This is a genomic window from Paracoccus sp. (in: a-proteobacteria), from assembly GCF_039808215.1.
GTDB lineage: Bacteria > Pseudomonadota > Alphaproteobacteria > Rhodobacterales > Rhodobacteraceae > Paracoccus.
In genome coordinates this window covers 1-46741 of sequence record NZ_JBDHSP010000022.1, presented here as the reverse complement: position 1 = coordinate 46741, position 46741 = coordinate 1, and the positions used below count along the sequence as shown (strand labels likewise).

Here is a 46741-nt window from a genome sequence, read left to right as displayed (position 1 = left end):
TACTGGTTCTCCATCAGCTCGCCGACCGAGCGCACCCGGCGGTTGCCGAGATGGTCGATGTCGTCGATCTCGCCCTTGCCGTCGCGCAGTTCCACCAGCCCGCGAATGCAGGCGATGATGTCCTCGTGACGCAGGGTGCGCTGGGTATCCGGCGCATCCAGATCAAGGCGCATGTTCATCTTGACCCGGCCCACGGCCGAGAGGTCATAGCGCTCGCCGTCGAAGAACAGGCTGTCGAACAGCACGCTGGCCGCCTCGACGGTCGGCGGCTCGCCCGGGCGCATGACGCGGTAGATGTCCATGAGCGCGCCGTCGCGGCCCATGTTCTTGTCGGCGGCCATGGTGTTGCGGATATAGGGGCCGACGTTCACATGGTCGATGTCGAGAACCGGGATGTCCTCGATGCCGTTGTCCAAGAGCACCTTCAGCAGTCCACCCGAGATCTCGCCGTCGCGGTCGTATTCGACGGTGATCTCGTCGCCGGCCTCGGCATAGATCAGGCCGGTCTGCTCGTTGATGATGTCCTTGGCGACAAAGCGGCCGACGATCTTCTCGAAGGGCAGCAGCAGGTTGATCTCGCCCTTCTCGGCCAGCTGCTTCACCAGGCGCGGAGTCACCTTCTCGCCGGCCTTGGTGATCACCTCGCCGGTCTCGGCATTCACCAGGTCATAGGTCGGACGGGTGCCGCGCACGCGATCGGGGAAAAAGCGGGTAACCCAGCCACCGGCCAGCCCCTTGCCGGCGCGCTGCAGGCGGTAGTCCACCGTGTCGTAGAAGGCATCCATGATGCCCTCCTGATCCATGCCCAGCGCGTAAAGCAGCGTCGTCACCGGCAGCTTGCGGCGGCGGTCGATGCGCGCGAACACCAGATCCTTGGCGTCGAATTCGAAATCCAGCCACGAGCCGCGATAGGGAATGATCCGGCAGGCGAACAGCAGCTTGCCCGAGGAATGCGTCTTGCCGCGGTCGTGGTCGAAGAACACGCCGGGGCTGCGGTGCATCTGGCTGACCACCACCCGCTCGGTGCCGTTCACGATGAAGGTGCCGTTCTGGGTCATCAGGGGCATGTCGCCCATGAAGACATCCTGTTCCTTGATGTCCTTGACCGACTTGGCGCCGGTGGTCTCATCGACATCGAACACGATCAGGCGCAGCGTCACCTTCAGCGGCGCGGCATAGGTCATGTCGCGGCTCTGGCACTCGTCCACGTCGTATTTCGGCCGCTCCAGCTCGTATTTCACGAATTCAAGCGTCGCGGTCTCGTTGAAGTCCCGGATCGGGAACACCGACTGGAACACGCCCTGAATGCCTTCGCCATCCTGATGGCCCTCGGCCTCGCCCGACCGCAGGAACAGGTCATAGGAGGACTTCTGAACCTCGATGAGGTTCGGCATTTCCAGAACTTCGCGGATATTGCCATAGTAGCGCCGGATGCGCTTCTGGCCGACATAAGCTTGCGCCATAGAGGGTCTAACCTTTCGTCTTTCGCTTGCAGCGGCCGTCGGGGCCCGACCGGCGCAAGGCGGCGAATGAGGGGCGAGGTCCAATTCGTGCCGCGCGTCCCACCGCGCCGCTCCCGAACCCCGAACATGCCCTGAGGGAAGGTCTGGCAGACAGATCGCCCTTCAAGACAGGTTCGGCAGGGACCGGGAAAGCCCGGACCCTGCCCATTTCATCCGAAATGAATCGGCCTGATGAGGCCAATTACTTCAGCTCGACCTTGGCACCGGCCGCTTCGAGCTTCTTCTTCATTTCCTCGGCGTCGCCCTTGGACGCGCCTTCCTTCACCTTGCCGCCGGCCTCGACCAGGTCCTTGGCCTCTTTCAGGCCCAGGCCGGTGATGGCGCGCACTTCCTTGATCACGTTGATCTTGTTGGCGCCGGCGTCGGTCAGCACGACGTCGAACTCGGTCTTTTCCTCGGCGGCTTCGGCCGGGCCAGCGGCCGGACCGGCAACCATGACGGCGCCACCGGCGGCCGGCTCGATGCCGTATTCATCCTTCAGGATGTTCTTCAGTTCCTGGGCTTGCAGCAGGGTCAGGCCCACGATTTCTTCGGCGAGTTTCTTCAGATCAGCCATTTTTCCGTTCTTTCCATTAAGTGTTCCAACGTCGGGGTTACAACCCCACGAGGGACTGGGATTGCCTTAAGCGGCCTCGCGCTCTTCCAGAGTCTTGAGGATGCCCGCGATGTTGGAAGCAGGTGCGCCGATCGCACCGGCGATGTTGCTGGCGGGGGCGCCGATGCAGGCCACGATCGAAGCGATGAGCTCCTCGCGCGACGGCATCTGGGCCACAGCCTTCACACCGGCCGGGTCAAGCGCCGTGTCACCCATGGCACCGCCCAGGATCACGAACTTGTCGTTGCCCTTGGCGTATTTGTCCGCGACCCTGGCGGCAGCCACGGGGTCCTCGGAATAGGTGAGCACGGTCATGCCCGTCAGATAGTCGGCGATGCTGGCGCAAGGCTTTCCATCCAGGGCGATCTTGGCGAGCCTGTTCTTGGCAACGCGGACGGACCCGCCGGCTTCGCGCATCTGCGCGCGCAGGTCCTGCATTTCGGCAACCGTCATTCCCTCGTAGCGGGCAACCACCACGACGCCAGAGGCTTCAAAGATCTGGCCGAGTTCCTCGACCAGCTGCTCTTTTTGCGCTCTATCCACGGTTTCACTCCAAGTATGGGGGTTTCCCCCCGGCTCTCACTTTCCTGACGCCAGGACAGCGCCAGGAACGGGTCCGTGACGGTCCCAAGATCCCCGAAGAAGCCTTCGGAAAACGGTCTTGATCCCATCTCGGGAAGGAAATTAAGCGAGGCCTGCCCCGCACCCTCCGTCTCGGACAGGACGGGGCATCGCTGCCCCGCCATCCGCCGGTCCCCTTTCGCAAAGGTGCCGGCGAAATTCTTGCCGCTTATTGCGCGGCGGTCGAAGCCAGGTCCAGCGACACGCCCGGACCCATGGTCGAGCTGATCGAGACCTTCTTCAGATAGGTGCCCTTGGCGCCCGAGGGCTTGGCGCGGTTCACGGCATCGACAAAGGCGCGGATGTTCTCGGCCAGTTTGGCGGCGTCGAACGAGGCCTTGCCGACCCCGGCATGGACCACGCCCGCCTTCTCGGCCTTGAACTGCACCTCACCGCCCTTGGCAGCCTCGATGGCCGCTTTCACGTCCATGGTCACCGTGCCGACCTTGGGGTTCGGCATCAGGTTGCGCGGGCCCAGGATCTTGCCCAGACGACCGACCAGCGGCATCATGTCCGGGGTGGCGATGCAGCGATCGAACTCGATCTTGCCGGACTGGATGGTTTCCATCAGGTCCTCGGCACCGACGATCTCGGCGCCGGCGGCCTTGGCTTCGTCAGCCTTGGGACCACGGGCAAAGACGGCGACGCGCACATGCTTGCCGGTGCCGTTGGGCAGGGTGACGACACCGCGCACCATCTGGTCGGCGTGACGCGGATCGACGCCCAGGTTCATCGCGATCTCGACGGTCTCGTCGAATTTCGCCTTGGTGTTGGCCTTGACCAGAGCGACGGCATCCTCGACCGAAAGGTTCGACTTGCCTTCGAAAGCGGCGCGGGCGGCGGCCTTGTTCTTGGAAATCTTCGCCATGGCTTAGCCTTTCACCTCGATGCCGATCGAACGGGCCGTGCCGAGGATGATCTGCATCGCGGCTTCGATGTCGATCGCGGACAGGTCCTTCATCTTGGCTTCGGCGATCTCGCGCACCTGCTTGACGGTCACGGTGCCGGCGACGCTGCGGCCGGGCTTGTCCGAACCGCGGGCGCGGTTGCGCTTGCCCTGCGGCTTCAGGCCGGCGGCCTTCTTCAGCAGGAACGAGGCCGGGGCGGTCTTGGTCACGAAGGTGAACGACTTGTCGGCGTAATAGGTGATCACCACCGGAACCGGCGAGCCGGGCTCCATCTCCTGCGTGCGGGCGTTGAACGCCTTGCAGAATTCCATGATGTTGATGCCGCGCTGACCCAGGGCCGGGCCGACGGGCGGGGACGGGTTCGCCTGACCCGCCTTGATTTGCAGCTTGAGGCTGCCGACTACCTTCTTGGCCATTTGGCCTTCTCCTTGTCATCACGCCCCAGCAGGGACAGACTTAGCGGTGCGGCTCACGCCTCCCGCACAGATCACGCGGTCTTGGAAACCTGCGTGAATTCCAGTTCCACCGGCGTTGGCCGGCCAAAGATCGACACCGTCACCTTGATGCGGCTCGAGATCTCGTCCACCTCCTCGACCATGCCCGAGAAGCCCTCGAACGGACCATCGGTCACGTTCACCTTCTCGCCCACGTCAAAGCGGATCAGGTTGCGCGGCGCCACCTCGGCCCCGCCCTCGCCCGAGCGGTTCAGGATCGCGTTCACCTCGTCGTCGCGCATCGGCATCGGCTTGCCCTGCGCGCCCAGGAATCCGGTGACGCGGTTGATCGAGTTCACCAGGTGATAGGTCCGGTCCGACAGTTCCATGCGCACCAGCACATAGCCGGGCATGAAGCGGCGCTCGGAGGTGACCTTCTTGCCGCGGCGGATCTCGATCACGTCCTCGGTCGGGACCAGAACCTCGTCGATCTGATCCTCAAGCCCCTTCTCGGCGGCGGCCTGACGAATCGCCTCGGCCACCTTCTTTTCAAAGTTCGACAGGACGCTGACCGAATACCAACGCTTTGCCATGTCTCGATCGATCCCTGTTTCCTTCGAGTCGGCCAAGCCAACCCATTGAATTCCTTGACTGCCATTGCCGGATCGCGCGATCCTCACGCAGGCTCCGGCCAAATTGAAATCGGCGCGCACGACCGAATCGATGCACGCCGCGTCATTGGCAGGTCGGGCGGACATACCGCCGCCAGCCCGCCAATGCAAGCCTTAGCTGCCCACCGCATTGATCACGGCCGCGATTCCGGTCTTGATCAGCAGATCCGCAAGGAAAAAGAATATCGCCGCCAGCGTCGCCATGATGAAGACCATGATGGTGGTGGTCACCACCTCGCGACGGTTGGGCCAGACGATCTTGCCGATCTCTGAACGCACCTGGCTGATGAACTGGACGGGGTTGGCCATGGATTTCCCTCTGGTCTTGCAGCCGGTCAGATAGCCGCTGCGGCGCGGGAATTCAAGCGCCCTTGCGCGGGTGAGGGTCAGGGCCGCAGCAACTCGACCCCGGGCAGGTCCGCCAGCCGCGCCATGTCCTCGGCGTAGTGCCGGGCCGAGCGGCGATAGGCCGCCTCGGGCAGCGGCCGCAGCGCCGCATGGCCCCCGGCGCGGGGAAAGCGCTCGCGGGCCGCGCGCGCCAGCAGCCGCCGGTCGGCGCCCGCGTCCCGCGCCAGCGCCGAAAGAAACCAGTCAAGACCCGGCTGCGTCAGGCTTTCGTTCGAGCGCGGCGGATCTGGCACCAGCGCCACCAACGGCGGCGGCAGCAGCCGCGCCAGCAGCCGCGGCCGCAGCGCGGCATAGTCCTCATAGCGCCAGACCAGCACCCCGGCGACACCGGGCACCGCCGCCAGCCGCCGCACCAGCCCGGTCCAGCTCAGCCGCGCCGGATCGCGGCCCTGCAGATAGGCCTCGATGCCGGTCTCGTTGCCCAGCAACAGCTGCAGCGCAAAGGCCGAAACGTTGAACGGCGCCGGATCGCGCACCGCCAGGCACAGCAGCGCCGGCCCGCCCCCGGCCAGGTCCAGCAATCGGCGCAGCCGCAGGCCGGCGCCGGGATAGACCATGCCCTGACGCCCGAACAGCCGGCTGCGATGCGTGCCGCCCAGGATGTTCTCGTCCGACAGCAGCATCTCGGGAAAGACATGGCGGGCGGCCGAGACGCAGGCGGCGATGCCCGCCACCGCCGCCGGATTGCGCCACCGCAGCTGGCGGGTCATCGGCAGCCCCTCGCCGCGCAGCTGTGCGGGATCGGCGTAGAACACGCCGCCCGCGCGCAGCTGGCCCTGCACCATGCGCAGCGAGTTCTGCAGATGCGTCGAGGCGGTCTTGTGCGCCCCCAGGTGAAGGGTCAGGACCATGCCGGGATTTTCTGAATGGGAACGGTCGCGGGGCGCCGGGACGGCGCCGGATGCGGGCGACTGGCAGGGGTTGGGGGACTCGAACCCACGACCCTCGGTTTTGGAGACCGATGCTCTACCAACTGAGCTAAACCCCTAAGCCGCGCGTCTGATTACGGCAGCTGCGCGCCGGGATCAAGGGGCAAGATCACTCGGCCTCGATGAAACCGCCCGATTGCCGCGCCCAGAGCCCGGCATAGATGCCGCCCTGCGCCAGCAGCGCCTCATGCGTCCCCTGCTCGACGATGCGGCCGCGCTCCATCACCACCAGCCGGTCCATGCGCGCGATGGTGGACAGCCGGTGCGCGATGGCGATCACCGTCTTGCCGCGCATCAGCAGGTCAAGCTGGCTCTGGATCGCCGCCTCGGCCTCGCTGTCCAAGGCGCTCGTGGCCTCGTCCAGCACCAGGATCGGCGCGTCCTTCAGCAGCACGCGGGCAATCGCGATGCGCTGGCGCTGCCCGCCCGACAGCTTGACGCCGCGCTCGCCCACATGCGCCTCCAGCCCCTGCCGCCCCTGCGAATCGCTGAGACCGGCAATGAATCCCGCCTCGGCCAGATCGGCGGCCTGCCGGATCTGCGCCTCCGAGGCATCGGGGCGGCCATAGGCGATATTGTCGCGGATCGAGCGGTGCAGCAGCGAGGTGTCCTGCGTCACCACGCCGATGGCGGCGCGCAGCGATTCCTGGGTGACCCGCGCAATGTCCTGCCCGTCGATCAGGATGCGCCCCGATTCGAGGTCGTGAAAGCGCAGCATCAGGTTCACCAGCGTCGACTTGCCCGCCCCCGAGCGTCCGACCAGGCCGATGCGCTCACCCGGGCGAATCTCCAGGTCCAGCGCATCCAGCACCGCACCGCGCCCGGGCCGCGCCAGCTCGCCATAACGAAAGGTGACGCGCTGGAACGCGACGCCGCCCACGGTCACCGCCAGCGGCCGCGCGCCGGCCGCATCCGTCACCATGCGCGGCAGCGCCAGCGAGCCGATGCCGTCGCGCACCGTGCCGATATTCTCGAACAGGCCGGCGAATTCCCACATGATCCAGTGCGACATGTTGCCCAGCCGCAGGGCCAGCGGAATGGCGATGGCGACGGCGCCCACCTCGACCCGGCCCTGCAGCCACAGCCACAGCCCCAGCGCGGTGACCCCGAAGGTCAGCCCCGAATTCAGCGTCGAGAGCAGGATGTTCTGCAGCGACGCCAGCCGCATCTGCCCGTGCACGGTGGCCAGGAACCCGTCCATGCTTTCGCGCACATAGGCCTCCTCGCGCGAGGAATGCGAGAACAGCTTGACGGTCGAGATATTGGTATAGCTGTCCACCACCCGCCCGGTCATCACCGCGCGGGCATCGGCCTGCGCCTGGCTGATGCGGCCGATGCGCGGCACCAGCCAGCACAAGAGCAGGGCGTAAAGCCCGCCCCAGGCCAGGAAGGGCAGCGCCAGCCAGCCGTCGGTCGAACCCGCCAGCACCAGCGCACCGATGAAATAGACCCCGACATAGACCAGCACATCCATGAATTTCATCGCCACTTCGCGCACAGCCAGCGCGGTCTGCATCAGCTTGGTGGCGATGCGTCCGGCAAATTCGTCCTGGAAATAGCTCATCGACTGGCGCAGCAGATAACGATGCGCCTGCCAGCGGATGCGCTGCGGGAAATTCCCCATCAGCGTCTGGTGCATCAAGAGCGAGAACAGCACCTGCAACAGCGGCAGGCCGATGACCAGGATCGCCCCCATGGCCAGCAGCCGCTGCCCCTCGAGGCTCCAGAAATTCGCCCGGTCCGCCGCCGCCAGCCGATCGACCAGCGCGCCCAGATAGCCAAACAGCACCACCTCGGCCACCGCGATCAGCGCCGAGCAGGCGGCCATGGCCAGCATGTAGACCTCGGCCCCGCGCGAGAAATGCAGGATGAAGCGCCACAGCCCCCGCGGCGGCATGCGCGGCAGGTCGGCGGGATAGGGGTCAAGCCGGCGCTCGAACCAGCTGAACATGGCGGGCCTCATTGATGGGCGGGGGCCAGCATAGCACGCCTGCCCCGTCCCGCCAGAGCCGGCGCGGGCCGCTCAGCCCTGCCCGTCGCGCCCGCCCTCGGACAGCGCCCGGTCCTCCTGGGCGATGAAATGGTCCATCATCAGGCGCCAGATGCGGTCGGCAAGCTGCGGGTCCAGCCCCTGGGCGCGCGCCATGCGGCGGGCATTGGCCGCCACCTCCTCGACGCGGCTGTCGATGCGCGCCGGCAGATGTTCGCGCGCCTTGATGCGCGCCGCCTCGTCGATCAGCGCCGAGCGCTGCGCCAGCAGGGCGACAAGCTGCGCATCCAGCGCGTCGATGCGCGCGCGCAGCTCGGGCATGGCCGAGCCGGGCGGCAATTCGGAATCAGGTCTGCTCATGTCCGAGCCATGCCTTGCCGCGCGCCGCAAGGCAAGCCCATGATCGGCGGGGTCAGTTGCGCGAAAGTCGCAGACAATATGCCGCACTCTACCCTTGCACGAATGCGCTGGTCCTTGCCGCATTGGCGTGATGAAACCGGCCCCGGGCGGTTTCGCCCCGACGTTCCGGAAAAGCCGGGACGGCGCCCGCGCCCGCTTCTGCCATCATTCGCGGCCTCGGCCCCGGGGGTGGCAGGCGCGGCCGGCGCCGTCCGGGCCGACCGCAAGACCTTTCTCCAAAGACCTTTCGCATGACGCGAATCCCCCGGGCCAGCCCCGGGGGCTCTTGTCCGGCGCGCCTAGCCCTGCGGCTGCGGCGCCGGTTCCGCGGGCACGGCGGCGCTGCCGGCGCGCGGGATGGCGGTGACCGAGGGGATCGACGAGCCCGGGGTGGAATCGTCGCCGCCCAGGGCCTCGCCGCGAATGACGCGGCCGATGTCCTCGCCGGTCAGGGTCTCGTATTCCAGCAGGCCCTTGGCCAGGCGCTCGAACTCCTGCTCCTTCTCGGTCAGGATGCGGAAAGCCTCGCGATAGCCCTGCTCGATCAGCTCGTGCACTTCCTGCTCGATCAGTTCCTTGGTCGCGGCCGAGACCGAGAAGCCGCCGGTATTGCCGGAATAGCCCTCATGCGCCTCGGCATAGTCGATATTGCCGACCTTGTCGGACATGCCCCAGCGCATCACCATGGCGCGCGCCAGCTGGCTGGCCTGCTGGATGTCGCCGGCCGGGCCGTTCGAGACCCCTTCCTCGCCGTATTTGATGATCTCGGCGGCCTTGCCGGCCATGGTCATCGCCAGCTTCTGCTTGGCCTCGTCCTTGTGATAGTTCAGCCGGTCCATCTCGGGCAAGGATACCACCATGCCCAGCGCGCCGCCGCGCGGGATGATCGTCGCCTTGTAGACCGGATCGCATTTCGGCAGGCTAAGCCCGACGATGGCATGGCCGGCCTCGTGATAGGCGGTCTTTTCCTTCTGCTCGGGGGTCAGCACCATCGAGCGGCGCTCGACGCCCAGCATGACCTTGTCCTTGGCATTCTCGAAATCCTCCATGGCGACGAAACGCCGGCCGATGCGCGCGGCCATCAGCGCCGCCTCGTTCACGAGGTTCATCAGGTCGGCGCCGGAAAATCCGGGCGTGCCGCGGGCGATGATGCGCAGATCCACATCGGGGCCGACCGGCACCTTGCGCGCATGCACAGAAAGGATCTTTTCCCGGCCCTTGATGTCGGGGTTCGGCACATAGATCTGGCGGTCAAAGCGGCCGGGCCGCAGCAGCGCCGGGTCCAGCACGTCCTTGCGGTTGGTGGCGGCGATGATGATCACGCCCTCATTGGCGTCAAAGCCGTCCATTTCGACCAGAAGCTGGTTCAGGGTCTGCTCGCGCTCGTCATTGCCGCCGCCGATGCCGACGCCGCGCGCCCGGCCGACGGCGTCGATCTCGTCGATGAAGACGATGCAGGGGGCCGATTTCTTGGCCTGCTCGAACATGTCGCGCACGCGGCTGGCGCCGACGCCCACGAACATTTCCACGAAATCCGAACCCGAGATGGTAAAGAAGGGCACACCCGCCTCGCCGGCGATGGCGCGGGCGAGCAGGGTTTTCCCGGTGCCGGGCGGGCCCACGAGCAGCGCGCCTTTCGGGATCTTGCCGCCGAGGCGGGAAAATTTCTGCGGGTTGCGCAGGAATTCGACGATTTCCTCCAGCTCTTCCTTGGCCTCGTCGATGCCGGCCACGTCGTCGAAGGTCACCCGGCCGTGCTTTTCGGTCAGGAGTTTCGCGCGCGACTTGCCAAAGCCCATGGCGCCGCCCTTGCCGCCCCCCTGCATGCGGTTCATGAAAAAGATCCAGATGCCGATAAGCAGGATGAAGGGCAGCCAGACGCCCACCAGCGACATGAAGCCCGATTGCTGTTGGCGTTCGACCCGGACCTCGATGCCCTTGTCGATCAGCCGGTCGGCGATCTCTTCGCCCTGCGGGCGCACGGTGACATATTGCTTGCCGTCCTTGCCGGTGACGGCGATGTTCTCGCCGTCGATGGTGACGGCGGTCACCTCGCTCTTGTCCACCCTCTGGATGAAATCGGAATAGCTGATCTGGCGGCTGTTCATCTGCGCGGATCCGTCGCTGAACAGGTTGAACAGCGCCAGGATCATCAGGAACAGAACCACCCAGAAGGCGATATTGCGCGCGTTGCCCAAGGGCAGGTCCTCCGCGGGAAAAAGGCTTTCGTGTGAAAATAGGGATTCCGGCGCAAGGTTCAATGCGAATAGAGCAATGCGCGGAATTCCCCGACCCCGCGCAGCGGCACGGCGCGCAGCGCGCCCGGCACCAGCAGGGGTGCGGCGATCAGCCTGCCGCCCTGCCAGACCCCGGGGCTGGCGGCGGCCTCGTCCCGGTCAAGCCCGGCCTCGCGCCAGGGCAGGTCGGTCAGCGGCGCATGGCCAAGCGCGCGCAGCTCCTGCCCCGGCGCCAGACCGTCGATGCGCCAGCGCCGGTCCCAGACCGCGCCGGGACCGCTGGCCGGCGGGCTGCGCAGCGCGGCGGCGGGTTCGCGGATCAGCCGCAGCCAGGACCCGCGCGCATTGAGGATCACCCCCTCCAGCGTCAGCCGCGCCGCACCGGCCAGCGCCGCACGCGCGCGCAAGGCCGGGCTGCGCCGCGGGCCATGCGGGGCGCCGCTGACATGGCGGATACCGGCGGTCAGCAGGCGGTGGCCGATCTCCTGCGGTGCAGCGCGAAAGGCCGCCAGCGGCAGCGCCAGCGATCCGGCGCGGCATTCGGCGCCTTCCGCCGTCCGGGCGGCGAATTCCTGCAGCGCCGCGCGCGCCATGCCAAGATTTTCCGCCGTCTGCGCCAGTTGCGGCAAGGGCAGTTCCAGCAGGGCCAGCGCCTGACGGATGCGCACGCGTTCGTAACCCGGGTCCAGGTTCGAGGGATCCTCGGCCCAGGCGATGCCGCGCGCGCCCAGCCAAAGGCGCAGCTCGGCGCGCCCGACCGCCAGCATCGGCCTGAGCCAGTCGATGCCCAAAGCCGCGCGCCGGGGCGCCATGCCGGCCAGCCCGTCGACGCCGGCGCCACGGCCCAGGCGCATCAGCAGCGTCTCGGCCTGATCGTCCAGCGTATGGCCCAGAAGCACCGCCCGCAGCCCCTGCCGCCGCGCCCAGTCGGACAGCAGGTGCAGCCGCGCCTCGCGCGCGGCCGCCATCAGATTGCCGCGCCGCGCACCGGTCCAGGGCAGAACCTCATGCGCGATGCCCAGCGCCCGCGCCGCGGCGCCGGCCTGCGCGGCCTCGGCACCCGATTCCGGGCGCAGGCGGTGATCGACCGTCGCCGCCAGCAGCCGTGCCCGGCCCCAGCCATGCGCCAGATGCATCAGTGCCGTGGAATCGCCGCCGCCGGACAGCGCGATGCCCAGCGCGGGCAGATCGCCCGCCAGATCCGCCAGCGCCGCATGCACCCTGGCCGCGACCGGGTCGGCCTCAGCCGCCATCCTGCAGGTCCGCACCCGCCTCGGGATCGGTGCCCTCGCCGATCAGCGCCTCGCAGCCACTGGCGGCGCTACGCTTCTCGGCCTCGCCCGCCTGCGGGCTGGCGGGAAAGCGGGTCAGGATCTCCTGCAGGTAAAAGCAGCCCTCCTGCGGGCCGCCCTTGGCCGACATGGCCCGCGACAGGCCCAGCAGTGCATCCGCGGCCTGCGGCCCGTCGGGATTGGCGGCAAAGCTTTCCAGCCAGGCGATGCCGGCCCCGGCCAGATCGCCGGCCGCATCCAGCGCCGCACCGCGCAGGAACAGCGCCTCGGCGGTCAGCGGACCACCGGCATGGGTCTTGGCGATGGCCGCAAAGAGCTCTGCAGCACGGTGAAAGTCACCCTGACCGAGCACCTCCCGGGCCCGGTCGAAATCGGCCTTTTCCGCCGCGGTGACGGCAGCCCCGGCCGGAGGGGCGGTGATCTGGCGCGCAGCACCCTGGCGGTCCGGGCCGGGCAGCGGGCTGGCGCCGCCCTGTTCGCCCAGCGGCGGCGGCGTGGTCAGGCTGCCCAGATCGCAGCCCTCCTCCATCTCGCACAGGCGGAACTCGATGTCGCCGATGCGCGTGGTGCCATCCCGCACGATGCGGTCGATGCGGTTCTGCAGCTGTTCGGTCTGGCCGGTCAGCTGCGCCAGCCGCGCCTCCATGGCGTTCATGCGGTCGATGGCGCTGTCGCCGCCGGCGGCGGCATAGCCCGCCGGGCCGGCCGCGACCAGCTGCGCGCGCAGATATTGCAGATCGGCCGCAAGCTGGTTCAGCTCGGCGCGGATATCGGCCAGCGATGCCGCGTCCTGCGCCGCCGCCGGCAGCGCCGCCAGCGCGAATGCGGCCGCCAGAAGCAGCCGGCGCATCACATGCCCGCCCCAGGCGCGACCACCGTGACGGCGCGGCGGTTCCTGGAATAGCATTCCTCGGTCGAGCAGACCGCCAGCGGCCGTTCCTTGCCATAGCTGACGGTGCGCAGCCGGCCCGCCGCCACCCCCTGCGAGATCAGGTATTCCTGCACCGAATTCGCCCGGCGTGCGCCCAGCGCGATATTGTATTCGCGCGTGCCCTGTTCGTCGGCATGGCCCTCGATCACCGCGGAAAAGCCGCGGTTCTGGTTCAGCCAGCCGGCCTGGTTGGCCAGCGTCGCCCGCGCCTCGGGGGCCAGCGTGGACTGGTCGACCGCAAACAGCACCGTGTCCCCGACCGCGGTCTTGAAATATTCGGCCGTTCCCGGCAGCGCCGCGGCGCCGACCCCGCCCATGCCGGCGCCATTGGCATAGGGGTCCTGCACCTGCATGTCCTGCGCCGAGCGGGCACAGGCCGCCAGCGCAAGCAGGGCAGCGCAGGCGGCGATCTTTCCAAGGGTTTTCATCTTGCTGTCCATCTTACGCGTTCAGGGCAGCAACGGGCCCCAGTCGGGGTCCGAGGCCGCGCCACCAATCTTGACCGGACGCATGTTGCGCCCGGTGATGTCGACCGAATGCAGGAACGGCTGGCCGTTGCCGCCCGGCGTCACCCGGGTGAACATCACAACCCGCCCATTGGGGGCCCAGGACGGGCCTTCGTCAAGAAACGATTCCGTCAGCATTTTCTCTTCCGAACCGTCGGTGCGCATGACGCCGATGTGGAACTTGCCGCCCTGCTGGCGGGTAAAGGCGATCATGTCGCCGCGCGGCGACCAGACCGGGGTGCCGTAACGCCCCTCGCCAAAGCTGATGCGCCGCGGCTCGCCGCCATTCGCGCCCATGATGTAAAGCTGCGGCGTGCCCGAGCGGTCGCTCTCGAACACGATCTGGCTGCCGTCGGGGCTGAAGCTGGGCGAGGTTTCGATCGAGGGGGCACTGGTCAGCGCCCGCTGCGCGCCGCTGGCCGCGTCCATCTGGTAGATGTCGGTATTGCCGCCCTGCTCCAGCGAATAGACGATCCAGCGCCCGTCGGGCGAAAACCGCGGCGAAAAGCTCATCGTGCCCTGGCCGCCCGCGCTCAGCGGCCGCGAGGCGAGGCTGTTCACATCCATCAGCATCGCCTGCGGAAAGCCGCTGGCATAGCTGGTGAAAAGCAGCCGCGAGCCGTCGGGCGAAAAGCGCGGCTTCAGCACCAGCGCGGAATCGTCGGTCATCCAGCGGGTGTTGGCGCCGTCGTAATCCATGATGCCGATGCGCTTGCGGCGCGCGTCCTTGGGGCCGCTTTCCTGGACAAAGGCCACGCGGCTGTCGAAATAGGGCCCCTCGCCGGTCAGTCGGGCATAGATCTGGTCGGCGGCCTTGTGCGCGGCGCGGCGCCAGTTGCCGGTGGCGGCGTCGAACTGCATGCCGTCGCCCAGCGGCTGGCCGGCAAAGACATCGAACAGGCGGAACTTGACGATGACCTTGCCGCCCTCGACACGCACCGCGCCGGTGATCAGCGCCTGGGCGTTGATCGCCTTCCAGTCCTCGTAGGACACCGGCGTCTCGAAGCTTTCGGGCCGGGCGATATGGGCGCTGGCGGGGATCTCGCGAAACAGGCCGGTGCCGGTCAGGTCGGCGGCGATCAGCCCCTGCACCTTGGCCAGATATTCGCCCGCGCCCCCCTCGTCGTGGAAGGCGGCGATGGCAAAGGGCATCGGTTCGATCACCCCGTCGGTGATCTCGATGCGCAGCGGCCCGTCCTGCGCCAGCAGCGGCGCGCCAAGGCCCATGCCCGCCAGCGCGATGACGGAAGTCAGCAGAAGATTACGCAACATGAAACGCCTCTGAAGCTTTGCCTGCACCATATCGGCGCAGGGCGCGGGATGGAATGGTCACTGGATGCGTGCCCCCCCGCCCGGGTTGAAGTCGATGATCGTGACCTTCCAGCGGTCGTATTTCTCGGCCGGCAGCGGATAGCCGTTCTTCTGGCAGCGCAGGATCGCCCGGCGCGCCGCCTCATAGGCCTGTTTCGCCGCCGCGTCCGAGCCGCCGGCATGGTCCACCATGCGCAGCGAACCCGATTCGACCCGGCCATCGGGCGTCATCGAAAACTGCACCGAGACCCTGGTGCGCGACGCCTCGCTCGACAGCGAGCCGATGTTCCAGCAGGCCTCGACAGCGACGCGAAAGCCGTCCTTCTCGCCCTGGCTCAGCGGCGGGCCCTTGGCCGCGGCCCCGCCGCCGCCGGCCGCTCCGGCGCCCTCGTCCTTCTTCTTCGCCTCGGCCAGGGCGGCCTTTTTCGCGGCCTCCTCGGCCTTGCGCTCGGCCTCGGCCCTTTCCCTGGCCTTCTTCTCGGCAGCCGCCTCAGCCGCGGCCTTCTTCGCGGCAGCGGCCTTTTCTGCCTCGACCTTCTCGGCGGCAGCCTTCTTCGCCTCGGCGGCCTTCTTCTCGGCGGCGGCGATGCGCGCTGCCTCAGCCTTCTTCTCTGCGGCCTGCTTCTCTGCGGCCTTCTTCTCTGCGGCCTTCTTCTCGGCGGCCTCGCGTTCTGCGGCGCGTTTCTCGGCGGCCTTTTCCCTGGCCTCTTCCTCGGCTGCCGCGGCGGCAAGGCGGCGGGCACGGCCACGCTCGGCATCGGCCTTGCGCGCCGCCTCGGCCTCGGCGGCACGGGCCGCATCCTCGCGGCGCTCCTCGCGGGCGCGTTCCTCGGCAGCACGCTTCTCGGTGGCACGCTTCTCGGAGGCGCGGCGGGCGGCAGCCTCGGCGACCTTTGCGGCCGCGGCCTGTTCGGCGGCAGCCTCCTTGGCGGCGCGCGCCAGCAACTCGTCGCGCGCGCGCGCGGCCTCGGCGGCGGCGCGGCGGGCCTGCACCGCCTCGGACAGCCCCTCGGGTCGGCCGCGCGGACGCGACGAGGCCACCGGCGCCAGGGCCGAGCGCTCCGGCAGCGGCGCGGGCACCTGCGCCGGGGCGCGCAGCGGCGCGGGGCGGCTGCCGGCCTGCGGCAGCGCCGCCAGATCCACGTCTTGCGCCGGTTCGGCGGGTTTCGGCGCGTCGCTCAGAATCGCCACGGGATGGTCCGGCCGCGCGAAATCCGACAGGTCGGGCCGCGCCTCGGGACGCTCGGCGGGTCGCGACAGCGCCGCCGCCCGCGCCTCGGGCGCCGGCGGGCTGACCGCCTCGGGGGCGCCGGCGCGGTTCTCGTCCGCGGGCGGGCGCGGCTGCGCCGGCGTGGTCGCGGCCTGGTCCGAGACCGGCCCCTGCCCCGCCGCCGCCGCAGCCAGCGACTGGAATTCCGCCTCGGACATGGTGGCGACCTCGGCCATGCGCACCGCCTCGAGCGGCTGCGGCCGAAACAGCGCGCCGCCCAGCAGCGCCGCGCCGATCAGCCCGGCATGGGCCAGGCCCGAGACCCAGTATCCGATGCGATCCGCGCGATCCATGGGATCAGCCCTTTCCGCCCGCATCCATGCGCGGCCCGCCGGCCTCGGTCACCAGCACGATATTGTTGAAGCCCGCGGCATTCAGCGCCCCCATGACCTGCATGATGCGCGCATAGGGGATGGCGCCATCGGCACGCAGATAGATCTTGTCGCTTTGCCGTTCCGCGGCCACGGCGCGCAGGCGGGAGATCAGCTCATCCTCGGGGACCTCGGTGGTCATCACCAGGATCGGCCCCTCCGGGGTGACCGAGACCGCCAGCGGCTCCTCGGGTTCGGCCGGCACCGCCTGCGCCGCGGTCTTGGGCAATTCCAGCGGCACGCCCACGGTCAGAAGCGGCGCCGCCACCATGAAGATGATCAGCAAGACCAGCATCACGTCCACAAAGGGCGTGACGTTGATTTCCGCCATCGGCTGGCTGCGGGCGCGCCCGCGCCCCTTGCGCTCGCGTCGGATCGTCCCGGCCGCCATCACGCGTCGTCCAGCTGGCGCGACAGGATGGTCGAGAATTCGTCGGCGAAGGTCTCGTGATTGCCGGTGATGCGGTCGGCGTCCGCACTGAGCTTGTTGTAGAAGATCACCGCCGGGATCGCCGCCAGCAGGCCCAGCGCCGTCGCCACCAGCGCCTCGGCGATGCCCGGCGCCACCACGGCCAGCGAGGTGTTTTGCGAAATCGCGATCTCCTCGAAGGCGGTCTTGATGCCCCAGACGGTGCCGAACAGCCCGATGAAGGGCGCGGTCGAGCCCACCGTGGCCAGGAACGGCAGCCCGCCGGTCAGGCGGTCGTTCTCGCGGTTGATGGCCACATTCATCGCCCGGTCGATGCGCGCCGTGGCGCCGGCGATCAGGTTGCCATCGTCGCGGTGACTGCGGCGCCATTCGGTCATGCCGGCGGAAAAGATGCGCTCGGCCGGGCCCGAGGGCGTGTCGCCGATCTGGTCATACAGATCGTCCAGCGGTTGGCCGGACCAGAAGGCGCGGTCGAAACGCTCGGCCTCGCGGCGCGCGGCGCCATAGACCAGGAATTTGCGGATGATGATCGCCCAGCCCCAGAACGAGGCCAGGACCAGGATCACCATGACGATCTGCACGGTCAGCGATGCGCGCACAAACAGCGCGATCAGCGAGAAATCGACCGGCTGCCCGGCTCCGGCGAGTTGTTCCATGAATTTATGGCCTGTCCTTTTGGCCGCGCGTTCGCGGCTTGTTCAGCGCCGCTTAACAGAAAGCCCGGGTCGGCCAAAGCCCTGGCCCTGTCAATTCTGCGTCAGATCGCCGCCGCCGGCGCCAAGCCGCGCGGCCAGCGCCGCCGGCAACCGCGCCGGCCGGCCGCGGGCACCCAGGCAGGCCAGGGTCACGCGCGCGCCAAACAGCACCCTGTCCTCGCGCAGCACGCGCTGGTCCAGAACGATGCGCGCCGGACCCAGGGCATGCAGCACCGTCTCGACGTGCACCAGATCGTCGAAACGCGCCGGCGACAGGTAATCCGCCTCAAGCCGGCGCACGACAAAGACCAGCCCGGCGGCCTTCAGCGCATTCTGGTCCACGCCCAGCTCGCGCAGCCATTCCGAACGCGCGCGCTCGATGAATTTCAGATAATTGGCGTAATAGACGATCCCGGCCAGATCGGTGTCCTCGTAATAGATGCGGACGGGAAAGCTGTGCATGGCGGGCTTACTCCGGCCGCGCCAGCCGCGCTGCCAGCCGCAGCGCATGCGAGGCGTCGCGCGCCACCGGGGGCAGCACCGGGTCATAGGCGGCGCGGATCAGCCGCGCCAGTTCCGCCGAGGGCTGCACGTCGCGCGCGAATGTCAGCATGGCGCGCACCGCCAGCAGTTCCGCCAGCTGCCCCGGATGCGCCCGGGCAAGGGCGCCGCCCATGTTGACAAAGCTCAGGCAGGCCCGGATGGCGCCATCGGGGTCAAAGCGGAACAGCCGGTATTGATCCGCCGACCCCGAGGCCAGCCGCTCGGGCAGGCCCGGCTGGCCGGTCAGCAGGTCCAGATCCGGCACGCTGGCAAGCTCGCTCCAGTCACGCAGGAAAAAGCTCATCATGTTGGCGCCCATCTCGGGATCGGTGTCGGTCACGCCAAGCCCGGCATGGCGCGCCACCGCATACGTCGCCTCGCGAAACACCGGCAGGCTTTCATCGGCCAGGCCAAAGATCACCGGCGCCAGCGGCCGCCCCCAGCGCGCGCAAAGATAACGCCCCTCGCGGGTGAACAGGCTCTCGATCTCGGCGTTTCCCAGCATCGGGCAGCCTCTTTCCTGCGCGGCGTTCCTTGGGGGCATGCGGCGAGCCCCCCGATCGCGGAGCTAGCCGACGATGCTGGCCTCGGTCGCGGCGCGCAGGTCAGCCTCGCTGACGCCGGGGGCGAGATCGACGATCTTCAACCCGCCCTCGACCACATCCAGCACCCCGAGGTTCGAGATGATGCGGTTCACCACGCCCTTGCCGGTCAGCGGCAGGGTGCAGGATTTCAGCACCTTCGATTCCCCGTGCTTGTTGGTGTGGTCCATGACCACCACGACGCGGCCGACGCCGGCCACCAGATCCATCGCGCCGCCCATGCCCTTGACCAGCTTGCCCGGGATCATCCAGTTCGCCAGATCGCCGTTCTCGGCCACCTCCATGGCGCCGAGAATCGCCATGGCGATCTTGCCGCCGCGGATCATGGCGAAACTCTCGGAACTGTCGAAATAGGCGGTCTGCGGCAGTTCCGTCACCGTCTGCTTGCCGGCATTGATCAGATCGGCGTCCTCCTCACCCTCATAGGGAAAGGGGCCGATGCCCAGCATGCCGTTTTCCGACTGCAGCGTGACATGCACGCCCTTGGGGATATAGTTCGCCACCAGCGTCGGGATGCCGATGCCGAGGTTCACATACCAGCCGTCCTGCAGTTCCTGCGCGGCCCGCGCCGCCATCTGGTTCCGATCCCAACCGGCCATCACGCGGTCTCCTTCTTGCGGGTGGTGCGCTGCTCGATGCGCTTTTCGTGCCGGCCCTGGATCAGGCGGTGGACATAGATCCCCGGCAGATGGATCGCGTCGGGGTCAAGACTGCCGGTGGGCACGATCTCCTCGACCTCGCAGATGCAGATGCGGCCGCATTTCGCCGCCGGCACGTTGAAATTGCGCGCCGTCTTGCGAAACACCACATTGCCGCTTTCATCGGCCTTCCAGCCCTTGACGATTGACAGGTCGGCGACGATGCCGCGCTCCAGGATATAGGTCTGGCCGTCGAAATCGTGATGCTCCTTGCCCTCGGCGATGACGGTGCCGACACCGGTGCGGGTATAGAACCCCGGAATGCCGGCGCCACCGGCGCGCATGCGCTCGGCCAGAGTGCCCTGCGGGTTGAATTCCAGTTCCAGTTCGCCCGACAGATACTGGCGCATGAATTCGGCATTCTCGCCGACATAGGACGAGATCATCTTGCGGATGCGGCGCTGGTCCAGAAGCTTGCCCAGGCCAAAGCCGTCGACGCCGCAATTGTTGCTGGCGATGCTCAGATCGCGGGTGCCGGCCTTCAGGATGGCGTCGATCAGCAGTTCGGGAATGCCGCAAAGTCCGAAGCCCCCGGCGGCAATCAGCATCCCGTCCCGCAGGACCCCCGCGACTGCCGCATCCGCGTCTGGATAGATCTTCTTCATGCCTTCCTCCACTGGCCTGCCACACCGTTGTGGCCAGTTTCGAAAACCGTGTCAACGCAAGGGGGAACCGTTGCGCGCGCCCGGCGCTTTCCCCTGCAGAGGAGATCACGCGACATGGCTGACATCATGATCAGGCGCGCCTATGAGCCCGCCGCAACGAACGAGGGCTGCCGGGTGCTGGTCGACCGGCTCTGGCCGCGCGGGCTCAGCCGCGAGCGCCTGCAGATGGATCTCTGGCTGAAAGAGATCGCGCCCTCGGACGAGCTGCGCCACTGGTTCGGCCACGAGCCGGCGAAATGGGACGAGTTCCAGCGCCGCTACCGCGCCGAACTGGACGCGAACCCCGGCCCGGTGGCCGAGCTGCGCGCGCTTGCCCAGGCCGGGCGGCTGACGCTGCTCTATGCCGCCCATGACAGCGCGCATAACAACGCCGTGGCGCTGCGCGACTATCTGGGCGGCTAAGCCGCCGCGCTATTCGCCCCCGGCCGGTTTCGCCGCCGTCTTGCGCGCCGCGGGCTTCTTTGCGGCCGGGCTTTTGGCGGTCGCGGCCTTCGCGGTCTTCGCCTTCGCGGTCTTGGCGGCGGCAGGCTTGGCGGCCGCCTTGCGCGCCGGTTTCTTGCCGGACCTGGCGGATTTCTCGGCGATCAGTTCCAGCGCGCGCTCCAGCGTCACCGCGCCGGGCTCCAGGTCGCGCGGCAAGGTGGCATTGACCTTGCCCCATTTGACGTAAGGACCATAGCGCCCGCCCAGTACCTGCACCGCCCCGCCCTCGGGGTGTTCGCCCAGTTCCGCCAGCGCTGCGGCCGGCGCCGCGCGGCCGCGGACCTGCTTGCTGGCCAGAACCTCGACGGCGCGGTTCATGCCGATGCTAAAGACCTCATCGACCTCGGGCAGATTGGCGTATTTCGCCCCATGCTTCACATAGGGGCCATAGCGACCGATGCCGGCCTCGACCGGCACGCCGTCCTCGGGATGCGGGCCGATCGCGCGCGGTAGCGCCAGCAGCGCCAGAGCCCGCTCCAGATCGACCGAGGCCGGGTCCCAGCCCTTGGGGATCGAGGCGCGCGGCGGCTTGGGGTTTTCCACCGTCGCCTCGCCGCGCTGCACATAGGGGCCGAAGCGGCCGTTCTTCAGGCTGATCTCGCAGCCCGCGTCCTCGCCCAGCACCGCGTCACCCACGGCCTCGGCGTCGGCGCCGCTGATCGGCCGGGTAAAGCGGCATTCGGGATAGTTCGCGCAGCCGATGAAGGCGCCGCCCGAACGCGCGGTCTTCAGATGCAGCCGGCCCTTGTGGCAAAGCGGGCATTCGCGCGGGTCCGAGCCGTCGGGCCGCGGCGGATAGAGATGCGGCGCCAGCGCCTCGTCGATCGCCTCCAGCACCTCGCCGATGCGCAATTCGCTGGTGCCCTCCAGCGCCAGGGTGAAATCCTTCCAGAAGCGGCGCAGCACCTCGCGGTAAGCGCGCTCGCCCGAGGAAATGTCGTCCAGCTCCCCCTCGAGGCTCGAGGTGAAGTCATAGCTGACATAGCGTGGAAAGTATTTCTGCAGGAACACGGTGACCAGCCGGCCCTTGTCCTCGGGGATCAGGCGGCCCTGTTCCTTGCGGACGTAATCGCGGTCCTGGATCGTGGTCACGATGCTGGCATAGGTCGAGGGGCGGCCGATGCCCAGCTCCTCCATGCGCTTGACCAGCGTGGCCTCGGTATAGCGCGGCGGGGCCTGGGTGAAATGCTGCTCGGGGGTGACGCCGCGTTTCGCGGCCGCCTCGCCCGGCTGAACGGGCGGCAGGCGGCGGCCGTCCTCGTCCTCGTCATCGTCGCGGCCCTGATCGTAAACCTTCAGGAAACCGTCGAACAGCATCACCTGACCATTGGCGCGCAGACCAACCTGCCCGTCACCCGAGGCGATCTCGACCACGGTGCGCTCCATGCGCGCCGATTCCATCTGGCTGGCGATGGTGCGCTTCCAGATCAGGTCGTACAGTGCCTTCTGGTCCTTGTCCGAGACCGGCAGCCGGTCGGGCGACAGCATCATGTCGGTCGGGCGGATGCATTCATGCGCTTCCTGCGCGTTCTTGGCCTTGTTCTTGTACATGCGCGGGGATTTCGGCAGGTATTGCTCGCCGAAACGCGCCCTGATCGCGTCGCGCGCCGCCATCACCGCCTCGGGGGCCATGTCGATGCCGTCGGTCCGCATATAGGTGATGTGGCCGGCCTCATACAGCCGCTGCGCCGCCGACATGCAGACCTTGGCGCCCAGACCCAGCTTGCGCCCGGCCTCCTGCTGCAGGGTCGAGGTCATGAAGGGTGGCCAGGGGTTGCGGCTGGCGGGCTTGGCGGTGACGCTGGCCACCGACAGATCGCGGCTGGTGATCGCGGCGACGGCCAGCTGCGCCTGCTCTTCGGTGGCGATGTCGAAGCGCTCGAGCTTGCGGCCGCCGAACACCGTCATCGCCGCGTCGAACTCGTCGCCGCGCGGCGTCGCCAGGCGCGCATGCACCGACCAGTATTCGCGGGCGCGGAAGGCCTCGATCTCCATCTCGCGCTCGACCACCAGGCGCAGCACCACCGACTGCACCCGGCCCGCCGACTTGGCGCCGGGCAGCTTGCGCCACAAGACCGGCGACAGCCGGAAGCCCACCAGATAATCCAGCGCGCGCCGCGCCAGATAGGCATCGACCAGCGGCTGGTCGATCTGGCGCGGGCTGGCCATGGCCTCGGTGACGGCATTCCTGGTGATGGCGTTGAAGGTGACGCGGCTGACCTGCGAGCCCTTCTTCAGCGCCGGCGCCAGCGCTTCCAGCAGATGCCAGGAAATCGCCTCGCCCTCGCGGTCGGGGTCGGTCGCCAGAATCAGGTTCGGGTCGGATGCCAGCGCATCCCGGATCGCCTTGACGTGCTTCTTCGACTCGGCGGCGATTTCCCAGGTCATCGCGAAATCGGCGTCCGGATCGACGCTGCCATCCTTGGGCGGCAGGTCGCGCACATGGCCAAAGGACGCCAGAACCGTATAGTCGTCGCCCAGATATTTGTTGATTGTCTTGGCCTTGGCCGGGGACTCGACAACGACGACTGGCATTGCTCTTCCTTCGCGGGTGATTCGGCCCGGGAAAATGGGCGCCCCCCGGCAAAGTGTCAACGCCGTCATGCCGGCGCGAACGGGGATCCGCGGGCAGCCGGGAGCATCGCGCCCCCGGCCACGCAATCAGATGCCGTCGCCCACGAAGGCTTTTTCGACAACGAATTCCTTGGGATCGCTATTGGCGCCCTCGCGCAGGCCAAAGCCCTCCAGCACCGCCTTCACATCGGTGTTGAAGGCCAGGCTGCCGCAGATCATGGCGCGGTCATTGGCCGCATCCATGCCCGGCAGGCCCAGATCGGCAAAGACCTTGCCCGAGGTCATGTTGTCGGTGATCCGCCCCATCAGCGGCGTCTGCTCGCGCGTGGTGGTCGGATAATACAGCAGCCGGCTGGCGAAATCCTCGCCGTAAAGCTCGGAGAGCAGCGGGTCGTGCTTCAGGTTCTCGACCAGCTCGCGGCCATAGGCCAGCTCGTCGGCGGTGCGGCAGGTGTGCATCATGATCACCTGCTCGTAGCGCTCATAGGTCTCGGGGTCGCGCATCAGCGAGGCAAAGGGCGCAAGCCCGGTGCCGGTGGCCAGAAACCACAGGCGCTTGCCCGGCAGCAGTGCGTCCAGCACCAGCGTGCCCACGGGTTTCGGGCGCAGAATGATCTGGTCGCCGGGCTGGATGTTCTGCAGCCGCGAGGTCAGCGGCCCGTCCGGCACCTTGATCGAATAGAATTCCAACTCCTCGTCCCAGTTGGGCGAGGCGATGGAATAGGCACGCAGGATCGGCTTGCCGTTGTCGTCGGGCAGGCCGATCATCACGAATTCGCCCGAGCGAAAGCGCAAGGACGCCGGGCGCGTCACCCGGAACGAGAAAAGCCGGTCCGTCCAGTGCCTGACCGTGGTCACGGTCTGGGCATCTGGCAGGGTCTTGGCGGGTTTGGTGGCGATGTCCACGGCAAAGTCCAGTGTCATGTCGGGGTCCCGGTCTATCTAATGTATCAGGGTTCGGGGTTAAAGTCCGGGGTCAGCCGGCCAGACGCGACCGATGGTCCCAGTCCTGCCAGTCGGCACGAAACAGCCACTGCTCCTGCGGCTGGCGGGTGGCCAGGGCGGCGGGGATGCGGACCTCGTCAAAGCCCACGCGCCGGGCCATGGCATATTGATCAGCGATCAGCGCGCCCACCGCCCGCAGCCGGCCCCTGTAGCCGCGGCTGCGCAGATGCCGGGCCAGCGAAAAGCCGCGCCCGTCGGTCATCGCCGGGAAATGAATCGCCAGCAACTCGTGCTCCAGCAGACCGGCCAGATCCGCCAGCGGCGTGTCGGGGGTCAGGACCACCGGCTCGGCGCCGTCGTCGGGGTGAAAGCCGTCGTCGCGGACAAGGTAGAAATCGCTCATGCATTCGCTCCTGCGCGGACCATGCGCCCGCCGATGAAATGGATGCCGCATTCGGTCTTGGCGCTGCCGCGCCAGCGCCCGGCGCGCGGGTCCTCGCCCGGTTTCACCGGCGAGGTGCAGGGCGCGCAGCCGATCGAGGCATAGCCCCTGGCGACCAGCGGATGGCGCGGCAGGTTGTTTTCCGCCATGTAATCCTGCACGTCCCCTGCCCGCCAATGCGCCAGCGGGTTGATGCGCAGCCGCGCCGGAGGCTCGGATTCAAAGAACTCCAGCGCCTGCCGCGCGCCGCCCTGAAAGCGCTTGCGGCCGGTGATCCAGGCATCGAACCGCGCCAGTTCGCGCTCGAGCGGCACGGTCTTGCGCAGGTCGCAGCAGGCATCGGTGTCGAACTGGTGCAGCGTGCCGTCGGGATCGGTGCGCGCCAGCTCCGCCTCGCTGGCGCGCACCAGGCGCACATCGGTCAGCCGTAGCCGCTCGGCCACCTCGACCTGATAGGCCAGGGTTTCGGCAAACAGCATCTGCGTGTCGATGAACAGCACCGGCGTTCCCGGGGCCACCACCGACACCATATGCAGCAGCACCACCGATTCCGCGCCAAAGGACGATACCAGCGTGGTCGCGCCCAGGTCGGGGTCGCGCAAGGCACGCCGCAGCACCTCGGTCGCGGCATGATGGCGATAGCGGTCGTTCAGCCGCGCCGCTCGGGCATCCAGCGTCTGGTCAAGCATCGGCCGGATACAGCGCCGCCTTGAACGGCGCCACCCCAAGACGGCGATAGGCATCGAGGAAACGCTCGTCGGGCGATTCCCGCAGCTCCAGATAGGCGTCGATCAGCCGGTCGATGGCCGGGACCACCTCTTCGGCCGGAAAACCCGCGCCGGCGCGCTGGCCCAGCGTCGGCACCTCATAGCCGTCGCCCCCAAGCGTGATCTGGTAATTCTCGACCCCGGCCCGATCAAGGCCCAGGATGCCGATATGGCCCAGGTGGTGATGGCCGCAGGCGTTGATGCAGCCCGAGATGCGGATCTTCATCTCGCCGATCTCGTCCTCGAGGTCGCGGGCGCGGAAATGCGCCGCGATATCCTTGGCGATCGGGATCGAGCGCGCCGTGGCCAGCGAGCAATAGTCCATGCCCGGGCAAGAGATGATATCGGTGATCTTGCCGAAATTCGCCGTGGCGAGGCCGGCCTCACGCAGCGCCGCATAGATTTCCGGCAGATCCGCCTTGCGCACATGCGGCAGCACCAGGTTCTGGTCATGGTTCACCCGGATGTCGCCATGCGCCAGCCGCTCGGCCAAATCAGCGACCAGGCGCATCTGACCGGCGCTCATGTCGCCCGGGGTGACGCCCGGCCCCTTCAGCGTGATGACGGCGCTGGCATAGCCGGGGATGCGGTGCGGATGCAGATTGGTGTCGGTCCAGGACCGGAAGGCGCCATTCGCCGCCCGCGCCGCCTCATAGCCGTCCTCGGGCGCCGCAAGGAATTCGGGCGGGGCGAACTCCGCCCGGATGCCGTTCAGGATTTCCTGGTCCAGCCCCGAGAACATGGCGCGGCGGCGGCCGAATTCCTCGTCCACCTCGGCGCGCAGGGTCTCCATGCCGCGTTCGGCCACGGTGAACTTGATGCGCGCCTTCCATTTGTTGTCGCGCCGGCCGGTCAGGTTGTAGACCGACAGGATCGCCTCGAGATAGGGCAGCAGGTCGGCCTGCGGCAGGAATTCGCGGATCACCTGCCCCAGATAGGGCGTGCGCCCCAGCCCGCCGCCGACCCAGACCTGAAAGCCGCGCGCGCCGTCCTGCTCGACGATGCGCAGGCCGATGTCATAGGCGGTGACCGCCGAGCGGTCCTGCTTGCCGGCCGAGATCGAGATCTTGAACTTGCGCGGCAGGAACTGGAATTCCGCATGGTCGGTGGACCAGCGCCGGATCAGTTCGGCCCAGGGGCGCGGATCCTCGACCTCATCGGCGGCGGCGCCGGCGAAGGCGTCGGCATTGACGTTGCGGATGGTATTGCCCGAGGTCTGGATCGAATGGATGCCGACCGAATTCAGTGCATCCATGGAATCGGGGATGTCGACCAGCTTGTGCCAGTGGAACTGGATATTGGTGCGGGTGGTGAAATGGCCGTAGCCATGGTCGAAACGCTCGGCGACATGGCCCAGCATGCGCAGCTTTTCGGGGTTCAGCGCGCCGTAAGGGATCGCCACCCGATACATATAGGCATGCAGTTGCAGATAGACGCCGTTCTTCAGCCGCAGGGGGCGGAACTCCTCCTCGGTCAGGCTGCCGTCCAGACGGCGCTGGACCTGGGCGCGGAACTGCCTGGCACGGTGGCGCAGGTATTCGCGGTGCTCGTCATTGTGCTGGGGACGGGCGTCAAACATGGCGGACCTCGGCGGCTTGCTGGTCTTGCAGGTAGTTGGTCGGGCCGCTGCGGCGGAACCCTTCGCGGAAATGCGCCGGCTCGGGGCGGCCATCGGCGCCACGCCTAGCCTCGACCAGATAGGGGCCGACGACGAGCCCGGCCTGGCCGGTGGCATCGAGCAGCGCCAGATCGGCGATCGCCTCATCCTCGAAGAGCTGCGCCTCGCGCGGGTCGGGCGTCCAGCCGCCATCCCGCAGCCAGACGCAATGACCCATGCGCAGGTCATTCGCGGTAATGACGCCGGGGGTTGCGCTGGAGGGGATGAAGCCCTTGGACATGGCCGGAACCTTTCGTTTTTTCCGCCCCCCTTATAGAACATTTTCCCCCATATTGACGAGTGGGGTGGAAAAATAAGAAACACGTCCTGCAGATAGCGCCAGACAAAAGAACAGGGTTTCAAGATGGGCATATCCCCGCAGACGGCCATCCGGCTGGACGATACCGACCGCAAAATCCTGTCCCTGCTGCAAGAGGACGCGACGCTGTCGCTTGACGACATCGCGGCCCGGGTGGGGGCATCGAAGACCCCGGTGTGGAACCGGATTCGCAAGCTGCGCGAGGCCGGGGTGATCCGCGCGCAGGTCGCGCTGCTCGATCCCGATTCGCTGGGGCTGGATGCCTGTTTCTTTGTGCTGATCCGCACCTCGGAGCACGATCCGGACTGGGCGCGGCGCTTTCTGGCGGCGGTGCGCGCGCGGCCCGAGGTGATCGAGGCGCATCGCCTGGCCGGGGACATCGACTATATCCTGAAGGTGCGGGTCCGGAACGCCCGCGCCTATGACCGGTTCTATCAGGCGCTGATCGCCGAGGTGAAGATCCACAATGTCACCGCGCTTCTGTCCATGGAGGAGCTGAAATCGACGACGGCGCTGCCGCTGGACTGACGCCGCCGGTGGCAGCGCCGCATGAGTATTTGGAGAACGAAGAAATCTAGGCGATGGCCGCAAGCGCGCGGGGCAGGGCCTCGGCCAGAGCCGCCAACTCGGCCTCGGGGGCGCAGGAGACGCGGATACAGCGGTCCAGCGGCGCAACGCCGGGCATGCGCAGGAAGATGCCCTCCTGCGCCAGTGCGGCCAGCAGGCCGCGGGCATGCGCGCCGTCGCGACCGCAGTCGAGGGCGACAAAATTCGTCGCCGAGGGCAGCGCGACAAGGCCGTTGTTCTGTGCGATGCGGGCAATGCTGTCGCGAGCCTCGGCGACCCGGCGGCAGGTCTGCGCCAGCCAGTCGCGGTCCTGCAGCGCCGCCAGCGCGCCGATCTGGCCGATGCGGTTCATGCCGAAATGGTTGCGGATGCGGTCGAATCCGGCGATCAGCTTTGCCGGGCCGATGGCATAGCCGATGCGAGCGCCCGCCAGCGCATGGGCCTTGGAGAAGGTGCGCAGGCGGATCACCCGCGGATCCTCGGGATCGATGTCGGGGATGACCCCGGCGGGGGCGAATTCGCCATAGGCCTCGTCGAGCACCAGCAGACAGCCCTCGGGCAGTTCGTCCAGCATGGCGTGGATGCGCGCCGCCCCGTGCCAGCTGCCCATCGGATTGTCGGGATTGGCCAGATAGACCAGCCGCGCGCCGCTGGCATGGGCGGCCGCGATCAGGGCCTCGGGGTCCTCGGCATCGTCGCGGTAGGGCACCCGGCAGAAGCGCCCGCCAAAGCCCGCGACGTGGTAGTTGAAGGTCGGATAGGCGCCGTCCGAGGTCACCACCACCTCGCCCGGGGCAAGCAGCAGGCGCACGAGCAGGCCCAGAAGCCCGTCGATACCCTCACCCGGCATGATGTTCGCCGCACCGATGCCGTGATGGGCCGCAAGGGCGTGGCGCAGGTCATGGCTGTCGGGGTCGGCGTATTTCCATGCCTCGGCCGCGGCTGCCTGCATGGCGGCGATGGCGCGCGGCGAGGGGCCGAAGCCGTTCTCATTCGCCCCCAGCCGGGCGCGGAAGGGCCGGCCGGCGCGGCGCTCCAGCGTCTCGGGGCCGGTGAAGGGCACGGTTGCGGGCAGGGCGGCGGGGATGGGGGCAAAGCGCAGGCGGGTCATGGCGGAATGCAAGCCCATTCCCGGCCCGGGCGCAAGTCGCATCCCTCGGGCGCGGCTTCTCTCCTGCCCAAATATCCCGGGGAGTCGCGCGGCACGCGCGGCGAAGTAGAGCCTCTAGAACGCCTTGAAGGTCATGGTGGTCAGCGTGCGCACGATGCCCGGGATGTCGAACAGGTTCTCGGACAGGAAATGCCCGACATCGCGATCCTCGGGCACATAGATCTTGGCCAGCAGGTCATAGTCGCCCGAGGTGGAATAGAGCTCGCTCACGATCTCGCGGTCATAGATCGCGTCGGCGACCTCATAGGTCTTGCCGGGTGTGCAGCGGAACTGGACGAAAACCGGGCGCATGGCGAACCTCCTCGGGAATGTGGGGCAAAGCCTAGACCGCCGGGGCGGTCCCGGTCCAGTCCCCGCGGCCCAGCCCCTGCCAGAAGCGGCGCGCCAGCAGTAGCGCCGCCACCGTCAGCCCGGCGACCAGCCCCAGCCACAACCCCGCCGGCCCCAGCCCGGCGCCAAACGCGAGGCCATAGGCGACCGGCATGCCGACCAGCCAATAGCTGACCGCGGCGATGAACATCGGCACCCGCGTGTCCTGAACGCCGCGCAAAAGCCCCAGCGCGATCACCTGCATCGCATCCATCAGTTGAAACAGCCCCGCATACAGCAAAAGCCCGGCGGCGATGCCGACGATCGCCGGCGTCTCGGGGTGGGTGGCGTCAAGGTAGAGGCCGACCAGTTGCCGCGGAAACAGCTCGAAGGCCGTCATCGCCAGCAGCGCCACCAGCGCCGAGACCACGGTCACCGTCACCCCTGCGTCGCGCATCCAGGCGGCATCCCCGCGCCCCTTGGCCTGGCCGGCGCGGATGGTGGCGGCGTTCGACATACCCAGATGTATCACGAAGGTGATCGAGGCCAGTTGCAGCGCAATGCCATGCGCCGCCAGTTCGCGCGTGCCGATCCAGCCCATCATCACGTTCGAGGCGACAAACAGCCCGCCTTCGGCAAGCATGGTCAGGCCGATGGGCATGCCCAGGACAAAGACCAGGCGCATGCCCGGCCAGTCCGGGCGCCAGAAGCGCTGGAACAACCGATATTTGCGCGCCGGCGGCAGCCAGGCGGCATAGGCGGCGATCGCCACGAGCTGCAGGAACTGCACGATGACCGCCGCGATCGCCGCCCCGCGCACGCCCATTTCCGGCGCGCCCAGATTGCCGAAGATCAGCACCCAGTTCAGCAAGATGACCAGCGGCAGCCCGGCCAGGGTGATCCACAGCACCACCTGCGGGCGCTCCATCGCCGCCAGATAGCTGTTCAGCGCCAGCTGGCCCAGCACCGCCAGCAGGCCGATGCCCTCGATGCGCAGATAGTCCTGCGCCAGCCGCGCCACCTCGGCCTCTTGCCCCAGCGCCAGCAGGATCGGCCCGGAGTGCCAGAAGGCCGGCAGCGACAGAAGCGCCGCACTGATCGACAGCCACAGCGCCATGCGGGTCGAGCGCCGCACCTCGACCTCGTCCTCGCGCGCGATCGCGGTGGCGATCAGCCCCATGACGGCGATGCCGAAACCCATGCCCAGAAAGAACAGGATGTTGAAGAACGACACCGCGATGACCAGCGCCGCCAGTTCCGTCACCCCATACCAGCCCATCATCACGGTATCCGCGACATGGATGGCCAGGCGGGCCAGATGCGAGCCGATCAGCGGCAGGCCAAGCGCGAGCGTGGCGCGCAGATGGGGCGAATAACGAGAGATGGTCATCCGCGCAGCCTTAGCGCCGGCCGCAGGGCGCGGCAAGCGCACCGGCGCCGCTCAGGGCCGGATCTCGACCTCGGTGCCGATGGCGGCATGGGCAAAGATCTCCTCGATTTCGGCATTGCCGACGGCGATGCAGCCGGCGGTCCAGTCGCCCTTGACGCGAAAGCCCGGCGGCACCTGGTCGGGCTGGCCATGGATCATGATGTCGCCGCCGGGATCGACGCCGGCGCGCCGCGCCGCCTCGCGGTGGCGTTTCTGCGGATAGTCGAGGCCCAGCGACAGGTGATAGGCGCTGTTGCGGTTCAGCCGGTCGATGCGAAAGCTGCCCTCGGGGGTGCGGCCGTCGCCCTGCCGGTTCTTGTCGCCCTCGGGGGAAAAACCCAGCGCGATGCGATAGGTCCGGGGCGGCCCCGCCCGCTGCCAGACGGTCATGCGGCGGGCAGCCTTCTCGATCAGGATGCGTTCGACCGGCGAGGCGATGGCGGGCATGGGCGGGCGCGGCGGGCGGATGTCCGGCGGGCCAGGATCGGGCAGACCAGGATCGGGCAGGCGAAGCTCTGGCCAGGACCAGTCCGGCAGGCGCGGCCAGTGCCGGCCAGGGGGCCAGTCGGAGGGCCAGCCGGTGGCGGGCGGCGGCGGACGCGCCGGCAGCGGCGCCCAGAGCAGCCAGACCGCCGCCGCCAGCGCCGCAAGGCACAGCGCGGAAAACAGCGCCCCGAGCCGCCTCATTGCAGATCGCCAAAGGCCTCCTTGAGCCGCGCCACCGCCTCGGCCACCCGCGCCCGCGGCGTCGCCAGGTTGAAGCGCAAGAAGCTTTCGCCGCCGCTGCCGAAGGTGCTGCCGTGATTTGCGGCGATGCGGGCGGTGCGCTCGACGCGGGCGGTGAATTCCTCGCGCGCCATGCCGGTGCCCGAGAAATCCACCCAGGCCAGATAGGTCGCTTGCAAGGGCATCGAGCCGAGGCCGGGAATGGCGTTCACGCCGTGGTCGAACAGCCGCCGGTTGCCGTCCAGATAGGCGGTCAGCCGGTCGACCCAGGCCGCGCCCTCGGGGGAATAGGCGGCGGCGACCATGCCCAGCCCGAACAGCCCCGGCGAGATGCCCAGCGCCATCATCCGCGCCTGCAGCCGCTGGCGCAGGTCGGGATCGGCGACGATCAGGTTGCCGATATGGGCGCCGGCGATGTTGAAGGTCTTGGTGGCGGCGCTCAGCGTCACCAGCCGCGGTGCCGCCTCGGGGACCAGTTCCGCCAGCACCCGGTGGCGGGCGGCGCCGGGCATCACCAGATCGTGATGGATCTCGTCCGAGACCAGGATCAGGTCGTGGGCGGCGCAGAAATCCGCGATCTCGCGCAGTTCCGCCTCGCTCCAGACCCGGCCGCCGGGGTTGTGGGGCGAGCACAGGATCAGCATGCGCTCGCCTCCGGTCAGCAACTGCGACCAGGCGTCCCAGTCCAGGCGATACTGCCCGTCGCGCAGCGCCAGCGGGAACTCGGCCACCTCGCGCCCCGCGGCGCGGATGACGCGGGCAAAGGCGTGATAGACCGGGGTCATCACGATCACCCGATCGCCCGGCGCCGTGAAGGCATCGACGCAAAGGGCGGTGCCGTTCACCAGCCCGTGCGCGGTCAGCACCCATTCGGGCTGGATCTGCCAGCCGTGGCGGTTTGCCATCCACCAGCAGATGGCGCCGACATAATCGGGGCGGCTGCCGGGATAGCCGTAGATGCCATGCGCGCAGATGCCCTCCAGCGCGCGCTGCACGGCGGCCGGCGGGCGGAAGTCCATGTCCGCCACCCACATGGCGAGGCCGTCGCCGGGTGCCACGCCATGCACGGCCTGCATGTCGTCCCATTTGTTGCAGCCTGTGCCGCAGCGGTCGATGATCTCGTCGAAATCGGGCTGTGCCATGTCGCGCCTTACCGTGATGCCTGTGCCGGCCAGAATAGCGACTTGTTGCGCAAGGCCAAGGCTTGCCCTAGATCACGGGGCATGACATTGCGCCCCATCCTCCTGCACCCCGATCCGCGCCTGAAGAAGGTCTGCGCGCCCGTGGCCCGCATCACCCCCGAGATCGAGACCCTGGCCGCCGACATGCTGGCCACCATGTATGAGGCGCCGGGCGTGGGTCTGGCGGCACCGCAGGTCGGCGTGCTGAGCCGGCTGTTCGTCATGGATTGCGAAAAGAACCCCGAGGCACCGCGCGATCCGCTGGTCATGGTCAACCCCGAGGTCACCTGGACCTCGGAGGCGCTGAACACCTATGAGGAGGGGTGCCTGTCGATCCCCGAGCACTATGCCGAGGTGACCCGCCCGGCCGAGGTGCGCGTGCGCTGGCTGGGCCTGGACGGCACCCTGCACGAGCGCGACTTCGACGGGCTCTGGGCCACCTGCGCCCAGCACGAGATCGACCATCTGGACGGGCGGCTGTTCATCGACCATATCGGCCCGATCCGCCGCCAGATGATCACCCGCAAGATGGTCAAGCTCAAGCGCGAGCGCGGCCGTGGCTGAGCCCCTGCCCCCGTCCCGGACCCGCGCGCCATGACCGTGCGTCCCTGCCTGCCCTATGCCGACCGCCGCCTGCACCAGCCGGCCGTGCCGGTGGCCGCGATCACCGAATCCGTGCGCATGATCTGGGACGACATGATCGACACCATGGAGGCCATGCCCGGCGTCGGCCTTGCCGCGCCGCAGATCGGCATCCTGCAGCGCCTCGCCGTGGTCGATGCCTCGGAACGGCGCGGCCAGGCCCTGCGCATGGCCAATCCCGAGATCCTGCACGCCAGCGTGCAGCTGCGCACCCATGAGGAGGCCAGCCCGAACCTGCCCGGGGTCTCGGCCCGGATCGAGCGACCGCGCGCCGTCACCGTGCGCTTTCTCAATGCCGCGGGCGAGATCGAGGAGCGCGATTTCGTCGGGCTCTGGGCGACCTCGGTGCAGCACCAGATCGACCATCTGGACGGCAGGCTTTACGTCGATCGCCTGTCGCCCCTGCGCCGCCAGATGCTGGTGGCGAAATCCGCCAAGCTGGCGCGGCGGTGAACCGGCTCGCCCAACCTGATTCCCGGCCCGTGCCGACCACGGGCCCCTTGTGAAGGAAAGCCAGATGTTCTCACCCCTGCCGCTTCTTGTGGGCCTTCTGCTGGCGGCGGCATCGCTGACGCCCTCGCTGATCCCGCGCGACTGGCTGACCCAGGGCCTTGTGGCTGGGGCCTCGATGGCCTCGGGCTATGTGGCGACGCAGTTCTTCGTGGCGATCTGGCGCACGCTCGAGATCCCCGAGCCGCCGGCACGCTGGGCCAGGATCGGGCATCTGGTGCTGGCGGTGCCGGTGCTGGCGCTTGTCGGCTTTTGCGTGGGTTTTTCGGTCACCTGGCAAAATTCGATCCGCGAACGCATGTCCATGCCGCTGCTCGAGGCGGCGGATACGCTCCGCGTGATCGGCGTGGCGCTGGCGGTGTTTCTGGCGCTGTTCATCCTGGGCCTCGCCTTCCAGGTGCTGTTCAACCTGCTCAGGCGCCGGCTGGCGCGCTATATCCCGGCGCGCAGCGCCAATGTGCTGGGGCTGGCGCTGGCGGTGCTGGTGGCGGTGTTCCTGACCCGCGACGGCGTGGTGAACAACCTGTTTCGCATGCTCGACGCCTCGCAGGTCGCGGCCCAGCACCTGATGAACCCCAGCCAGCCGGCCCCGGCCGAGGACTGGCGTTCGGGCTCGGCTGCCTCGCAGGCCAGCTGGGACCTGATGGGGACGCCGGGGCGCAACTATGTGCTGTCGGGGCCAAGCGCCGCGGACATCACCGCCCTGACCGGCAAGCCCGCGAAAGAGCCGCTGCGCATCTATGTCGGCCGCGCCCAGAACGCCAGCGCCGAGGAACGCGCCCGCATCGCCCTGGCCGAGATGGAGCGCGTCGGCGCCTTCGAGCGCAAGGTGCTGGTCGTGGTCAGCCCGACCGGCACCGGCTGGATGGACCCGGCCAGTTTCGACGCGCTGGAATACATGCATGGCGGCGACATCGCCACGGTGGCGGTGCAATATTCCTTCCTGCAAAGCCCGATGGCGCTGATCTTCGAGACCAGTTCGGGCCCCGACCAGGCGGTGGCGCTGATGCGCGCCGTCTATGACCACTGGCGCACGATCCCCGAAAGCCGCCGGCCCAAGCTTTACATGCACGGGCTGTCGCTGGGGGCCTGGTCCTCGATGCAGGCCTTCAACCCGTTCCAGATGATGAACGAGCCGGTGGACGGCGCCTTCTGGGTCGGCCCGCCCTTCCCCTCGGCGCTGTGGCAGCAGGCCAATTCCGCACGTCAGCCCGGCAGCCCCTATGTCCTGCCCGAGGTCGACGATGGCGAGGTCATCCGCTATTCCAGCCAGTTCGCCGCGCCCGAACGCTCGGGCAAGCCCTGGGGGCGGCTGCGCATCCTGTTCCTGCAATACGCCAGCGACGCCATCACCTTCTATTCGCCGGCCTCGCTGTGGCGCGCGCCGGAATGGATGCGCGAGCCGCCGGCAGCCGATGTCTCGCCCCGGCTCAGGTTCATTCCCATCGTCACGCAGTTCCAGCTGGCGGCCGACATGCTGATCGCCACCTCGACGCCGGCGGGCTTCGGTCATCTCTATGACGCGAAGGACTATATCGACGGCTGGGTTTCGGTCACCGCCCCCGAGGGCTGGACCGCGGCCGACACCGCGCGGCTGAAGGCGCATTGCGGCACCAACGGCCTGGTGGGATGCGCAAACGGCTGATCGGCGCCGCGGCGGTGCTGGTGGCCTTGCTGCTGGCACTGGCGCTGAACACGGCGCGCAACTATGCCGGCTGGCGGCCGGTCAGCGACACCCCGGCCCAGCGCGAGGCCGAACTGGCCCTGCATTGGCGGCTGCTGATACCCGAGGGGCCGGGCCCGCATCCGGCGGCGGTGCTGCTCTCGGGCTGCGACGGCGTGCAGGACAACATGTTCTGGTGGGCGGAACAATATGTCGACATGGGCCGGGCGGTGCTGATCCTCGACAGCCACGCGCCGCGCAACCTCGATCGGGCGCAGACCTGGCGCGCGGTCTGCGCCGCCCAGGTCCTGCCAGGGGTCGAGCGCGCCGGTGATCTTGCCGTGGCGCTGGCGGCGCTGCGCGCCATGCCCGGGATCGACGCCTCGGACGTGGCGCTGCTGGGCACCTCGCACGGGGGCTGGACGGTGATGGAATTCCTGCGCCTTCTGGGCCAGGGCACGGCTCCGCCGGGGCTGAGCGGCTGGCCGGCGCCGCCCGCCGATCTGGCGGCGGGGCTGGGTCCGGTGGTGCTGCTCTATCCCTATTGCGGGCTGCTGAACAACGCCACGCGCGCACCCTGGCCGCCGGTGCGTGCCCTGATGCTGCTGGCCGAGCAGGACATGATCACCAACCCCGCCGAATGCCGGACCATGGGGGAGGAGCTGATCGCCGCCGGCACCGATCTGACGATCAGGACCTATGCCGGTCTCAACCACGGTTTCGACCAGCGCCAGCGCTCGCCGCTGTCGCCGCTGGTCTTCGACCCGAAGGCACGGGCGCGGGCGACGCGCGACGTGCAGGATTTCATGCAGGCCGCCGCCCCCGGGGGCTAGGTCAGGACGGACAGGCAGGGGGGCAGCAATGCGCGTCATCTTCATGGGCACACCCGATTTCTCGGTTCCGGCGCTGCGCGCCATCGCCGCGCGCCATCAGGTCGTGGCGGTCTATTGCCAGCCCGCCCGCGCCGCCGGACGCGGACAGAAACCCCGCCCCTCGCCCGTCCAGCGCGTGGCCGAGGACCTGGGCCTGCCCCTGCGCACGCCCCTGCGGCTGAAATCGCCCGAGGACCAGGCGGAATTCGCCGCATTCCGGGCCGATGTCGCGGTGGTGGTGGCCTACGGGCTGATCCTGCCGCAGCCGGTGCTGGACGCGCCGCGGCTGGGCTGCCTGAACATCCACGCATCATTGCTGCCGCGCTGGCGGGGGGCGGCGCCGATCCACCGCGCGATCATGGCGGGCGACGCGGAAACCGGCGTCGCCATCATGCAGATGCAGGCCGGGCTGGATACCGGCCCGGTGCTGGCCAAGGCGCGCACCGCCATCGGCCCCGAGGACACCACCGCCGATCTGCACGACCGGCTGGCGGACATGGGCGCGGCGCTGGTCACCGATGTGCTGGACCGCCTGCCCCTGCCCGCGCGCCCGCAGCCCGATCAGGGGGTGAGCTATGCCCACAAGATCGACAAGGCCGAGGCGCGCATCGACTGGACGCTCCCTGCCGAACGGATCGACCGCCAGATCCGCGGCCTTTCGCCCTTTCCCGGCGCCTGGTGCCTGATCGGCGGCGAAAGGGTCAAGCTGCTGCGCTCTCGCCTTGCCGGTGGCGCCGGCGCGCCCGGGGCGGTGCTGTCGGGATTCACCATCGCCTGCGGCAGCGGCGCGATCGAGGTGCTGGAAGCCCAGCGCGAGGGCAAGCGCCCGATGCCGGCCGCCGAAATCCTGCGCGGCCTGACGCTGCCCGCGCGGCTCGACTAGCTGCCGCGGGGTTTGGCGCGGGTGGTCGGGTCGGCCTCCAGCGGGTTTTCCGGCCAGGGGTGGCGCGGATAGCGGCCGCGCATGTCCTTTCGGACCTCGCTGTAACCCCCGGCCCAGAAGCCCGGCAGATCGCTGGTCACCGCAATGGGCCGGGCGCCGGGCGACAGCATCAGGATGCGCAGCGCCCGCCCGCCGACCACCGGATGACGCGCGACCCCGAACAGTTCCTGCAGCTTCAACTCGATCGAGGGCGTCTCATGGTCATAGTCGATCGGCACCTTGCGCCCCAGCGGCGTGACGAAATGCGCCGGCGCCTCGGCGTCAAGCCGGCGCTGGCCCTCCCAGCCAAGGCGCGCCTTCAGCGCCTCGGCCAGGTCCAGCGCCCGCAGATCGGACAGCGTGCGCGCCCGGGTCAGCCAGGGCAACAGCCAGTCGGCATCGGCCAAAAGGCTTGCGTCATCGACCGGCCCCAGATCGGGGACGAGCGCCATGCGCGCCCGCAGCCGCGCCGCAGCCCGCGTCCAGACAAGGCCGTGCTGGCGCAGCCCCTCCAGCGCGGCGCGGGCCAGCGCCTGCGGGTCGGGATCGTCCAGCGCCCGGCCCGACAGCACCAGCGCGCCAAGCCGTTCCTGCCGCCGCGCGATCACGCGATTGTCGCGACGCGACCATTCCACCGCCTCGACACTGCGGATGCGGTCGGAAAACAGCGCGCGGATCTCGTCCTCGTCCAGCGGGGCGGCCATGCGGATGCGCGCCTCGCGCGGGTCGCCGTCCAGATCCGTGGCGACGATCAGGCGCTGGCCCGACAGCGCGTCACCCTCGGGCAGCACCGCGCCCTTGCCGCCCGACAGGACAAAGCGCGGCGCCTCGCCCCGACGGCGCAAGCCGATGCGGTCGGGATAGGCCAGCGCCGCCATGGCCCCCGGCGACAGCCCGTCGCCCGCGGGCGCCATGCGGCGCAATCGCCGCGCCTCGTCGCGGATGCGCGCCAGCGTGGCGGGATTGGCGGGCCAGGGGTGGCGGTCGGCATAGGCACGCGCGTCGCGGATCGCCGCCAGCCGCAGCGCCAGATCGGCAGGGGCACCGCTCAGCGGGTCGCGTTCCGCCAGCAGCGCCGCCAGATCGGCCGCGCCCCGCCCGGCGGCAAGCAGCATATGCGCCAGGCGCGGATGCAGCGGCAGCGCCGCCAGCGCCCTTCCATGCGCGGTGATCCGCCCCTGCCCGTCCAGCGCCCCCAGATCGGCGAGCAGCGCCCGCGCCTCGGCCAGCGCCGCCTCGGGCGGCGGGGTCAGGAAGGCAAGATCCGCGCCGCTCGACCCCCAAAGCGCCAGTTCCAACGCCAGCCCGGCCAGATCCGCCACGGCGATCTCGGGCGGGGCGAAGGCTGGCAGCGCGCCTTCCTCGGCCCGCGCCCAGAGGCGATAGCAGATGCCCGGCGCCACCCGGCCGGCGCGGCCGCGGCGCTGTTCGGCCTCGGCGCGGCTGACGCGCTCGGTCACCAGCCGCGACATGCCCGAGCCGGGGTCGAAGCGCGCCCGCCGCGCGCGGCCCGCATCGACGACCACGGTGACGCCGGGAATGGTCAGCGAGGTTTCGGCGATCGCCGTGGCCAGCACGATGCGCCGCCGCGGCCCTGGCGGAGCCAGCGCCGCGCGCTGCGCCTTGAAATCCATGGCGCCGTAAAGCGGCAGCACCTCGGCCCCCACGTCGGCCCCGGTGTCCAGCATGGCGGCGACGCGGCGGATCTCACCCTCGCCGGGCAAAAAGGCCAGGAGGGTGCCGCCCAGATCGCGGGTGGCGGCCAGGGCCTCGGCGATCAGCCGCGCGGCCTCGGGGACCAGCCGCGCGCCGGTGGGCAGGGGGCGCGCCAGCCAGCGGGTCTCCACCGGGAAGGCGCGGCCCTCGGCGCGGATCAGGGGCGCGCCGTCCAGCAGCGCCGCCACGGGGTCCGCGTCCAGCGTCGCCGACATCACCACCAGCGCCAGATCGGGGCGCAACGCCGCCCGCGCCTCGCAGGTCAGCGCCAGGCCCAGATCGGCATTCAGGCTGCGTTCGTGAAATTCGTCAAAGATCACGCAGCCGATGCCGGAAAGCTCCGGGTCCGATTGCAGCATGCGGGTCAGGATGCCTTCGGTCACCACCTCGATGCGCTGGCCGGGCACCGCCTCGCCGCGGATGCGGTAGCCGACGGTCTGGCCAAGGGGCTCGCCCAGGGTCTCGGCCATGCGCTCGGCGGCGGCGCGGGCGGCCAGGCGGCGCGGCTCGAGCATGACGATGCGGCCGCGGATCACCGGCAGCAGCGCCAGTGGCACGCGCGTGGTCTTGCCGGCGCCGGGCGGCGCCATCAGCACCACGCGGCCATGCGCGGCCAGCGTCGCGGTCAGCTCGGGCAATATTGCGTCGATGGGCAGGTCCATGCGCGCCTTATGCCAGCGCGTGACGCGCCGGAAAAGGCCCGCCCCCTACACAAGCCCGCGCCGCCCGCATATCTTGCCGGCAAGGACACGAGGGGCAGCATGGGCATCACCGACGATCTGATGCAGGGGCTTGGCATCGCCGATCCGGTGCTCCGGCTGGGTGTCACCGGGTTGTCGCGGGCCGGCAAGACCGTGTTCATCACCTCGCTGGTGGCCAATCTTCTGGACCGCGGCCGCATGGCGGGGCTGCGCGCGGTGGCGGATGGCGCGCTGAAGGCGGCCTGGTTGCAGCCACAGCCTGACGACACCGTGCCGCGCTTTGACTATGAACGCCATCTGGCGGCGATGACCGGCCCTGCCCCGCATTGGCCCGAGGGCACGCGCCATGTCAGCCAGTTGCGCCTGTCGCTGCGCGTGCAGCCGCGCGGACTGGTGGCGGGCTGGCGCGGCAGTTCGGTTCTGCATCTGGATATCGTCGATTACCCCGGCGAATGGCTGTTGGACCTGCGGCTGATGGAGCGCGATTTCGACGCCTGGTCGCAAGAGGTGCTCGGGCGCATGGCCGCCCGCCCCGGCGCCGACCTGTTTCGCGCCGCCCTGGCCGCCACCGACACCAGCCGTTTCGACGAGAGTGCGGCACAGGCGCTGGCCGCCGCCTATACCAGCCACCTGCATCTGGCACGCGAGGCCGGCTGGTCGGACTGCACGCCGGGCCGCTTCCTGATGCCGGGCGAGCTTGCGGGCTCGCCGGTGCTGACCTTCACGCCGCTGCCGCCGGACCTGCACGCCACGGCGCTGGGGCGGGAATTCGCCCGCCGCTTCGGCGCCTACAAGTCCGGTGTCGTCAGGCCGTTCTTTCGCGACCATTTCGCCCGCATCGACCGGCAGGTGGTCTTGATGGACGTGCTGGGCGCCATCCATGCCGGCCCGCAGGCGGTCGAGGACATGCGCCGCGCCATGGCCGACATCCTGACCGCCTTTCGCCCCGGCCGCGCCGGCTGGCTGGCGCAGCTTCTGGGCGCGCGCCGCGTCGGGCGCATCCTGTTCGCCGCCACCAAGGCCGACCACCTGCACCATGTCCAGCACCCGCGCCTGACCGCGATCACCGGCGCCATGCTGCGCGAGGCCCGCGACCGCGCCGATTTCTCCGGCGCGCGGACCGAGGCCATGGCCATCGCCAGCCTGCGCTGCACCACCGAGGAGCTGATCCATCAGGAAGGCGAGGCCTTGCCCGCGGTGCGCGGCACGCTGATGGACGGGCGGCAGGCGGCGCTTTACCCGGGCGAGTTGCCGGCGAACCCGGCCGAGATGCTGGTCCCGGCGCAGCAGGGCGCGGCTGACTGGCTGGACGGCGACTATGCGATCATGGATTTCGCCCCGGCGCCCGACACGCTGCGCCCCGGCGACGGGCCGCCACATATCCGTCTGGACCGCGCCGCCGAATTCCTGATCGGCGACAGGATATAGGGAGCGCGTCATGGCAGAACCTCCGAAACGGCGCGGGCCGCTGCTGGTCGAGATGGGCGACACACCGCCCGGACCGCCCGCGGATGACGACCGGCGCGAGCGCCGTGCGCCGCGCGCCGAGCCGCGCGAGGGCGAGGCCGCGCTCTCGCCCGCCGATGCCCCGGCGATCGAGGACGGGCCGGCATTGCCGCAGGCGCGCAGCATGCGCATGGTGGCGCGGATCATGGGTCGCGGGCCGTCGCGGCTGACGCGACTATTTCTGGGCAGCGGCGCGGCGCTGGTCTCGTTCCTGCTGTCGGTCGCGGCGCTGCGTTTCCTGACCGATCTGATGGCGCGGCATGCGCTGCTGGGCTGGATCGGCATCGCGCTTCTGGCGCTGTTCGGCCTTGCGGCGCTGGCCTTGGCCTGGCGCGAGCTGCGCGCCTGGTCGCGCTTTGCCGCCATCGACGGCATCAACCGTGCCGCCGTGGCGGCACTGGCCGCGGGCGATGTCGCGGCGGCCAGGCAGGTCGTGCAGCGCATGGAGGGCATCTATCGCGCCCGCCCGGAACTGGAGCCCGGCCTTGCCCGGCTGCGCGAGCACCGCGCCGAGGCCTGTGACGCGCAGAGCCTGATCGCCATGGCCGAGGCGGAACTGCTGGCGCCGCTGGACCAGCAAGCCCGGCGCGAGATCGAGGCCGCCGCCCGCACCGTCGCCGCCGCCACGGCGCTGATCCCGCTGGCGCTGGCCGATGTGATCGCGGCGCTGGCGGCGAACCTGCGCATGATCCGGCGCATGGCCGAGATCTATGGCGGGCGCGCCGGCGCCGTCGGCGGCTGGCGGCTGGCGCGCACGGTGATGGCGCATCTGATCGCCACCGGCGCCGTGGCCGCGGGCGACGATCTGATCCATACCGTCGCCGGCGGCGGGTTGCTGGCCAAGGTCTCGAAACGCTTTGGCGAGGGGGTGGTGAACGGCGCGCTGACCGCGCGCGTCGGCATCGCCGCCATGGAGGTCTGCCGGCCCCTGCCCTTTGTGCATCAGCCCAAGCCCCGCGTCGGCAACCTGATCGCCCGCGGCCTGAAGGGGCTGTTCGGCGAGGACGGGGCGGCCTAGGCGCCGGTGGCATCGCCGCATGAGTATTTGCGGAACGAAGAAGCGCGGGTTCTATGCCCGACCGCCATGGCATAATATCGGGCCATGAGGTCGCGCCGCATTGCCCGGATCCTGATGCTTGCCGTGCTGGTCCTTGCCCTGGGGGCCGGGGCGCGGGACCGTTTCGACGACTGGCTGGCCGCGACCGACCTGCCGCGGCTGGATGTGCCGGTGGGCGTCGAGGTGCTGGCCCGCGACGGCAGCCTTCTGCGCGCCTTCCAGGTGGCGGACGGGCGCTGGCGACTGGATGCCGGGCCGGTCGATCCGCTGTATCTGGACCTGCTTTTGCTGTGGGAGGACCGCCGCTTTGCTCGCCATGGCGGCGTCGATGCCCGCGCCCTGCTGCGCGCCGGCTGGCAGGCGCTGCGGCAGGGGCGCGTGGTCTCGGGCGGCTCGACGCTGAGCATGCAGGTGGCACGGCTGCTTGAGGAGGGATCCGTGGGCGAATGGGCGGGCAAGCTGCGGCAGATGCGCCTGGCGCTGGCGCTGGAGCGGTCCCTGGACAAGCGCGCGATCCTGGGACTGTATCTGCGCCTTGCCCCCTACGGCGGCAATGTCGAGGGCATCCGCGCCGCCAGCCTGCAATGGTTCGGCAAGGAGCCGCGGCGCCTGACCCCGGCCGAGGCAGCGCTGCTGGTGGCCCTGCCGCAATCGCCCGAGACGCGGCGCCCCGACCGTTTCCCCCAGGCCGCGAAAGCGGCGCGCGACCGGGTCCTGGCGCGGGCGGCAGCGGCCGGGCTGATCTCGGACGCGGATGCGCGGGCCGCGATGGCCGAGCCGGTACCGCGCCGCCGCCGCGCCTTTCCGGCGCTGGCACCGCTTCTGGCGCAGCGCCTGCTGCACGAGCATCCCGGCGCCCAGCTCATCGAGACCAGCATCGACGCGCGGCTGCAGCGCGGTGCCGAGGCGCTGGCCGCCGCCGCGGTGCGGGGTGCCGGGCGGCGGCTTTCGGCGGCGATCGTGCTGGCCGATCACCGCAGCGGCGAGATTCTGGCCGAGGTCGGGGCGGCGGCCTGGGCAGACGGCGGCTCGGCCGGTTTCGTCGACATGGCGCGGGCCTGGCGCAGCCCCGGCTCGACACTGAAGCCCTTTGTCTACGGGCTGGCCTTCGACGACGGCCTCGCCCATCCCGAGACGCTCATCGAGGACCGCCCCGCCGTCTTTGGCCGCTGGCAGCCGCAGAACTTTGACCAGCGATTCCGCGGCACGGTCAGCCTGAGGCAGGCCCTGGTCTGGTCGCTGAACATTCCCGTGGTCAGACTGGCCGAGGCGCTGGGGCCGAACCGCGTGGCGCAGGTGCTGGCGCGCGGCGGTGTCGATCTGCGCCTGCCCGAGGGGGTGCCGGGGCTGGCGATGGTCCTGGGCGGCGCCGGCGTGACGCTGGAGGGCCTGGCCACGGGCTATGCAGGCCTCGCGCGCGGCGGGCGGGGCATCCGGCTGTCGCCGCTGCCGGGCGGGGCCGAGCCGCTGCCCGCGGCGATGTTCGGCCCCGCCGCCGCCTGGCAGGTCGCCAGCATCCTGGCGCAGAACCCGGCGCCGCACGGGGCAAGGCTGCGGCCGATGGCCTACAAGACCGGCACCTCTTACGGGCATCGCGACGCGCTGGCTGTGGGGTTCGACGGCGCGCATGTCGGCGCGGTCTGGCTGGGCCGGCCGGACGGCACACCGGTGCCCGGGGCCTTTGGCGGCGATCTGGCGGCGCCGGTGCTGTTTGACCTGTTCGACGCCCTGCCCCCGGTGGCTCTGCCGCCGCCGCCGCCGCAGGTGCTGCTGCTGCCGGGCAGCGCCCTGCCCCTGCCGCTGCGCCGCTTTGCGCCCGCGGGCCGGGCCAGCGCGCTGGCGGCGCGACCCGCCCTGGCCGATGCCCTGCGCCTGACCTATCCGCCCGACGGCGCCGAGATCGAGACGCGGGGGCATTTGACCGCCAAGGCGCGCGGCGGCAAGGGGCCCTGGACCTTCCTGCTGAACGGCGCGCCAGTCGCCATCGCCACGCCGCAGCCCGTGGCCAGCCTGCCTGATCCGGGTCCCGGATTCGCCGAGGTGACGGTGATCGACGCCCTCGGCGCCGCGGCCAGCGCGGCAATCCGCCTGCGCTGAGCCAAATTGTGCGGCCCGGGGCCGAGCGCCCTTTTCTTGCGCGGAAATTGCGACATATTCGCAAGATGCTGCGCATCACCGACACCATAGTCATCCAGGACTGGGAATTGTCCGAACAGTTCACCCGCTCGCAGGGGCCGGGCGGGCAGAACGTGAACAAGGTCGAGACCGCGGTCGAGCTGCGCTTCGAGGCCGAACGCTCGCCGCATCTGCCGGCGCCGGTCAAGACCCGGTTGCGGCGGCTGGCCGGGCGGCGCTGGACCCAGGACGGTGCGCTGCTGATCCGCGCCGAGGACACCCGCAGCCAGGCCCGCAACCGCGAGATCGCGCGCGAGCGCCTGGCCGAGCTGATCCGCGAGGCCCTGGTCACCCCCCGGAAACGCATCGCCACGCGCCCGACGCTCGGCAGCCAGCGCCGCCGCCTGGCCGCCAAGACCCAGCGCGGCACGGTCAAGTCGATGCGCAGCCGCATCCGCGACGCGGAGGACGCCGAGTGATCCCCCGCATCCGCGACCGCCTGGCCCGGCTTCTGGGCCGCTGCCCGCCCGACATGCAGGTGGGTGCGCTGTGCCGGAACCCGGGCAGTGGCGAGGTGCTGCTGGTCACCAGCCGCGACACCGGGCGCTGGGTCCTGCCCAAGGGCTGGCCGATGCCCGGCCGCAGCCTGGCCGACGCCGCCCGGCAGGAGGCCTGGGAAGAGGCCGGTGTCCTTGGAGAGATCGGCCAGGCCGAGATCGGCCGCTTTCACTATGACAAAATGCAAGAGCGCGGCTTTGCCATCCCGGTCGAGGTGCGGCTGTTCCCGCTGCGGGTCGAGCGGCTGGAGGACGCATTCCCCGAGGCCGGCGAGCGCCGGCGCCGCTGGTTTCGCCCCGCCGAGGCAGCGCTGGTGGTGGCCGAGCCCGGGCTGCAGCAAATCCTGCGCGCCCTGCCGCCGGCCCTTGCGGCGCCATGACCGGCCCGCCGCGCGAATACCGCACGCTCGACAAGGATCTGGGGCGCGTCAGCCATGCCGGACGGGCGGCGCTGCAATCGTCGCGTCCGCTGTTCCGCCTCGGCCTGGCGCTGATCTTTGTCGCGGCGGCGGCGCTGGCCGCAACCGGGCTATTTGCCGGCGAGCCCGCCATCGCCGGGCTGGCGGCCGGCATGGCGATCGCCGCCTATCTGGCACTGTCGATCGGCGGCAATGACGTGGCCAATTCGCTGGGGCCGGCGGTGGCCGCCGGCGCCATCGGCATGACCGCCGGCCTGTGGCTGGTCGCCGGCATGGAGGTCGCAGGCGCGGTCCTGGCCGGCAATCCCGTCACCCGCACCCTGACCGAGGGTCTGGTCGGCGACACCCTGGGCCAGGGGGCCGCGACCGGGCGCATGATGGCCATCGCCCTTCTGGCGGCGGCGGGCTGGATCAGCCTGGCCACCTGGCTGGATGCCCCGGTCAGCACCACCCATTCCGTGGTCGGCGCCATCACCGGCGCCGGCATGGCAAGTTTCGGCGCCGGCGCGGTGAACTGGCCGGCGCTGGCGCTGATCGCCAGCGGCTGGGTGGCCTCGCCGCTGATCGCGGCGGTGCTGGCGGGGGTGCTGCTCAAGCTTCTGCGCCAGCGGGTGATGGACCGGCCCGACCGTTTGGGCGCCGGGCGGCGCTGGCTGCCGGGGATGGTGGCGCTGACCTCGGGGGTGCTGGTCGCGGTGGCGGCGCTGGCGCTGCGGCTGCCGGGGCCGGGCGCGATCCTGGCGCTGGCGGGCGCGGGCGCGGGCTGCGGCTGGCTTTATGCCCGGCTGCGCATCGACGGGCTGATCCGCGCCGGCGCCGGCGAGAGGCTGGGGCTGAAAAAGCTGCTGGGCGTGCCGCTGGCCGCCGCGGCGCTGGTCATGGGCTTTGCCCATGGCGCCAATGATGTCTCGAATGTGGCGGCGCCCTTGGGCATCATCCTTGACAGCATCTCGGGCCGCGGCGCCGATCCGGCGCAGGGACGGCTGGTGCTGCTGCTGGGCGGGCTGGGGATCGCGCTGGGGGTGGTGCTGTTCGGACGGCGGCTGGTGCATATGGTGGGTAGCCGCATCACCCGGCTCAATCCGGCGCGGGCCCTGTGCATCGCGCTGGCAACGGCGCTCACGGTGCTGGGCTTTTCGGCGCTGGGGCTGCCGGTCTCGACCACGCATGTGGCGGTGGGCGGGGTGTTCGGCGTCGGCTTTTACCGCGAATTGCGCGACCGCCGCATCCTGGGCGGGCGCCTGCCCATGCCGCCCGAGGAGCGCCGGCGCCGGCATCTGGTGCGCCGCTCCTATCTGCGCATGATCCTGGCCGCCTGGACGATCACCGTGCCGGCGACGGCGGCGCTGGCGGCGCTGCTGGTCTGGCTGGACGGGCGGCTTTAGCAGTCTGCTGAAGAAGTCGGCCCTCGACCTGATTTACGGAACATGATTCATCCTGCGCACGGTTACGGCGGGGGTGA

At 69.5% G+C, this 46741-nt stretch carries 46 protein-coding genes, 1 tRNA gene and 1 pseudogene; 13 read left to right on the top strand and 35 right to left on the bottom strand.

What is annotated here, in order from left to right; translation table 11 throughout:
- From WMK75_RS09630 to WMK75_RS09520, 23 genes and pseudogenes are all read right to left on the bottom strand, one after another.
- Window positions 1–1463 (bottom strand): annotated as a pseudogene (locus WMK75_RS09630) (DNA-directed RNA polymerase subunit beta); the annotation flags it as partial.
- Between the two features lie 241 nt (window positions 1464–1704).
- Window positions 1705–2079 carry a 50S ribosomal protein L7/L12 gene (gene rplL, locus WMK75_RS09625; protein ID WP_347267464.1) on the bottom strand — a complete coding sequence of 125 codons (375 nt, stop codon included), beginning with the start codon at window positions 2077–2079 and terminating at the stop codon, window positions 1705–1707.
- 66 nt (window positions 2080–2145) lie between these two features.
- Window positions 2146–2661: a 50S ribosomal protein L10 gene (rplJ, locus tag WMK75_RS09620; RefSeq protein WP_347267463.1), complete on the bottom strand. Its 516-nt coding sequence runs from the start codon at window positions 2659–2661 to the stop codon at window positions 2146–2148.
- 247 nt (window positions 2662–2908) lie between these two features.
- The gene (rplA, locus tag WMK75_RS09615) at window positions 2909–3607 is read right to left on the bottom strand and encodes a 50S ribosomal protein L1 (RefSeq protein WP_347267462.1); all 699 of its coding nucleotides are present in this window, start codon (window positions 3605–3607) and stop codon (window positions 2909–2911) included.
- Window positions 3608–3610: 3 nt separating this feature from the next.
- Complete coding sequence (gene rplK, locus WMK75_RS09610; RefSeq protein ID WP_347267461.1) at window positions 3611–4063, bottom strand: 50S ribosomal protein L11; 453 nt, start codon at window positions 4061–4063, stop codon at window positions 3611–3613.
- Window positions 4064–4134: 71 nt separating this feature from the next.
- Window positions 4135–4674: a transcription termination/antitermination protein NusG gene (gene nusG / locus WMK75_RS09605; RefSeq protein WP_347267460.1), complete on the bottom strand. Its 540-nt coding sequence runs from the start codon at window positions 4672–4674 to the stop codon at window positions 4135–4137.
- 192 nt (window positions 4675–4866) lie between these two features.
- The gene (gene secE, locus WMK75_RS09600) at window positions 4867–5061 is read right to left on the bottom strand and encodes a preprotein translocase subunit SecE (protein WP_347267459.1); all 195 of its coding nucleotides are present in this window, start codon (window positions 5059–5061) and stop codon (window positions 4867–4869) included.
- Between the two features lie 77 nt (window positions 5062–5138).
- Complete coding sequence (locus WMK75_RS09595; RefSeq protein ID WP_347267458.1) at window positions 5139–6011, bottom strand: hypothetical protein; 873 nt, start codon at window positions 6009–6011, stop codon at window positions 5139–5141.
- Window positions 6012–6072: 61 nt separating this feature from the next.
- Window positions 6073–6148: transfer RNA gene (locus WMK75_RS09590), tRNA-Trp, on the bottom strand.
- A gap of 50 nt (window positions 6149–6198) precedes the next feature.
- Window positions 6199–8040: an ABC transporter ATP-binding protein gene (locus WMK75_RS09585; RefSeq protein WP_347267457.1), complete on the bottom strand. Its 1842-nt coding sequence runs from the start codon at window positions 8038–8040 to the stop codon at window positions 6199–6201.
- Between the two features lie 72 nt (window positions 8041–8112).
- Window positions 8113–8439 carry a chorismate mutase gene (locus WMK75_RS09580; protein ID WP_347267456.1) on the bottom strand — a complete coding sequence of 109 codons (327 nt, stop codon included), beginning with the start codon at window positions 8437–8439 and terminating at the stop codon, window positions 8113–8115.
- Between the two features lie 338 nt (window positions 8440–8777).
- Window positions 8778–10676, bottom strand: coding sequence for an ATP-dependent zinc metalloprotease FtsH (gene ftsH / locus WMK75_RS09575; RefSeq protein WP_347267455.1), 1899 nt, complete (start codon window positions 10674–10676; stop codon window positions 8778–8780).
- A 59-nt stretch (window positions 10677–10735) separates the two neighbouring features.
- On the bottom strand, window positions 10736–11968 hold the full coding sequence (gene tilS / locus WMK75_RS09570) for a tRNA lysidine(34) synthetase TilS (RefSeq protein WP_347267454.1): 1233 nt from the start codon (window positions 11966–11968) through the stop codon (window positions 10736–10738).
- Window positions 11958–12857, bottom strand: coding sequence for a tetratricopeptide repeat protein (locus tag WMK75_RS09565; RefSeq protein ID WP_347267453.1), 900 nt, complete (start codon window positions 12855–12857; stop codon window positions 11958–11960). The genes tilS and WMK75_RS09565 overlap by 11 nt, the downstream gene beginning before the upstream one ends.
- Complete coding sequence (gene pal, locus WMK75_RS09560; RefSeq protein ID WP_347267452.1) at window positions 12857–13366, bottom strand: peptidoglycan-associated lipoprotein Pal; 510 nt, start codon at window positions 13364–13366, stop codon at window positions 12857–12859. Before pal ends, WMK75_RS09565 begins: the two co-directional genes overlap by 1 nt.
- A 21-nt stretch (window positions 13367–13387) precedes the next feature.
- On the bottom strand, window positions 13388–14671 hold the full coding sequence (gene tolB, locus WMK75_RS09555) for a Tol-Pal system beta propeller repeat protein TolB (RefSeq protein WP_347267466.1): 1284 nt from the start codon (window positions 14669–14671) through the stop codon (window positions 13388–13390).
- A gap of 102 nt (window positions 14672–14773) precedes the next feature.
- Window positions 14774–16318, bottom strand: a complete 1545-nt coding sequence (locus tag WMK75_RS09550) for a protein TolA (protein ID WP_347267451.1) — start codon at window positions 16316–16318, stop codon at window positions 14774–14776.
- A gap of 4 nt (window positions 16319–16322) precedes the next feature.
- Window positions 16323–16787 carry an ExbD/TolR family protein gene (locus tag WMK75_RS09545; protein WP_347267450.1) on the bottom strand — a complete coding sequence of 155 codons (465 nt, stop codon included), beginning with the start codon at window positions 16785–16787 and terminating at the stop codon, window positions 16323–16325.
- Entirely contained in the window at window positions 16787–17482 is a 696-nt protein-coding gene (gene tolQ / locus WMK75_RS09540; protein ID WP_347267449.1) for a protein TolQ, read from the bottom strand. The genes WMK75_RS09545 and tolQ overlap by 1 nt, the downstream gene beginning before the upstream one ends.
- Window positions 17483–17572: 90 nt before the next feature.
- Complete coding sequence (gene ybgC / locus WMK75_RS09535) at window positions 17573–17983, bottom strand: tol-pal system-associated acyl-CoA thioesterase (RefSeq protein ID WP_347267448.1); 411 nt, start codon at window positions 17981–17983, stop codon at window positions 17573–17575.
- 7 nt (window positions 17984–17990) lie between these two features.
- Window positions 17991–18569: a hypothetical protein gene (locus WMK75_RS09530; RefSeq protein WP_347267447.1), complete on the bottom strand. Its 579-nt coding sequence runs from the start codon at window positions 18567–18569 to the stop codon at window positions 17991–17993.
- Between the two features lie 63 nt (window positions 18570–18632).
- The gene (locus WMK75_RS09525; RefSeq protein ID WP_347267446.1) at window positions 18633–19265 is read right to left on the bottom strand and encodes a 3-oxoacid CoA-transferase subunit B; all 633 of its coding nucleotides are present in this window, start codon (window positions 19263–19265) and stop codon (window positions 18633–18635) included.
- Window positions 19265–19969 (bottom strand): CoA transferase subunit A, encoded by a 705-nt coding sequence (locus WMK75_RS09520; RefSeq protein WP_347267445.1) that lies wholly within the window; start codon window positions 19967–19969, stop codon window positions 19265–19267. Before WMK75_RS09520 ends, WMK75_RS09525 begins: the two co-directional genes overlap by 1 nt.
- Before the next feature lie 114 nt (window positions 19970–20083).
- Between WMK75_RS09520 and WMK75_RS09515 the strand changes: the two genes are divergently transcribed.
- Window positions 20084–20431 carry a DUF488 domain-containing protein gene (locus WMK75_RS09515; RefSeq protein WP_347267444.1) on the top strand — a complete coding sequence of 116 codons (348 nt, stop codon included), beginning with the start codon at window positions 20084–20086 and terminating at the stop codon, window positions 20429–20431.
- Window positions 20432–20440: 9 nt separating this feature from the next.
- Here WMK75_RS09515 and topA read toward each other — a convergent pair whose 3' ends face one another.
- The 6 genes from topA to WMK75_RS09485 all read right to left on the bottom strand — a co-directional run bounded on the left by topA (window position 20441) and on the right by WMK75_RS09485 (window position 27138).
- Entirely contained in the window at window positions 20441–23047 is a 2607-nt protein-coding gene (topA, locus tag WMK75_RS09510; protein ID WP_347267443.1) for a type I DNA topoisomerase, read from the bottom strand.
- A gap of 126 nt (window positions 23048–23173) precedes the next feature.
- Complete coding sequence (locus WMK75_RS09505) at window positions 23174–24010, bottom strand: ferredoxin--NADP reductase (RefSeq protein WP_347267442.1); 837 nt, start codon at window positions 24008–24010, stop codon at window positions 23174–23176.
- A gap of 52 nt (window positions 24011–24062) precedes the next feature.
- The gene (locus WMK75_RS09500) at window positions 24063–24434 is read right to left on the bottom strand and encodes a DUF934 domain-containing protein (RefSeq protein WP_347267441.1); all 372 of its coding nucleotides are present in this window, start codon (window positions 24432–24434) and stop codon (window positions 24063–24065) included.
- Entirely contained in the window at window positions 24431–25162 is a 732-nt protein-coding gene (locus WMK75_RS09495) for a phosphoadenylyl-sulfate reductase (RefSeq protein ID WP_347267440.1), read from the bottom strand. The genes WMK75_RS09500 and WMK75_RS09495 overlap by 4 nt, the downstream gene beginning before the upstream one ends.
- On the bottom strand, window positions 25155–26819 hold the full coding sequence (locus tag WMK75_RS09490; protein WP_347267439.1) for a nitrite/sulfite reductase: 1665 nt from the start codon (window positions 26817–26819) through the stop codon (window positions 25155–25157). The genes WMK75_RS09495 and WMK75_RS09490 overlap by 8 nt, the downstream gene beginning before the upstream one ends.
- A complete protein-coding gene (locus tag WMK75_RS09485; RefSeq protein ID WP_347267438.1) occupies window positions 26812–27138 on the bottom strand; it encodes a DUF2849 domain-containing protein in 327 nt (108 codons plus the stop codon). Before WMK75_RS09485 ends, WMK75_RS09490 begins: the two co-directional genes overlap by 8 nt.
- A 123-nt stretch (window positions 27139–27261) precedes the next feature.
- Between WMK75_RS09485 and WMK75_RS09480 the strand changes: the two genes are divergently transcribed.
- On the top strand, window positions 27262–27744 hold the full coding sequence (locus WMK75_RS09480) for an Lrp/AsnC family transcriptional regulator (protein ID WP_347267437.1): 483 nt from the start codon (window positions 27262–27264) through the stop codon (window positions 27742–27744).
- A 46-nt stretch (window positions 27745–27790) separates the two neighbouring features.
- On the opposite strand, the gene WMK75_RS09475 is transcribed toward WMK75_RS09480, so the two are convergent.
- The 5 genes from WMK75_RS09475 to WMK75_RS09455 form a co-directional block, all read right to left on the bottom strand.
- Window positions 27791–28894 (bottom strand): pyridoxal phosphate-dependent aminotransferase, encoded by a 1104-nt coding sequence (locus WMK75_RS09475; protein ID WP_347267465.1) that lies wholly within the window; start codon window positions 28892–28894, stop codon window positions 27791–27793.
- Window positions 28895–29008: 114 nt separating this feature from the next.
- Complete coding sequence (locus WMK75_RS09470) at window positions 29009–29245, bottom strand: Lrp/AsnC ligand binding domain-containing protein (RefSeq protein WP_347267436.1); 237 nt, start codon at window positions 29243–29245, stop codon at window positions 29009–29011.
- 31 nt (window positions 29246–29276) lie between these two features.
- Window positions 29277–30653 carry an MATE family efflux transporter gene (locus WMK75_RS09465; RefSeq protein WP_347267435.1) on the bottom strand — a complete coding sequence of 459 codons (1377 nt, stop codon included), beginning with the start codon at window positions 30651–30653 and terminating at the stop codon, window positions 29277–29279.
- Between the two features lie 51 nt (window positions 30654–30704).
- Window positions 30705–31379, bottom strand: coding sequence for a L,D-transpeptidase family protein (locus tag WMK75_RS09460; protein ID WP_347267434.1), 675 nt, complete (start codon window positions 31377–31379; stop codon window positions 30705–30707).
- Complete coding sequence (locus WMK75_RS09455) at window positions 31376–32560, bottom strand: PatB family C-S lyase (protein ID WP_347267433.1); 1185 nt, start codon at window positions 32558–32560, stop codon at window positions 31376–31378. The genes WMK75_RS09460 and WMK75_RS09455 overlap by 4 nt, the downstream gene beginning before the upstream one ends.
- An 81-nt stretch (window positions 32561–32641) precedes the next feature.
- On the opposite strand from WMK75_RS09455, the gene def (WMK75_RS09450) reads away from it, so the two are divergent.
- The 5 genes from def (WMK75_RS09450) to fmt all read left to right on the top strand — a co-directional run bounded on the left by def (WMK75_RS09450) (window position 32642) and on the right by fmt (window position 37169).
- Window positions 32642–33163 carry a peptide deformylase gene (def, locus tag WMK75_RS09450; protein WP_347267432.1) on the top strand — a complete coding sequence of 174 codons (522 nt, stop codon included), beginning with the start codon at window positions 32642–32644 and terminating at the stop codon, window positions 33161–33163.
- Between the two features lie 30 nt (window positions 33164–33193).
- Window positions 33194–33694: a peptide deformylase gene (def, locus tag WMK75_RS09445; protein ID WP_347267431.1), complete on the top strand. Its 501-nt coding sequence runs from the start codon at window positions 33194–33196 to the stop codon at window positions 33692–33694.
- Between the two features lie 64 nt (window positions 33695–33758).
- A complete protein-coding gene (locus WMK75_RS09440) occupies window positions 33759–35396 on the top strand; it encodes an alpha/beta-hydrolase family protein (protein ID WP_347267430.1) in 1638 nt (545 codons plus the stop codon).
- Entirely contained in the window at window positions 35381–36247 is an 867-nt protein-coding gene (locus WMK75_RS09435) for a dienelactone hydrolase family protein (RefSeq protein WP_347267429.1), read from the top strand. Before WMK75_RS09440 ends, WMK75_RS09435 begins: the two co-directional genes overlap by 16 nt.
- A 28-nt stretch (window positions 36248–36275) precedes the next feature.
- Window positions 36276–37169 (top strand): methionyl-tRNA formyltransferase, encoded by an 894-nt coding sequence (fmt, locus tag WMK75_RS09430; protein WP_347267428.1) that lies wholly within the window; start codon window positions 36276–36278, stop codon window positions 37167–37169.
- On the opposite strand, the gene hrpB is transcribed toward fmt, so the two are convergent.
- Window positions 37166–39586 (bottom strand): ATP-dependent helicase HrpB, encoded by a 2421-nt coding sequence (gene hrpB / locus WMK75_RS09425; protein ID WP_347267427.1) that lies wholly within the window; start codon window positions 39584–39586, stop codon window positions 37166–37168. The genes fmt and hrpB overlap by 4 nt on opposite strands.
- A 99-nt stretch (window positions 39587–39685) precedes the next feature.
- Between hrpB and WMK75_RS09420 the strand changes: the two genes are divergently transcribed.
- The 6 genes from WMK75_RS09420 (at window position 39686) to WMK75_RS09395 (ending at window position 46664) form a co-directional block, all read left to right on the top strand.
- On the top strand, window positions 39686–41053 hold the full coding sequence (locus WMK75_RS09420; protein WP_347267426.1) for a YcjX family protein: 1368 nt from the start codon (window positions 39686–39688) through the stop codon (window positions 41051–41053).
- Between the two features lie 10 nt (window positions 41054–41063).
- The gene (locus tag WMK75_RS09415; protein WP_347267425.1) at window positions 41064–42149 is read left to right on the top strand and encodes a TIGR01620 family protein; all 1086 of its coding nucleotides are present in this window, start codon (window positions 41064–41066) and stop codon (window positions 42147–42149) included.
- 84 nt (window positions 42150–42233) lie between these two features.
- A complete protein-coding gene (pbpC, locus tag WMK75_RS09410; protein ID WP_347267424.1) occupies window positions 42234–44285 on the top strand; it encodes a penicillin-binding protein 1C in 2052 nt (683 codons plus the stop codon).
- Window positions 44286–44350: 65 nt separating this feature from the next.
- Window positions 44351–44782: an alternative ribosome rescue aminoacyl-tRNA hydrolase ArfB gene (arfB, locus tag WMK75_RS09405; protein ID WP_347267423.1), complete on the top strand. Its 432-nt coding sequence runs from the start codon at window positions 44351–44353 to the stop codon at window positions 44780–44782.
- Window positions 44779–45240 (top strand): NUDIX hydrolase, encoded by a 462-nt coding sequence (locus WMK75_RS09400; RefSeq protein WP_347267422.1) that lies wholly within the window; start codon window positions 44779–44781, stop codon window positions 45238–45240. The genes arfB and WMK75_RS09400 overlap by 4 nt, the downstream gene beginning before the upstream one ends.
- Complete coding sequence (locus WMK75_RS09395) at window positions 45237–46664, top strand: inorganic phosphate transporter (protein ID WP_347267421.1); 1428 nt, start codon at window positions 45237–45239, stop codon at window positions 46662–46664. The genes WMK75_RS09400 and WMK75_RS09395 overlap by 4 nt, the downstream gene beginning before the upstream one ends.
- Window positions 46665–46741 lie beyond the last annotated feature (77 nt).

What these genes read in the sequence shown, in the direction of transcription:
- rplL (WP_347267464.1), bottom strand. Translation starts at nt 2,079, where the DNA reads ATGGCTGATCTGAAGAAACTCGCCGAAGAAATCGTGGGCCTGACCCTG.
- rplA (WP_347267462.1), bottom strand. Translation starts at nt 3,607, where the DNA reads ATGGCGAAGATTTCCAAGAACAAGGCCGCCGCCCGCGCCGCTTTCGAA.
- rplK (WP_347267461.1), bottom strand. Translation starts at nt 4,063, where the DNA reads ATGGCCAAGAAGGTAGTCGGCAGCCTCAAGCTGCAAATCAAGGCGGGT.
- nusG (WP_347267460.1), bottom strand. Translation starts at nt 4,674, where the DNA reads ATGGCAAAGCGTTGGTATTCGGTCAGCGTCCTGTCGAACTTTGAAAAG.
- secE (WP_347267459.1), bottom strand. Translation starts at nt 5,061, where the DNA reads ATGGCCAACCCCGTCCAGTTCATCAGCCAGGTGCGTTCAGAGATCGGC.
- WMK75_RS09595 (WP_347267458.1), bottom strand. Translation starts at nt 6,011, where the DNA reads ATGGTCCTGACCCTTCACCTGGGGGCGCACAAGACCGCCTCGACGCAT.
- WMK75_RS09585 (WP_347267457.1), bottom strand. Translation starts at nt 8,040, where the DNA reads ATGTTCAGCTGGTTCGAGCGCCGGCTTGACCCCTATCCCGCCGACCTG.
- WMK75_RS09580 (WP_347267456.1), bottom strand. Translation starts at nt 8,439, where the DNA reads ATGAGCAGACCTGATTCCGAATTGCCGCCCGGCTCGGCCATGCCCGAG.
- tilS (WP_347267454.1), bottom strand. Translation starts at nt 11,968, where the DNA reads ATGGCGGCTGAGGCCGACCCGGTCGCGGCCAGGGTGCATGCGGCGCTG.
- WMK75_RS09565 (WP_347267453.1), bottom strand. Translation starts at nt 12,857, where the DNA reads ATGCGCCGGCTGCTTCTGGCGGCCGCATTCGCGCTGGCGGCGCTGCCG.
- pal (WP_347267452.1), bottom strand. Translation starts at nt 13,366, where the DNA reads ATGAAAACCCTTGGAAAGATCGCCGCCTGCGCTGCCCTGCTTGCGCTG.
- tolB (WP_347267466.1), bottom strand. Translation starts at nt 14,671, where the DNA reads ATGGGCCTTGGCGCGCCGCTGCTGGCGCAGGACGGGCCGCTGCGCATC.
- WMK75_RS09550 (WP_347267451.1), bottom strand. Translation starts at nt 16,318, where the DNA reads ATGGATCGCGCGGATCGCATCGGATACTGGGTCTCGGGCCTGGCCCAT.
- WMK75_RS09545 (WP_347267450.1), bottom strand. Translation starts at nt 16,787, where the DNA reads ATGGCGGCCGGGACGATCCGACGCGAGCGCAAGGGGCGCGGGCGCGCC.
- tolQ (WP_347267449.1), bottom strand. Translation starts at nt 17,482, where the DNA reads ATGGAACAACTCGCCGGAGCCGGGCAGCCGGTCGATTTCTCGCTGATC.
- ybgC (WP_347267448.1), bottom strand. Translation starts at nt 17,983, where the DNA reads ATGCACAGCTTTCCCGTCCGCATCTATTACGAGGACACCGATCTGGCC.
- WMK75_RS09530 (WP_347267447.1), bottom strand. Translation starts at nt 18,569, where the DNA reads ATGCTGGGAAACGCCGAGATCGAGAGCCTGTTCACCCGCGAGGGGCGT.
- WMK75_RS09525 (WP_347267446.1), bottom strand. Translation starts at nt 19,265, where the DNA reads ATGGCCGGTTGGGATCGGAACCAGATGGCGGCGCGGGCCGCGCAGGAA.
- WMK75_RS09520 (WP_347267445.1), bottom strand. Translation starts at nt 19,969, where the DNA reads ATGAAGAAGATCTATCCAGACGCGGATGCGGCAGTCGCGGGGGTCCTG.
- WMK75_RS09515 (WP_347267444.1), top strand. Translation starts at nt 20,084, where the DNA reads ATGGCTGACATCATGATCAGGCGCGCCTATGAGCCCGCCGCAACGAAC.
- topA (WP_347267443.1), bottom strand. Translation starts at nt 23,047, where the DNA reads ATGCCAGTCGTCGTTGTCGAGTCCCCGGCCAAGGCCAAGACAATCAAC.
- WMK75_RS09505 (WP_347267442.1), bottom strand. Translation starts at nt 24,010, where the DNA reads ATGACACTGGACTTTGCCGTGGACATCGCCACCAAACCCGCCAAGACC.
- WMK75_RS09500 (WP_347267441.1), bottom strand. Translation starts at nt 24,434, where the DNA reads ATGAGCGATTTCTACCTTGTCCGCGACGACGGCTTTCACCCCGACGAC.
- WMK75_RS09495 (WP_347267440.1), bottom strand. Translation starts at nt 25,162, where the DNA reads ATGCTTGACCAGACGCTGGATGCCCGAGCGGCGCGGCTGAACGACCGC.
- WMK75_RS09490 (WP_347267439.1), bottom strand. Translation starts at nt 26,819, where the DNA reads ATGTTTGACGCCCGTCCCCAGCACAATGACGAGCACCGCGAATACCTG.
- WMK75_RS09485 (WP_347267438.1), bottom strand. Translation starts at nt 27,138, where the DNA reads ATGTCCAAGGGCTTCATCCCCTCCAGCGCAACCCCCGGCGTCATTACC.
- WMK75_RS09480 (WP_347267437.1), top strand. Translation starts at nt 27,262, where the DNA reads ATGGGCATATCCCCGCAGACGGCCATCCGGCTGGACGATACCGACCGC.
- WMK75_RS09475 (WP_347267465.1), bottom strand. Translation starts at nt 28,894, where the DNA reads ATGACCCGCCTGCGCTTTGCCCCCATCCCCGCCGCCCTGCCCGCAACC.
- WMK75_RS09470 (WP_347267436.1), bottom strand. Translation starts at nt 29,245, where the DNA reads ATGCGCCCGGTTTTCGTCCAGTTCCGCTGCACACCCGGCAAGACCTAT.
- WMK75_RS09465 (WP_347267435.1), bottom strand. Translation starts at nt 30,653, where the DNA reads ATGACCATCTCTCGTTATTCGCCCCATCTGCGCGCCACGCTCGCGCTT.
- WMK75_RS09460 (WP_347267434.1), bottom strand. Translation starts at nt 31,379, where the DNA reads ATGAGGCGGCTCGGGGCGCTGTTTTCCGCGCTGTGCCTTGCGGCGCTG.
- WMK75_RS09455 (WP_347267433.1), bottom strand. Translation starts at nt 32,560, where the DNA reads ATGGCACAGCCCGATTTCGACGAGATCATCGACCGCTGCGGCACAGGC.
- def (WP_347267432.1), top strand. Translation starts at nt 32,642, where the DNA reads ATGACATTGCGCCCCATCCTCCTGCACCCCGATCCGCGCCTGAAGAAG.
- def (WP_347267431.1), top strand. Translation starts at nt 33,194, where the DNA reads ATGACCGTGCGTCCCTGCCTGCCCTATGCCGACCGCCGCCTGCACCAG.
- WMK75_RS09440 (WP_347267430.1), top strand. Translation starts at nt 33,759, where the DNA reads ATGTTCTCACCCCTGCCGCTTCTTGTGGGCCTTCTGCTGGCGGCGGCA.
- WMK75_RS09435 (WP_347267429.1), top strand. Translation starts at nt 35,381, where the DNA reads ATGCGCAAACGGCTGATCGGCGCCGCGGCGGTGCTGGTGGCCTTGCTG.
- fmt (WP_347267428.1), top strand. Translation starts at nt 36,276, where the DNA reads ATGCGCGTCATCTTCATGGGCACACCCGATTTCTCGGTTCCGGCGCTG.
- hrpB (WP_347267427.1), bottom strand. Translation starts at nt 39,586, where the DNA reads ATGGACCTGCCCATCGACGCAATATTGCCCGAGCTGACCGCGACGCTG.
- WMK75_RS09420 (WP_347267426.1), top strand. Translation starts at nt 39,686, where the DNA reads ATGGGCATCACCGACGATCTGATGCAGGGGCTTGGCATCGCCGATCCG.
- WMK75_RS09415 (WP_347267425.1), top strand. Translation starts at nt 41,064, where the DNA reads ATGGCAGAACCTCCGAAACGGCGCGGGCCGCTGCTGGTCGAGATGGGC.
- pbpC (WP_347267424.1), top strand. Translation starts at nt 42,234, where the DNA reads ATGAGGTCGCGCCGCATTGCCCGGATCCTGATGCTTGCCGTGCTGGTC.
- arfB (WP_347267423.1), top strand. Translation starts at nt 44,351, where the DNA reads ATGCTGCGCATCACCGACACCATAGTCATCCAGGACTGGGAATTGTCC.
- WMK75_RS09395 (WP_347267421.1), top strand. Translation starts at nt 45,237, where the DNA reads ATGACCGGCCCGCCGCGCGAATACCGCACGCTCGACAAGGATCTGGGG.